Source organism: Sphingopyxis witflariensis, assembly GCF_002205635.1.
Lineage (GTDB): Bacteria > Pseudomonadota > Alphaproteobacteria > Sphingomonadales > Sphingomonadaceae > Sphingopyxis > Sphingopyxis witflariensis.
Window position 1 is genome coordinate 56,526 of the sequence record NZ_NISJ01000009.1, and the last position, 53,301, is coordinate 109,826.

Below are 53,301 nucleotides of genomic sequence, written 5' to 3' on the forward strand. Positions count from 1 at the left end.
ATTTACAGCTCGTCGTGGGAATATGGCGGGATCACCATTCTCGACCGCGACGAGGCCGAAGAGTTTCGCCTGCCGATGTTCATCGCGATGGACCGGCCGCAACACACCGACCAGCGCCGCACCGTCGCCCCTGCCTTCACCCCCGCCGAAATGACGCGCCTGTCCGAAGATATTCGCCGCCGCACCGGCGAGGTACTCGACAGCCTGCCCTGGGACGCCGAGTTCGACTGGGTCGACCGCGTGTCGATGGAGCTGACGACGCAGATGCTCGCGATCCTGTTCGATTTCCCGTGGGAAGACCGTCGCAAGCTGTCCGAATGGTCCGACTGGATGGGCGATGTCGAACTCGCACAAAAACCCGAACTTCGCGAACAGCGCCGCGCGGTACTCGAAGAAGCCTTCGTCTATTTTCAGAAAATCTGGATGGAAAAGGCGAACCAGCCGCCGACTCCCGACCTGCTCTCGATGATGCTGCACAGCGAAGCGATGAGCCACATGGACAAATATGAGTTCATTGGAAATCTCGTGCTGCTGATTGTCGGCGGCAACGACACGACGCGCAACACCATGTCGGGGCTCGCCTATGGCCTCGACCTGTTCCCCGAACAGCGGGCAAAGCTGGAGGCCGATCCGTCGCTCATCCCCAATGCGGTGAGCGAGATCATCCGCTGGCAGACTCCGCTCGCGCATATGCGCCGCACCGCGCTCGAAGATACCGAGCTGTTCGGGCACAAGATCGCAAAGGGGGACAAGATCATCCTCTGGTATCTGTCGGCAAACCGCGATGAAAGCGTGTTCGACGATGGTGACGCGCTCAAGCTCGACCGCGACAATGCCCGCCGACATTTGTCCTTCGGCTATGGCGTCCACCGCTGCGTCGGTGCGCGTCTCGCCGAATTGCAGCTGCGCATCCTGCTCGAGGAAATGGCAGCGCGGCGGATGCGCGTGAACGTCGTCGGCATCCCCGAACGCGTCCACGCCTGCTTCGTCCACGGCTTCCGCACAATCCCCGTGCAGATCGAGAAATATTGACGACCGCTGGGTCGCGGCGCAGGGTGGCGGCGTATCGAAAGGGCAAGGATCGCTGATGATCGACCGCCGCCACCTGATTGCCGGATTCGCACTGGGCGCCGCCTTTATCGGCGCGCCCATGCTCTTCGCCAGATCGGGCCGACCGCAGGCCGAACCCGGCTGGCGGCTTTCCGACGCCGAATGGAAAAAGCGCCTCTCGCCGCTGCAATATCGCGTGTTGCGCGAAGCAGCGACCGAGCGCCCCTTCACCAGCCCGCTCGACAAGGAAAAGCGCGCCGGCACCTTCCGCTGCGCGGGCTGCGCGCTACCGCTCTATTCGAGCAAAACCAAATATGACAGCCGCACCGGCTGGCCGAGCTTCTGGGCCCCGCTCAAGGGCGCAATCGCAACATCGACCGACCATGACCTCGGCTATGCGCGCACCGAGGTCCATTGCAAACGCTGCGGCGGCCATCTTGGCCATATCTTCGACGACGGGCCGAAGCCCACGGGCAAGCGCTACTGCATGAACGGCGCAGCGATGGCTTTCAGGCCCGGATGACGGCGGTACCAGGAGACGACCTATCCTCCCTCGTCATCCCGGACTTGATCCCGGATCCATTCGCACCAATGTCGCTGCACCTCGGGTCAAGTCTGGGGTGACGGATGACTGGAACCGACCCGTTGCGGCCATTCGATCCTCCCTGTGCCGCAGGCATGGGGAGGTGGCAGCCCGAAGGGCTGACGGAGGGGCTATGGGCGCTGACGTCGCGGCCCCTCCACCACCGCTTCGCGGCGGTCCCCCTCCCCATCGCTGCGCGACAGGGAGGATCTTTATGTCAGCTTCCCACCCCAAAACGGCCATTCCCTTATCGTCACCCCGGACTTAGTCCGAGGTCGGCTTGCATCGAAGAAAACAGTGGGTACCGGGTAGAGCCCGACACAACGGGACAATATGTCCCCAAAGCCCTCAATTGGCCGCAGATCAGGGCGATCCGGCACCCGCCAGTCGAGATACGCTGTTTCCCCCGCCAGCGGGCATCGCAACATCGCCCCGCAACGACTTCAGCGCCAGCGTCCCCAGCCGCACGCGCGGGTTCGCCTTGCCCGGCACCGCCCCCAGTGCAAACCCCGGGTCAAGCCGCAGCGCCGACGCCGACGCCCGCCCCAGCCGCACCGTATAGCGCCCGTAAACCACGCTTTCGAACAGAAAATATCCATCAAACTCGCTTAACGTCGTCGCGCGTACCCGCCCTTCGGCATCGACCAGTTCAAGGCTCAGCCCCTCGATCGCATTGCCACCATCGCGCATCACGACCCCCTCAATCTCTCCCGCCACGGTCATCGGCAACGCGACCTTGATCGCAATGCCCGGACGCGGAGTGACGACGATTCCGGGGAGCGCGGGCTGGACATAAGGATCGGGCAGGCTACCGGCGTCCACCCCGATCATCACCGCACGAAACGGCTCCAGCCCGTCGATCGTCGCACGGCCGTCCTTTCCCGTCGCGGCGTCCACAAAGGCGTTGCCTGCAGTCAGCGAAACCCCGGGCAACGCCGCCTCACCCGGCTGGCGGATTCCATCGCCATTCTCGTCCATCCACACGTCGGCTACCACCTGACCCCGGCTCGCGAGCTTTTCACTCGCCAAGCGCCAGCCACCACCGCGTGGGTCGGGGCCAAAGCTGAAGGCAAGCGACAACGACGCCGCGACCGATCCGTCACTTGCGACCTCGCCGAAAGCGCTCAGCTGCACCTTATCGAAACGGCGCGTATATCCCGCGCCCGCGCGCGCGCGATTGAGCCCGCGGTCATAACCCGCCTCTGCACGCCATTCGGCATCGCCCTTCCCCGCCCATTCGCCGATGACGGTCATCCGCGTATCCGCATTGTCGCCCGACAGCGCAAAGCGCGCCTCCCCGCGCAGGCGGACACGCCCGATCCGGGCATTGGCGAGCAGGCTCGCGGTCATATTGGCGGGCGGATCTGGCCCCACCGGCACGCTCGTCCGCGCCCAGTCGAGCTGCCCGGTAAAGGTCAGCGCGCGAACACTCGCCGACGCGCGCGCTGTGGCCTCCAGACTTTGCACCCCCGATGTGCGATCGACGTGACGCAGATCGAAATGCAACGGCAGCACCGTTCGCCCCAGCGTCACCGACTGGTCGACCGACAGCGAATAGACGCCATGGATATGGTTGATAAAGCGATCGGAGACAAAACCTCCCCATCCGCGCATCGCGTCGGCGCGGACATAGGTTTCGCCAAAGGCCGCAAGCCAACTTGCGCGGAGCGCCGCGCCGCCATCATCGGCATAGGCGCCCGCAACCTCAAGCAAGGTTGGCCCGATCGCCCGGCGCAGCGTGACTTCGCCATAGTTGCGCCGGACATTTTCGATCATCAGGCTGTGGACATAGCCCGCAACCGACGTGCGCAGGTCTATCCCGCGCTCAATCCCCAGCGTCCCCCGCCAGCCGCGCCGATACGCTCCGCGGCGCCGGTCGCCAAATTCGACCAGATCGGCATTTTCCTGCGCTATCCCCGCCCAATACCAGGTCTTTTGCGGCGGGATCGAATCCATGCCGACCTGCAACTGCCTGATTTCGCGCCGCACCTGACCTTGCGGGCCGTACATCACAATCTCGAACCGGTTCGATCCATATTGCAACGGTACGTCCAGAAATTCATAACGTCCGTCGCCGTTCGGGCTGGCAAACGCCAGCAACTGCCCGTTGCGATACAGTTCGGCATCCCAACCCGCCGGCAAATCGCCGCGAAAGCTCGTCGTATCGAAACGGTCGGGGAGACCAACCGGCCGATTCGTCGCGACCATCCCCCGCCCGGCCACCGATCCGGCGACGATCCCCGTCGACAGCAGACCGATATCGCCGACGGCATAATGGGTCGCCTTGAGCGGACCGAGCAACCGTCCGTCGGGATCGGTGCGATAAAGCCGAAGGCGCAGACTGTTGGGTGCGCCCTTGTCGTCGGACGATAGCCGCGCGTCGAAGCTCTGTGCCAGAACTTCGCCGGCCGCAAAAAGCTCGAAGCGCGCCCGGGCTGAGGATTCACCGCGCTTATCCGACAAGAAACCGGCCGAAGCGACGACATCGACTGAAGGGGTAGCCCAGCCCCGATAGGGCAGGGAAGCTTGCGGCAGGCTCGCAAGATTAAATGATACCTTCGGCCGCAGCCCGGCGGCGCGCGCACGCCGCTCGGCGGCGAGTTGGAAAGGTAGCGGCTCCTTCGTGTCGATGCGCAGCACCGAATTCGGCAGGTCGGCGATGATCGGGACACCCAGCCACTGGCCCAATTCCGCAAGATCGACACACCAGCCTGCGGGCGTATCGCGAATCGCTGTGGGAGAAAGGCCGAAGCTCCGGCTCCCGACACGCACCGTGCCCGCATCACGGTCAATCAGCAGATTGCGGCGCTCATCGAACGCCCATCCCGTTGCGCGGCGCAACTTTTTGTCGACGCGCACCGCCAGATCGAGCGCCAGAACCATATCGGCCATGTCAACGCACACACCCTGCGGAGTCTGATAGCCGCGCACCCCGTCGCCGAGCCGATACGAGCCCGAGCGCAGGTCGAACAACCAGCTGTCGTCCTCATTCGGTGTCCAATCGGCGACAGAAATCACCGGAATGGGCCGTTTTTCTACGGCCTGAGCACCGGAAGGGACAAGCCCCGCCAGCGCCAGCGCGGCCAAGATCGCCGGTTTCCATTCTTTGAGGGCCGCCGTCAGCACAGTCCCAGCCGCTCGATCGGCGGCCTATTTCATCATCCGGTCGACCTCGTCGATCGTCCCGCCGCCAATTTCACGATCCTCGCTATAGCGAATGCGCAGTGGTCCTTTCAGCTTCGCCGCTACTTCGGGCGGAACGCGGAGCGACACCGTGCGCTGCGTCACCTCGGGATAAACCGCAATGCCGCGCGCGACGAGCAACGGCTCGGCCACCCCCGGCCGCGTCACTTCAACGTCGCCATAAACCGATCGGTTTCCGGTACGCGCGAGATCGAAGTCGAACGTCGGCCCATCGGCCGTCTCGCGGATCCACGCCTCTCCGATCATCGCATCGGCGCCCAGGTCGCCGACGCGGACGATCACCGGTATGGTGATGCCATAGATCGGGGTCAGCGCGATCGATACACCGCTACCCACGGGTTTGGCCGCCTCGGTCGCCGCGACCGTATCGGGCACGGCGCGAAACAACATATGCGCACGATATTCGCCGGGCGGCGCACCTTCGGGAACGCGCACCCCGACGCGAATTACCTGCGGCTGGTTCGGCGGCAAGGTGACACGGCGCGGACTGAAAGTGATCATGCCCAGCGCGGCTTTCTCCGCGGAACTGGCATCGGCTTCGGCAATTTCGTCGAGCCCGCCTTCAGCGGTCATCCGCTTGATCTCAAGGCTGATGCGATAGGTTGCTGCTTCGGTGCCGATATTGTTCAGCACCACCTCGGTCCCGCGCGATCCGTCGAGAATGACGCGCGTCGGGGCGACGAGCAAGTCCCCCGCAGCATAGGCCGGCAAAGCAACTACGCCGAGCGCAGCCGCCAGAAACGGGCAAAAAGCCCTGAAAATGCGCAACATGGATACGATCCCCACAATCGTTTGCGGCACGATTTTCGTCGTGCCAATGGCGTTATCCGACGTGGTCCCCACCGCGCCGCTGGTCGCATCCTGTCTGCACCAACATGGTTGATATTTGGCTAACCATAAAAACTGCGCTCGTCTGCGGAAAGAAATGAGGTCGCCAGACCTGCGTCCGACGACCCCATTTTCCCGACAGGCGCACTCAAAAGCCCGCCAGCCTCCCCCACAAGCTATTGATAATTGGCGGTAACACTGAATGTCCCGGTATAGTCGCCCGCCGTCTGGTTAGCGCCAACGCTCAACACACCACCCACGCGGAAGCTGCCGCCGACCGTGCCCGGACCCGCCGCCAGCGTGACCGACGTCGCCGAATAGCTGAGTGCCGCCGACATCGTACCGCCAAGCGATCCGGTCAGCGTTACCGCATTGTCTCCGCCGACAAGCACCACGGCATTGTTCGTGCCCTGGATGTCGAATCCGGCCGAAGTCGGGGTTCCCGTGCAGGTCAGGTTTGCACCGCATGTCGCCGCGCCGGCGGGCGAAACCGCGATGGTCGAGGCCGCCGCACCGCTTATGATCGTCGCGAACTCGAGATCACTGGTGTTGGTAAGCGTGATCTGGCGCAGGATCTTGGCTTTCGCCGTCCCGGTGGCCGATGCCGCGTGCGCTGTGGGCGCATTTATCGCGAAGACAGCCATTGCCGCGCCAACGAGGGCGCGTTTCATTCCAAAGTTGCGCATATTTTCTGGTCCCTTGAACAGTCAAAGTTCGAATGGAAATCCCACCCCATTCGCCTCCCCTTTAGCGGGAGAGCAGTTCAGCCTTTGCCAGCGACCATGGTTAATGACACAATAAGGGTTGGCGCATATTTCGCGCGATTACCCATAAAAATCATATACTTACCACATGCATAAGCCAGAACCCGAAGCGCCCTCTCTCCGCGCAACGGCTCGGCTTGAGACAGTTCGCACAGTCAATGCCGCCGCGATTCCCCGAGCGCGATTAGATCGATTCGCCGCTCAGCCGCTGGCAGATCATGTCCAGTTGGTCGAGCGACCCGAATTTCAGCGCCAGCGTGCCTTTGCCGTCGCCCGCATATTGAATCGCGACACCGATGCCGAGCAGTTCGGACAAATGGCGTTCGACCGCCACGATATCGGGGTCACGGTTCGGCCCCGGTGATTCAACCACCGGCGCCTTGCGCCCGCCGCCCTTTTCGGTGCGCACCAGCGCCTCGACCGCGCGGACCGACAGGCCTTCCTTGACGACGCGTCGTGCGATCGCCTCGGCCCCGTCGGCGCCGATCAGCGCGCGGGCATGACCCATCATCAACGATCCGTCGCCAACCATCGTCTGCACGCTCGCGGGCAAATCGAGCAGACGCATCAAATTCGCGGCGTGGCTGCGCGACTTGCCGACCAGTTTCGCCAGCGCCTCCTGGCTATGGCCGAAATCGTCGATCAGGCGACGATAGGCTCCCGCTTCTTCGATCGCGTTCAGATCCTGCCGCTGAATATTCTCGATCAGGGCAATTTCATATGTCGCGGCATCGTCGAACTCGCGCACCAGCGCGGGAATCTGGTGCAGCCCGGCGCGCTGGGCTGCGCGCCAGCGCCGCTCGCCCGCGACGAGCTGATAGCCTTGCCCATCGGGGGCGCGGCGGAGAATGATCGGCTGCAAAAGCCCGCGCGCCGAAATCGAATCGGCAAGCTCGGCGATCGCTGCCTCGTCAAAATGGCGCCGCGGTTGGCCGGGCAACGGACGTATGGACCCGATCGCAACATGCTGCACCGCGTCGCCCGCAGCGGGCGCCGGAGCCGACGTTGCTCCTCCCGCGCTCGCCAGCACCGGTGCCTCGACCGCGACGTCGCCGAACAGCGCATTCAACCCGCGTCCCAGCCCCGACGGGCGCTTACGCGCTGCCGAAGGATTTGTTTCATCTTTATTATCAGCCATTTATGCAGCCTTGCGAACGTTGGGGAGTCGATCGATCAACTCGCGCGCCAAGGCGATATAGGCGGCCGATCCAGCGCAGCGATGATCATAGATTAGCGCCGGCAAGCCGTGGCTCGGCGCTTCCGACAGGCGAACGTTACGCGGGATGACGGTTTCGAACACCACCGGACCCAGCACCTCGCGCACATCGTCGGATACTTGATCGGTCAGCCGATTGCGGCGATCGAACATCGTCAGTGCGACCCCAAGGATCGACAATTTCTGATTGAAGCGTTCGCGCACACGCTCGACTGTCGTCAGCAACTGGCTCAGCCCCTCGAGCGCAAAAAACTCGCATTGCAGCGGGACGATCAATGATTCGGCGGCGATCAGCGCGTTGAGCGTCAACATGCCCAGCGACGGCGGGCAATCGATCAGGCAAATGTCCCATTGCCCTGCCTCGGCGTCTGCCAGCGCCTGTTGCATACGGTGAAGCCGATCCTGAAACTCGATCAGCTCGATCTCGGCACCCGACAGATCGACCGTCGCGGGAACGATATCGAGCCGCGGCACCGCGGTCGGAATCGCGCATTCGGCCAGTGTCGCGTCACCGCGCAGCAATTCATAGCTTGAATATTCGCGCTGCGATTGCTTGATCCCGAGCCCGGTCGAGGCGTTGCCTTGCGGATCGAGATCGATGATCAGCGTCCGCCAGCCGGTCGCCGCAAGCGCTGTCGCCAGGTTGATCGCGGTCGTCGTCTTGCCGACCCCACCCTTCTGGTTCGCCACGGCAATGCGGATCATCGCTTTCCTCGCTGTTTGTCGCCAATCTGTCCCGTACCGACCAAAATCTGGCTCTCGGCGTCGGTGCGGCTCTGTTCCACGTGGAACATTCTCTGCCATGGCTGCGGCAACAACGCCAGTTCCTTAACTGCGTTTCGCCCTTTAGGGAGCAGCCATCGCGTCGATTCGGTGGAAAAACGCGTGGATAAGTCGATCAACTTGTCGAGCGGCGCAAAAGCACGCGCACTGATCGTCGCCGCGGCGCGCGTTTCGATCCGCTCGAGCGGCGCTTCAATCACCTCAACATGCCCGATTTGCAGCGCGTCTATCACCTCGCGCAGAAACTCACACCGGAGTTTGCGGGATTCAACAAGCGCCATCGGTCGGCCGTTAAGGATCGCGACGACAATTCCCGGAAGTCCGGCCCCGCTGCCAAGGTCAAGCCACAACCCATCACCATTGCGCTGATCCAGCGCCAAAAGCTGCGCGCTGTCCGCAATATGGCGCACCCACAGATTCGGGATCGTCGACGCGGCGATCAGATTCTGCCGATCATTTTCGGCAATAAGAAGCTCGGCAAAACGCTCGAGATACTCCCATTGGCGCGAGCTCGGCGCGAAGGTCTCACCGATCCAGACGCGCGCGCGCTCTTCGCTGTCGAGCAATTCACGTTCCATGATTCAAACCACTTTCGTCATTCCCAGCGGATGCGACAGCCCAGCTCCACTTACCTCCCACCAAGGCGCAAAAAGGAACCCAGCCAAACAAAGCGAATATCTCGCACAAAGACACAAAGATATCAGGTCAGCCCCTACCCTCTTCGTGCCTTCGCGTGCGACCTATCAAAAACAACAGCACTTAAGGGGATCACGCCGCCCGCCGCCGACTATGAACCATGATCGCAGTGAGTGCCGCCGGAGTCACACCGTCGATACGCCCCGCCTGTCCCAACGTCTCAGGGCGCGCCTTGGTCAACCGCTCAACCATCTCGCGCGACAGCCCGCCGATCGCGCTATAGTCGAGCGCCGGGTCGAGCAGGATCGCCTCATTCGCCGCGAGCGCGCGCAACTCGGCCTGTTGACGTGCTATATAGGGCGCGTAATGCGCATCCTCGGCAAGCTCGGAAAGAATAGCGCTATCGATACTGCCGAGCGCCGCGGCGAGTTTGGCGAGCGTCGCCATCGTTACCCCAGGGAAGCGCAACAGATCGATCAGCTTCCGCGCCACCCCGTCGCCCGGCAGCATAAGTTCCAGCACGGCATAGTCAGCCGTCGTGACCGGGGCATCAAGCAACGCTTCGGCCGCTGCCCGCGCCGCTTGCCGTTCCGCGAACAATGCAGTCGTTGCGGAACGCACCAGCCCAAGCTCAATCCCGATCGGGGTAAGCCGGGTCGCCGCATTGTCCGCGCGGAGCCGCAAGCGATATTCTGCGCGCGCGGTGAGCATGCGATAGGGTTCGGTCACGCCCTGCAAGACCAGGTCATCGACCATTACGCCTATATAGCTCAGCGAGCGATCGAGAATCAGCGGGTCGCGGCCCTGCACCGCCAGCGCGGCATTGGCACCCGCGATCAGCCCCTGCGCCGCAGCTTCCTCATATCCGGTCGTTCCGTTGATCTGCCCGGCGCACCAGAGCCCGCCGATCGCGCGCAGCTGCAAACTTCGGTCGAGCGCGCGCGGATCGATATGATCATATTCAACCGCGTATCCCGGAACGACAATCTCGACCGCCTCAAGGCCTTCAACCGTTCGCAGCATCGCAAGCTGAACATCCGCAGGCAGCGAGGTCGACACGCCGTTCGGATAGACGAGATGGGTGTCGAGCCCTTCGGGTTCGAGGAATATCTGATGCCCGTCGCGGTCGGCGAAACGGTGAATCTTGTCCTCAATCGACGGGCAATAGCGTGGCCCCGCCGCCCCGATAGCGCCCGTGAAAAGCGGAGATCGATCGAGATTGTCGGCGATGATCCGATGCGATTCGGGGTTGGTGCGCGTGATCGCGCAGAAAATCTGCGGGACGGTCCGCTCGCTGTTCCACGTGGAACAGGTCCAGTCGCCGTCATCCGACGGCTGTTCCTCGAGCCGCGCCCAGTCGATCGTCCGCCCGTCAAGCCGCGGCGGCGTACCGGTCTTGAGTCGCGCCATCGGCAGGTCGGCAGCGCGCAATTGCTCGGCAAGCCTATGAGCGCCCGCCTCGCCGATGCGCCCACCATCCATCCGTTCCTCGCCGCGGAACATTCGTCCGCCGAGGAAAGTTCCGGTAGCAAGCACCACCGCCGGCGCCGCCAAGGCGGTCCCGTCGCTCAGCTCCAGCCCTTCGACCTTCGCCCCATCCTCGGACAATCTCAGCGCAGCCGCCTCGCCCGCGATCACTGTGATACCATCTTCGGCAGTGAGCATCTGCTGGATCGCATCGCGATAAAGCGTCCGATCGGCCTGGATGCGCGGCCCCTGCACCGCTGCGCCTTTTGACGCATTTAGCATCCGGTAATGGATCGCCGCCCTGTCCGCTGCGCGCGCCATCCAGCCATCGAGCGCGTCGACCTCACGCATCAGATGGCCTTTACCGAGACCGCCGATCGCGGGGTTGCACGACATCGTTCCAATCAGCGCGGGGTCAAAACTGACGAGTGCAACGCGCGCGCCAAGGCGCGACGCAGCCGCGGCAGCCTCGGTCCCGGCATGTCCCCCGCCGACGACGATGACATCGAAATATGTGCTACTGTCCATGATTGCACCGGCCTTTAGCCGATTCACAGCGCCGAATCCACATCGCTGCAACGGATGCGATGTTTCACGTGGAACATCATTTCCCGATGCAGAATCGCCCAAATAGGGTGTCGAGCATATCTTCGACGCCCGCGCGCCCGGTGATGCGGTCCAGCACACCACTCGCCAGCCGCAGCCGTTCGGCGAGCAGGATCAGGTCGCCCGCTTCGCGCGACCCCACTTCGACCGCCAGCCAGTCCCGCGCTTCGGCGAGCGCGGCGCGCTGACGCTGGCGCAGTGAGGCTTCGCCTTCGCGTGGCAAAAGCGTGCGCGCCATTTCGACGATGTGGCGATGGAGATTCTGCATCCCCTCGCCCGTCGTCGCTGACAGCGTGACATCGCACCGCGCCGATGCGGCTTCGGCCGCCGCATCACCGCGCCAGCGATCGGCCTGCGCCGCAACCAATATGCAGCGCCGATGCTCGGGGGCGTCTTTCGGCGGCCCAAGCCACAGCAAGATATCCGCCGCATCGACCGCGGCACGCGCGCGGTCGATCCCAATCACCTCAATCGCATCGGCGCCCTCGCCCCGCAGCCCCGCCGTATCCGAAAAACGCATCGCAATCCCGTCAAGCGCCAGCGGGGTTTCGATCACATCGCGTGTCGTCCCCGCGACTGGCGAGACGATCGCCAGCTCGCGCTGCGCCAAGGCATTGATCAAAGTTGATTTTCCGGCGTTTGGTGGCCCCGCGATCACCACTGACAACCCTTCCGAAATTACCTCGGCCGCGGGTCGTGCAAGCCATTCGCCGAGGTCAATCGCCAGAGCGCCCATTCCGGCAATCAGTCGCTGCGCTACGGCGTCACCGACCTCGACATCATCCTCATCCGCGAAATTGAGCTCGGCCTCAGCACCCGCCATCAAGGTCAGCAGTTCCTCCTGCCAAGCCTCGACCGCGCGCGACACATGCCCGCTCGCCATCCCGAGCGCCTGCACGCGCTGGCTCTCGGTCTCCGCCGCGAGAAGATCAGCGAGCCCTTCGGCCTCCGCAAGGTCGATGCGTCCGTTGAGAAACGCCCGCCGCGTAAACTCGCCTGCGACAGCAGGGCGCAACCCCGGCAGCGCGCCAAGCGCCGTCTCAACCGCCGCCACAACCGCCCGGCCACCATGCAGATGCAGTTCAGCCAAATCCTCACCCGTCGCCGTCGCTGGCCCCGGAAACCACAGAATTATCGCGCGATCGAGCGCGGCACCGCTCATATCCTTGAGTTCGGCCAACACCGCACGCCGCGCTTCGGGCAAGCGCCCGGTGAGCTGGCGCAAAACCTCCCCCGCCTGCGGTCCACTCACGCGCACGACGCCGATCGCCGCCGGCGGTATCCCGCTCGACAGCGCAAAAATCGTGTCGCTTACAACGTCCTGGTTCAGCTTTTGCGTCCCCGCGCCGGCTTGTCGTCGTCGCTATCGGCAGGCTTGCCCGCGCCGCCCATCAGTCCGCCACCAAACTGGCCGAGCAACGACTGAACGAGCCCTAGCCCGCTTTCCCCCATCGGCACCCAGGTCTTGACCATCGATTGAACCATCTCGGGGGTAATTCCCTTTGCCATCAATTCCTTGACGCGATCGAGGTAGATATCGTGGAGCGGCTCAAGATCGGGCAGCCCGAACAGCCGCCGCGCTTCTTCGGGGGTGCAATCCACTTCGATATTGAATTTCATCGCCTGTCTCCCACGCCCCGAAAAAACCATGAAGCGCGCGCTTGAGCCGCGCCGCCATGCCAGCTAGCTTCGCGCTTTCATCACCAATAAGCAAGAGTCAGGAGAGCTCCCCTCATGTCAGAAACCTCGGCCACGAATAGCAGCATCCCCGCACTCAACGGCGAAGGCGATATCCCCGCCTACGTCGCGCGTCCTGACGCCGATTCGCCGCGCGCGATCATCGTCATCCCCGAAATTTTCGGGGTGAACGCCGGCATCCGCAAGAAATGCGACGATTGGGCCGCCGAAGGCTATCTGGCGATTGCTCCCGATATTTTCTGGCGTTTCGCGCCCGGGGTCGAGCTCAACCCCGACGTCGAAGCTGAACTGCAGGAAGCCTTTGGTTATTTTGGACAATATGACGCAGATGACGGCGTCAAGGATATCGAAGCGACGATCCGCTGGCTCCACGCAGAGGGTGCGGCCAAGGTCGGCTGTGTCGGTTTCTGCCTCGGCGGCCGTCTCGCCTATATGGCCGCAGCGCGCACCGATGTGCATGCGTCGGTGGGTTATTATGGCGTGATGATCGACCAGATGCTGAACGAGAGCCACGCGATCGCGCATCCGCTGATGCTCCATATCCCGACCGAAGATCATCTGGTCGACCATGCGGCGCAGAAGGTCATCCACGAAGGGCTCGACGCGCATCCCAAGGTAACGATCCACGACTATCAGGGGCTCGACCATGGTTTCGCCGCGACGATGGGCAATCGGCGCAATGAAGATGGCGCGCAGCTCGCCGACGGCCGCACCCGCGCCTTCTTCGCCGAGCATCTCGCATGACCGCGCACTCCGGGGTCGCCGCCTGGCACGCCTATATGGCGGGCGGCGGCGACCCGGAGGCGCTGAAGGCGCTTCTCGCCGAAGATGCGGTCTTTCATTCACCGGTGGTCCATTCGCCGCAGGCGGGGCGCGACAAGGTCTTCGCCTATCTCCACGCGGCGAGCCATGTCCTTGGCGGCGACGATTTCCGCTACTTGCGCGAGATCGTCGACGGCGATCAGGCGATGCTGGAATTCCAGACCATACTCGACGGCATCCAGATCAACGGCGTCGACATCATTCGCTGGAATAGCGACGGAAAGATAAGTGATTTCAAGGTGATGATACGCCCACTCAAGGCGATCAACAAGGTTTGGGAGAAAATGGGCGAGATGCTCGCGGCGCAAGCGCGATGAAGCGCGGCTAGCCGATGCGCGGCTGGATCGCCTTTCCCGTCCTGATCGCCGCGGTGGCGCTCGCGGGCTGGTGGGCACCGGCACGCTGGACCCTGTTGTTATGGGTGCCGCTGCTCCTGATCGCCACTTATGACGCTACACAGCGGCACCATAGCCTGCGCCGCAACTTCCCGCTGATCGCCCGCATCCGCTGGCTGTTCGAGGCGCTGCGCCCCTTCCTCTACGCCTATGTCGTCGAAAGCCCGCTCGATGGTCGCCCCTTCGCGCGCGCCGAACGCGATATCGTCTATGCCCGCGCCAAGGGTGAGCTCGACAGCCACCCGTTCGGGACCGAACTTGACGTCTATTCGGACGAATATGAATGGATGAGCCACAGCATGGCGCCGACGGTCGAAAGCGACCGAACCCAGCGGGTGACCGTCGGCACCCCGCAATGTTCGCGCCCCTATGACGCCGCACTGCTTAATATTTCCGCGATGAGCTTCGGCTCGCTCGGCGCAAACGCGATCGAAGCGCTCAATCTCGGCGCGCACCTCGGAAATTTCTATCATGATACCGGCGAAGGCGGTTTCAGTCCCTATCATGGTATCCATGGCGGCGACATCGTCTGGGAGCTTGGGAGCGGCTATTTCGGTTGCCGCGATGGCGACGGCCACTTCGATCCCGACCGCTTTCGCGAGCGCGCACAGGAAGATCAGGTCAAAATGATCGAGATCAAACTGAGCCAGGGCGCCAAGCCAGGGCACGGCGGCGTCCTTCCCGGTGCAAAGGTCAGCGCCGAAATCGCCGCGACGCGCGGAGTACCCAAAGGGCAGGATTGCATCTCACCCGCCGCACATTCCGCCTTTGCGACGCCGATCGAAATGGTCGTATGGGCCGCGAAGCTGCGCGAGATTTCCGGCGGAAAACCCGTTGGGATCAAGCTTTGCGTCGGCCAGCCGCACGAAATTTATGCCGTCATGAAGGCAATGATCGAGACGGGTATTCGCATCGATTATATCGTCGTCGATGGCGCCGAGGGCGGCACGGGGGCTGCCCCGATCGAGTTTTCGAACCGCGTCGGCATGCCGCTGCGCGAAGGACTGATCTTTGTCCGCAACGCCCTCGTCGGCTGCGGGCTCAAAGAAGAAATACGCCTCGCCGCATCGGGCAAGGTCCATTCGGGCGCGGGGCTCGCGGTCAATTGCGCCCTCGGCGCCGACTGGTCCAATGCCGCCCGCGCTTTCATGTTCAGCCTCGGCTGCGTCCAGTCGCTACGCTGCCACACCGATCAATGCCCGACCGGCATTGCGACGCAGGATCCGGGGCGCCAGCGCGGCCTCGTCGTCGAAGATAAAGCCGAACGCGTCCGCCGCTTTCAGGCCGCGACGGTATCGGCGCTCTGGGACATCAGCTGCGCGATGGGGCTCGACAATCCATGGCAGATCCGGCCGCATCATCTGCACGAACGGTTGAATTCGGCGCGGTCGGACTCCATCGACCGCATCTATAATTTCTATGAGCGCGGCGTGCTGCTCGACGACCCCAATTCGGTCGCCGGGGCACGCTATTGGGCGATGGCGCGCGCCGACAGCTTCCGCGCGGCCTGCTAGATCAGCATCAGCCCAGCCAGCTCGCGATAGAGCTCAGGCGGCAGCGCCGCGATGCCGCTCGCATCGTCGGCTGCCTTGGGCGCATCGGCGTCGGCGAGATAGCGCCAGCCCTGATGCGCGCGCTTGGGCTGCGGATGCACCCGCTCGAGAACACCGGCGCAGACGATATCGAGGCGGCCGTCGGCGCGATCCTCGAACCGCAAAATCTCGACCCGCGCGACGAGTGTGTGGCGAACATTGAAATAGAGCCCGCCACCGATCAACTCGTCGGCGCGCTTCGGCCGCATCTTGGTTGCAATACGGAATTCGCCGCCCTCGCTCCGTTCGGCGATGCGTGCCGAAAGCGCGGGATAGTCGGCACAACCGACGGCAACGCGAGTCATATGGAGCTGGGCCATGGACATCCAGATAGGTAACCGGAACCGGGGTTCAATCGACCCGAGCAGCAGACAGATAATATTCACCGCGCACCTGCGGCGCCAGCGGCGTCGCCGAGAGCGAAAGGGTGAGCATCAGCACCGTACCGAGAGTCAAATCGCCCGCCCGATGATGGAGATAGCCAACCGGTAAGAGAATAGTCAGACCGATGATCGCCAAAAGTGTGAGGGCGCGCCGACGGATCGCGGTGCTGAACACAACAGGCTGGTCAGCAAAGTCTGATAGAATATCGCTTGCATCTTGATGTTGCCAGGCAGGTACGGTCACCCGAAAGCCACCCATAGCGATGATATTGAGCGTCGTCCCGGCGTAATATTCGCCGCCGACATGAGCGATGATTCCCGCGCTATCGAGCATGGCAGCAACGCTCAACGCCTCGCTGCGACTAAAGAGAACTGCAATCAGGACCATCGCATCGTCGGACATTGGTCCAATGATGCGATGGCCTCCAACATTTGTCTAGCCGAACAGGGTGCCGATCCCGACACCCGGGTCGATCCAGCCTTCGTAGATCATCTTGACCGCGACATAGAGGATCACGGCGAGGCCAAAATAGGCAATCCAGCGATAACGCTCGATATATTTCGCGATGATGTTCGCCGCGATGCCCATAAGGGCGACCGCGAAGACCAACCCGACGATCATGATCCCGGGATGGTCGCGCGCCGCACCGGCGACCGCGAGAACGTTATCGAGGCTCATGCTGACGTCGGCGATCGCGACTGCCCAGGCGGCGGCGGCGAAGCTCTTCGCGGGCTTCAGGCCCGAATGCTCGTCGCCCGCGACCTCGGGCGACCCCGCCGAATGCGCGCCTTCGCGCAACTCACGCCACATTTTCCACGCCACCCAGATGAGCAGCAGCCCACCGATGAAGATCAGGCCGACGACCTGCATCAGCTGGGTCACGACGAGGGCAAAGGCGATACGCAGCACCAGCGCTGCAAGCACGCCGATCATGATCACCTTGCGGCGCTGATCGGCAGGCAGGCCTGCCGCGAGCGCACCGACGACGATCGCATTGTCCCCCGCGAGCACGATGTCGATCATCAACACCTGGACGAACGCCGCCAAGGCCGCAGGCTCGGTGATGTTCGAAAAATCATTGACGATCGCATCCCACATCCCTGCGGGTCCGCCAAATCCACCAGCGTGCGCAGCCGCCTGCGTCAAAAATTCGAGTATCACAGTGGGTCTCCGAAATAGCTGACCTCTGGCATAGGGTCATAATAGTGATGGAGCAACGCCCGCCATTGTTGATAGCGATCCGACATGCGGAAACCGTCGCGATGGTCTGCGGCCGATCGCCACGCTGCCAGCAGCAGATAGGGCTTGCCGGGTTCGACCGGGCGGCGGATTTCCAGCGACAGGAAGCCCGGCGACGCCTCGATCAGGGGTCGTGCCGCCTGCATCGCCGCTTCGAACGCTGCCTCACTGCCCGCACGGACAGGAAGCAGCGCATGTTCGATCACGGCCATAGAGCGGTGGCCTATTGGTTCATGGAATCGAAGAAATCCTCGTTGGTCTTCGAATCCTTGATCTTGTCGAGCAGGAATTCCATCGCGTCGATGGTGCCCATCTGCATGAGGATGCGGCGCAGCACCCACATTTTGCTGAGCTTGTCCTTCTCGACGAGCAATTCTTCCTTACGCGTGCCCGACTTGCCGACGTCGAGTGCGGGGAAGATACGCTTGTCGGCGACCTTGCGGTCGAGGACGATTTCCGAGTTACCCGTGCCCTTGAATTCTTCAAAGATCACTTCGTCCATACGACTGCCGGTATCGATCAGCGCGGTGGCGATGATCGACAGCGAACCGCCTTCCTCGATATTACGCGCAGCACCGAAGAAGCGCTTGGGACGCTGGAGCGCATTGGCGTCGACACCGCCGGTCAGCACCTTACCCGAGCTCGGGACGACGGTGTTGTAGGCGCGGCCAAGACGCGTGATCGAGTCGAGCAGGATGACGACATCCTTCTTGTGCTCGACGAGGCGCTTGGCCTTTTCGATCACCATTTCGGCGACCTGGACGTGGCGCGTCGCGGGCTCGTCGAAGGTCGAGGACACAACCTCGCCCTTCACGCTGCGCTGCATGTCGGTGACTTCCTCGGGGCGCTCATCGACCAGCAGGACGATCAGATAGACCTCGGGATGGTTATCGGTGATCGCCTTGGCGATATTTTGCAGCAGCACCGTCTTACCGGTGCGCGGCGGCGCGACGATAAGCGCGCGCTGGCCCTTGCCCTGCGGGCTGACGAGATCGATGACGCGCGCCGACTTGTCCTTGACCGTCGGGTCGAGCGTGTCGAGCGACAGCTTCTGGTTCGGATAAAGCGGCGTCAGATTGTCGAAATTGACGCGGTGGCGAACAACATCGGGATCATCGAAATTGACGCTGATCAGCTTGGTCAGCGCGAAATAACGTTCGCCATCGCGCGGTGCGCGGATCTCGCCCTCGACGGTGTCACCGGTACGCAGGCCGAATTTGCGGACCTGGTTCGGCGAGACATAAATGTCGTCGGGACCGGCCAGATAATTGGCTTCGGACGAGCGCAGAAAACCGAACGAGTCGGGCAGCACTTCGATCGTGCCCGATCCGATGATTTCCTCACCCTCTTCGGCGAGTTCCTTGAGGATCGAGAACATCAGATCCTGCTTGCGCAGTGTCGACGCGCCTTCGACCCCCAATTCCTCTGCCATTTCGACAAGCTGGGCGGGCGATTTGGTTTTGAGTTCTTTAAGATGCATGGATGGATTCCAAGTGTAAGAAATTCTGGAGAAAATAGTCTCTTTTGGTTGCACCAGACGGTGCCTATCCGGTCGGGGGACGACCGTTTTGATAGATTCGGCGCGCGTGACGCGCCGCCCGCACAAAACGGGGTTGATTGGCCCCTAGAACCGGGCCGGTTTCAAGTCAATCGGGCTGCGTAAATCGGGGGCCTTTTCGGCTTGCACCCAATCCTTCTTTCGTCGCCCCGGACCCTTCGACTGGCTCAGGACAGGCTTGATCCGGGGTCCATCTACGCTGCCGTTGCATGGATGCCGGATCAAGCCCGGCATGACGAAGCTAGAGAAACGAAGATTTAAGGCCGCACGACGACGAGGATCACGATGATCGCTGCGGCAATCCCGGGAACCTCGTTGATCAGGCGAAGCTGTTTTTCGGTCAGCGGACGCTCACCGCGCTGCAATTTCCTGAAATGCCCGATCATCCAGCCGTGATAGCCCGACAGGCTCAATACGAGCAGCAATTTGGCGATGAACCAGCCCTCACCCCAATAATTTCCGTTGAAGGCAAGCAGCAGCCCGAAAATCCAGACGATGACCAGTGACGGACCCAGTATGATGCGGCGCAGCCGATCTTCGCGCTCGATCCATTTCCTGTCCTCGTCGGACCCCACCGCGCACTGGCTATGATAGATGAAAAAGCGCGGCATCATGAACAGGCCCGCCATCAAGAAGATGACGAAGATGATATGCGCCGCTTTGATCCACAACATGGTGGCCCCCAGAAATCCTGCCCAGTCCGCTAATCCGCCCATAGCTCCGCCTATCCGCCGCGTATGCGTTTGATCAGATGCTCGACATGGGCGATCGGCGTGTCGGGCACGATTCCATGGCCAAGGTTGAAGATATGGGGCCGCGACGGGAAAGCCGCAAGGATGCGGTCGATCGCATTGTCGAGCGCTTCGCCGCCTGCAACGAGCGCAAGCGGATCGAGATTGCCCTGCACCGGCAGATGCGCCGGCAAAACGCTGTCAGCCCAAACCGGATCGACCGTTTCGTCGAGGCCAAGCCCGTCTACCCCGGTTTCGCGCGCATAGGCGGGAAGCTTGCCGCCGGCACCCTTCGGAAAGCCGATAATCGGGGTGTCGGGATGGAGTGCCTTCAGCCGCGTGACGATTTGCGCATTGGGCGCGATCACCCATTTTTCGAACTGCGCGGGGCTGAGACTTCCTGCCCAGCTGTCAAATAGCTGCACCGCCTCGACACCATTTTCGATCTGCCCCGACAAATAGGTGACCGACAGATCGACAATCGCGTCGATGATTGCCTGGAATGCCGCAGGGTCGCCGAACGCCATGCGACGCGTTGCAGCCTGGTCCTTCGATCCCTGGCCTGCGACCATATAGGTAGCGACCGTCCACGGGCTTCCTGCAAAGCCCAGGAAGGTCGTCTCAGGAGGCAAGGCGCCCGCGACACGCGCCACCGTTGCGTAGATTGGGTCAAGCCGCTGGGTCGCTGCTTCCAGCGCACTCAGCGCGCTATCGACGAGCGGCGGCGCGAGCCGTGGCCCTTCGCCTGCTTCGAACCACAGATTCTGGCCCAATGCGTGCGGAATGACGAGAATGTCTGAAAACAGGATTGCACCATCGAAACCGAAACGACGGATAGGCTGCAATGTCACTTCAGCCGCGGCTTCGGGATCATAGCAAAGCTCGAGAAATCCCCCCTTGGTCTCGCGAAGGGCGCGATATTCGGGAAGATAACGCCCGGCCTGCCGCATCAGCCACAGTGCGGGGCGCTCCTGCCGCACCCCGCGCAACGTCGCCAACAGGCTCTTTGATCGCGTCATCGCGCGGACTCTCTTTCTTTCATCTATAATAGAATAATTAAGATGGTGGTGGTTTGTTGGTGGTTGGATAAGCGTCGCTTTAGGCACCGGCGTCGCCTTTGCCAACAGCTTGACTCTGGCGGCCCCGATCTTCGCGGCAGAGTCGCGAAAGCTTTTGCCCCTAATCCACAACCTGTGGATAAGATTCATCCCGTGTGGATAAGAGCCGGAGCGGAATCGGCAGCGCCGGGGATGAATCTTCCTTCCCCATATGCTCCCCGTGCTTATGCAAAACTTATCCACAGGGGGGCAAACGCTTCGGTGCTTGCCTTTTTCGCCTGTGCCACGCCATGGTGAGGTCATGGGCCGGCTCCACCTTCACCTCATATCCGATTCCACGGGCGAGACGCTCGAGAATATTGCCAAGGCGGCGATTGCGCAGTTCGACGATGTCGAAGTGGTGCGCCATTTCTGGCCGATGGTGCGATCAGAATCGCATCTCGACCGGATCATGGCCGAGGTACAGGCGAGCCCCGGAATGATCCTGTTCACGTTGGTCAGCGGCGAATTGCGAGCCAGCCTCGAACGCCGGGCGGGCGCGCTCGATCTGCCGCTCGTTCCCGCGCTCGATGCGGTGACCGATGCCCTGTCGCGAATGTTGGGACAGGAAGCCAAGGCACGCCCCGGCCGCCAGCACCAGCTCGACGCCGCTTATTTCGCGCGGGTCGAGGCGATCCAGTTCACCGTTGCGCACGACGACGGCATCGGCTGGGAAAATTGGGAACAGGCGGATATCGTCCTTGCCGGGGTGTCGCGTACATCGAAGACGCCGACGAGCATCTATCTCGCCAATCGCGGGTTCAAGACCGCGAATATCCCGATCGTTCCCGAATCGCCGCCGCCTGCCGCGCTGTTCACGCTCAAGCGTCCGATGGTTGTCGGGCTCACTACGGGTCTCGACCGGCTGGTGCAGGTGCGCCGCAACCGGCTGCTCTCGCTCAACCAGGCGCCCGAGACCGCTTATGTCGACGATGAAACGGTGAAGGCCGAGCTCGCCTATGCGCGGCGGATGTTCGCCGACAACAGCTGGCCGGTGATCGACGTAACGCGCCGCTCGATCGAGGAAACCGCCGCTGCGGTAATCAAACTGGTCGAGGACCGGAGCGCAGGATGACCCTCCTCCTCGCTTCACAAAGCAGCGGCCGCGCCGCGATGCTCCGAGCTGCCGGGCTCGAATTCGAAACGACCGCGGCGCATGTCGATGAAGAGTCGCTCACCGCATCGCTCGCCGCCGAGGGGCAGAGCGCGCGCAACATCGCTGACGCGCTCGCCGAAGCGAAGGCGATCAAAATTTCGTCGCGGCTGCCCGGCGTCACCGTGATCGGCGCCGATTCGACGCTGGCACTCGACGATGGAGAGATGCTCACCAAGCCCGAGACCCCCGAAGAGGCGGTGGCGCAGCTCGCGCGTATGGCGGGGCAGCGCCACCGCCTGTTCAGCGCCGTGGTCGCCGCGCGCGATGGCGCGCCGATATGGCGCGCGATTGGTGAGGCGAAGCTGTGGATGCGGCCCTTGTCTGACACCTTCATCGCCGACTATGTGGCGCGTCACTGGGACAGCATCCGCTGGACCGTCGGCTGTTACGAGATTGAGGGGGCGGGCGTGCAATTGTTCGAACGGGTTGAGGGCGATCCCTGGACCATCATCGGGATGCCGATGATGCCCTTGCTCAATTGGCTGCGCGCCACCGGGCTTGCGCCGGCATGAGTGGCGCGGTCCCTTATGCCGAAGTGATCGGGGATCCGATTGCGCAATCGAAATCGCCGCTGATCCATAGCTTTTGGCTGGAGGCGCTCGGCATTGCGGGCGATTATCGCCGCTGTCATGTGACGACCGACGAACTTACCGCCTATGTGGAGGAACGCCGAGCCGATTCTGATTGGCGTGGCTGCAACGTCACCATGCCCCACAAGGCCGCGGTGATGGACCTCGTCGATGATCCCGGCGACATTCGCGGCACAATAGGCGCCATGAATACGATCGTCCGGCAAAAGGACGGGTCGTTGATCGGCACCAACACCGATGCGGCGGGATTTTATTCACCGCTTGCCGAACTCGATCTCGAAGGCGCGCCGGTCGTCGTCATCGGCGCGGGCGGGGCGTCGCGGGCCGTGTTGTTCGCGCTCGCGCGTGCTGGCGTCGGTTCTGTTACCATCCTTAATCGCAGCCCGCTCAAAGCGATGGGGCTGCTGGCGACATTTGGTCTCAAAGGCGATGTCGTGGGTCTCGATGCGAAGCTTCCGCCCGCCGCGCTTCTCGTCAACGCGAGCAGCCTGGGCATGAAGGGCCAGCCGCCGCTCGATCTTGACCTGTCGCCGCTTCCCGACGATGCGATCGTTTATGATCTTGTCTATTCGCCGCTTCAGACCGGGCTGCTTCAGGCCGCCGAAGCGCGCAGGCTCGATACCGTCGACGGGCTCGACATGTTGATCGGCCAGGCCGCGCTCGCCTTCGAGCTGTTCTTCGGCGCCACGCCCCCCGAAGGCCGCGACGAGGAATTGCGGGCGCTGCTGACCGCATGACGCATCGTCCGCGCCCCGGTTCGCGGTTGCGCCGGCCGTTTCTGATCGGCCTCACCGGATCGATCGGCATGGGCAAATCGACCGCCGCGGCGATGTTCGAACGCGAAGGCGTGCCGGTGTTTGATGCCGACGCCGAAGTTCACCGGTTGCAGGGTCCAGGCGGCGCGCTCGTGGCCACGATCGAAGCGCGCTTTCCGGGAACGACCGGGCCCAAGGGGGTCGATCGCCAGAAACTGGGTCCGCTCGTGCTCGGCAACACGCATGAACTCGCCGCGCTGGAAGCGATCGTCCACCCGGCGGTTGCGAAGGCGCAGCGGCGATTCCTGATGCGCCACCGCGCGCGCGATGTTGTCGTGCTCGACATCCCGCTGCTCTTCGAAAAGGGCGGCTGGAGAAAGGTCGGCGCGATCGCCGTCGTCTCGGCGCCCGCGTGGATGCAGCGCAAGCGCGTCATGCGCCGCCCCGGCATGACCGCGGCGAAGCTCAAGGCGATTCGCCGCCTGCAAGTCGCCGATCGGGTCAAACGCGCGCGCGCTGATTTTATTATCGAAACGGGGCGACCGAAAAGCGCGACACATCGTCAGATAAGGGCGATCGCCTCTTGTTTCCGCGCCCGATAGGGTCCAGATTAAAGCCTCAATGCGTGAGATTATTTTCGATACCGAAACCACGGGTTTCGATCCCAAAGCCGGGGACAGACTGGTCGAAATCGGGTGCGTTGAGCTGATCGACCGCCGCGAGACGGGGGTCACTTTCCACGCCTATTTCAATCCTGAACGCGATATGCCCGCCGCGGCCGAAGCGGTGCACGGGCTGTCGATCCAATTTCTGTCCGACAAGCCGCTTTTTGCGACTCGCGCCGATGAACTGATCGAATTTTTGGGCGATGCGCCGCTGGTCGCGCACAACGCCGTCTTCGACTTTGGCTTCGTCAACGCCGAGCTTGCGCGCGCCGGCCGCCCCGGGCTCGACATGACGCGCATGTGCTGCACCGTGCAAATGGCGCGCAAGCTGCACCCGGGGGCAAAGCACAATCTTGACGCGCTGTGCGTGCGCTACGGCATCGATCGCAGTCACCGCGTCAAGCATGGCGCGCTGCTCGACGCCGAACTGCTTGCGCATCTCTATATCGAAATGACCGGCGGACGGCAGATTGGCCTTGGGCTTGCTGCGACGTCTGGTCCAGCCGCGACTTCGCTCGCAGGCGAGGCTGCCCGGCCCACCATTCAGGCCCGCGCTTTTCGTGAGCCGCGTCCGCACGCCGCGACTCCTGCCGAGATCGCGCGTCATACCCTATTCGTTGCCGCACTGAATCAACCATTGTGGGACGATAGTCCGTGACGGAGGCCGAGGCCGCCGTCTTCGAGGCACTCGAAGGAGAAGAATAATGGAAATCCGCGTCTCTGGCCACCAGATCGAAACCGGCGAAGCGCTTCAGGCGCATGTGTCGGACCGGATGAACGCGATTGCCGACAAATATTTCTCGCGCGCCATCGGGGCCCATGCGACCTTCGGAAAGGGTCCGCACGACAGTTTCCAGTGCGATATCGTCGCGCATGTGATGCAGGGGCTGGTGCTTAAGGGGCACGGTCAGGCACAGGACGCCCATGTCGCCTTCGAAGGCGCGGCGGAACGAATTGAAAAGCAGTTGCGACGCTATATGCGACGATTGAAGGATCATCACAGCAACGGCCAATCGTCGACGACGGTCGACGAAATTCAGGACAATGCCAATTATATCGTCTTCGATGGCGGCGCTGAGGAAGAGGATGCGGGCGATGCGCCGGCGATCATCGCCGAAACGCGCGTCGATATTCCGAGCAGCAGCGTGTCCGACGCGGTGATGATGCTCGACCTGCGCAACACCAATGCGCTGCTGTTCCTCAACAGCAAGACGGGCGCGCATAATATGGTTTATCGCCGCCGCGATGGGACGATCGGGTGGGTCGAGCCGCAATAAGGCTGGATTTTTTCCGCCAACCGGCATAAGGGCCGCGCCCAACACTGCCCTGTGCCGGGATGGCGGGCCCCCCGGTAAGATCGATCCGCGATCGATTGCCCAAGGAACGGCCGGACCATTTGTCCGGCGTCTACACAGATTTGACCGAAACGATGAACCTATCTTCCCTTCTCTATCCGGCGACCGTGCGCGCGCATGTGCAGCTTGATTCGAAAAAGGCGCTTTTCCCCTTTGTCGGCGATCTCGCCAGCCGTTCGCTCGGCCTTGATGCGGGCGAGGTCAGCGAAGCGCTGCTCGAACGCGAGCGTTTGGGTTCGACCGGCTTTGGCCGCGGCATCGCCCTCCCCCACGCGAAAATGGCCGATCTCACCGGTGTCCGCGGACTGTTCCTGCAACTCGCGCGGCCGATCGATTTCAACGCGGTCGATGGGCTTCCGGTCGATCTGCTTTTCGTCCTGCTGTCGCCGCTCGACGCTGGGGCTGATCATTTGAAGGCGCTGGCCGGCGTGTCGCGCATGCTGCGCAACGAAGCGATCGCCGAACGGCTGCGCGGTGCGAAGAATGACGAGGCGCTCTATGCCTTGCTGGTCGATACCGAGGCACGTGACGCGGCCTGACGCCGCCAAAAGCTGCGGGCAGCTCTTGTGGCACGGCTGACCAGCCGTTTCCTCGTCGACTTGATTCTGCGCCGGACCCAGGCGGCGGGCGGCTTTGCCGCCGTGCTCGCCAAGGGCGACGAACATTCGGGCACGATTCTCATCCAGTGTAGCGACCGCGGCCGTCCGGGACCGCTGCTCGAACGGCGCTTTTCCGCCGACGGACATTATATCTGGGAGGCGGTTGGTCAGACCGACCCCGACGATGACGAGGCGCGCGCCAATTATCAGGATCGGCGGCGTTCGGCGGATCCCGACCTGTGGATTGTCGAACTGGATATCGCAGATGCGCCACGACTCGTCGCGGAGTGGGCTGCGTTAACTTGACTCTGTTGCGGTGCACAATAAGTGCGCCAGCATATTTCACGCGTAGGTCGTTCCGCGGGTTTATCGGCTTGTCCGAAAAGACCCGGCCAAACGGTTCGGACACGCAGTCGGATGATGACCGCAGGCGAAATTGGGCCATAGCCCCCCGCCTGTTCTGAGGTTTCGGTTCATCAGCCGCCCTTTTGACGGACAATATGAGTCGCATTTTGAACGTAGCCAGCGTGGCTGCCGTCGGCATGACGGCCGCATCCATGCTGTTTCTGGCGGAACCAGGTTTCGCCAATGATCTGGGCGCCAACGCCCATATTCCGTTGATCACCCTACCAGGCGCCGATGCGCCGGCCGCAGCCGATTCGGATCTGCTGAGCGGTGATGAGCTGACCGGAGGCGAAAGCCCGGTCGAACCCAAAGCCGCCATCGAAGACGAGCCCGTCGAGGCGCCCAAGCCGGCCCCGCTGACCGCCGATTCGCTGGCCGAGCTGGTTGGCAAAACCGCGCGCCCCGCCAAATTGGATTCCGAACTGCGTTGCCTCGCCGGCGCGGTCTATTTCGAATCGCGGGGCGAATCGCTCGTTGGCCAACTCGCGGTGGCGCATGTCGTTCTCAACCGTGCCCAGTCGGGTCGCTTCCCGACCAGCCTGTGCGGCGTCGTTCATCAGAAAAGCCAGTTCAGCTTCGTGCGCGGCGGCCGGATGCCCGCTCCGCGCGAATCGAGCGTCCAATGGTCGAACGCGGTGGCAATCGCGCAGATCGCCCGCGACGGCAGCTGGAAGAATCATGCGCCGGGCGCGCTTTTCTTCCATGCCAACTATGTCTCACCGGGCTGGCGCAAGACGCGCGTCGCGCAGATCGACAATCATATCTTCTATCGCTGAGGCACTTTGATCCTCCCTGTGCTGCGGGCATGGGGAGGATCGTCTCCGTACCCCGTTCATTGCCAAGCCATATATTGTAGCGCATGATATGGGGATGATGCGTCATTTCCCCGCCACGCTGCTCGTCGCAGCGTCGCTCGCCCTCGGCGGTTGCGCGACTGCCGTGCCGCCGGTCGAAGTCACCCGCTTTCACGCCAATAACGCCGTCGCGGGCTGGGCGCCGGGGACACGTTACGCCGTCGACGTCGCGCCGCTCGGCAACGCCGCGGCTGCTGCTGACGGCTGGCAGCCGTCGCTCGAATGGAACAGCTATCGCACCGCGGTCGAACGCCAGCTGCAGTTACAGGGGCTCGTCGCTGCGCCTGACGGCGCGCGCGCGCCGCTCAAGGTCCGCATCGGCTTTGATCGCGCCGAGCGCGTTGGTCCCGGCAAACGGTCGCCGGTATCGGTCGGCGTTGGTGGCTCGACCGGCAGCTATGGTTCGGGGCTTGGACTCGGCATCGGGATCAACCTTGGCGGCGGCCCCAAACCGACGCAGGATCTCCAGCTTTCGGTGCGCATCGACGATGCCGCGACCGGTCAGGCCCTGTGGGAAGGTCGCGCGCTGACCGCTGTGCGGGCCAAGGCGCCCGCCGCGCAGCCGTCGCTCGCCGCGGCGAAATTGGCCGAAGCCTTATTCAAGGACTTCCCCGGCGAATCGGGACGCACTATTACGGTCCCATGACCATCACCATCAACGCCGCGTTCGACAGCGGCAATATCGTCGTGGACAGCATCGACGGAACGTCCGCGCGCCTGTCCATCCGTAAAGATCGCGAATCCGATTTCTTTCAGTGGTTCCACTTCCGCGTTTCCTGCGCAGTGGGCGACGCGCTGGACCTCCGGATCACCGGGCTGGAGGCTTCGGCCTTTCCGGGCGGTTGGTCAGACTATGCCGCGTGCGCCAGCTATGACCGCGAAAGCTGGTTCCGCCTCGATACCAGCTATGATGTGAAGGCTGACGGCGGTTCGCTGATCATAAGCCACACTGCCGAAAGTCCGATCCTCTACCTCGCCTATTTCGCGCCCTATTCGATGGAGCGTCACCACGACCTGATCGCCTCCGTCGCCGAATGCGATGGCGTCACCTATCGCTGCCTCGGCACCAGCATCGAGGGGCAGCCGATCGACTGCCTCGAAATGGGCACCGGCGACACGCAGGTCTGGCTCTATGCCCGCCAGCATCCGGGTGAGAGCATGGCCGAATGGTGGATGGAAGGCGCGCTCGAAATGCTCACCGACCCCGCAAATCCGCACGCGCGCGCGCTGCGCCAGAAATGCCGCTTCCACATCGTCCCGAACATGAATCCCGACGGGTCGTTCCGCGGACATTTGCGCACCAATTTTGCCGGGGTGAACCTCAACCGAGAATGGGACGCCCCGACCCCCGAAGGCAGCCCCGAAGTGCTCGCCGTTCGCAATGCGATGGACGAAAGCGGCGTCGACTGGGCGATGGATATCCATGGCGACGAAGCGATCCCGGCCGTTTTCATCGCCGGCTTCGAAGGTATCCCCTCGCTCAAGCCCGGTCAGATGGAAAAATATAAGGCGTTTGAAACGGCGCTCGCCGCCAACACCCCCGACTTCCAGACCGAACTTGGCTATGTCGAGACCGCGCCGGGGCAGGCGAACCTATCCATGTCGACCACCCAGGTCGCCGAACGTTTCGGCGCGGTGGCGATGACGCTGGAAATGCCGTTCAAGGATAATCGGGACCTGCCCGACCCGGTTCAGGGCTGGTCGCCCGAGCGGTCGAAGCTGCTTGCGCATGCATGTCTCGATACACTGGACCGCATGCTGTGATGTCGAGCGGGGCCGACTGGCGGATTGTCGAAGACGATCTGTCGGGGCCCCCGATCCGCGCCTTGCTCGAAGTGCATTTCGCCGGGATGCTGGCGAACTCGCCAGCCGACAGCTGTCACTTCCTCGATTTCGACGGGCTCAACGCGCCCGACGTCACCTTCTGGTCGATTCATCGCGGCGATGATCTGGCGGGCTGCGGCGCGCTCAAGCGGCTTGGCAGCGCCCATGGCGAGATCAAGTCGATGCGCACTGCCGAGAGTTTTTTGCGGCGGGGTGTCGCGGCGCGGATGCTCGAACATATCATCGCCGAAGCGCGGGGCCGCGGTCTCGAACACCTGAGTCTCGAAACCGGATCGGGCGCGGCGTTCGAACCTGCGCTCGCGCTGTATCGGCGTTACGGCTTTGAGGATTGCGCGCCTTTTGCCGATTACAAACCCGATCCGTTCAGTCGGTTCATGACGCGCGCACTGTAGATACGCAAACGGGGCCCGGAAGGGACTCCGGACCCCGCTCATCATGCCCGCTCGGGCTAGTTCAGGCGGCTTTTTCGATCGGCGTCGGGGCGCCGCCGCCGATCGCGATCTTGTGCGGTTTCATCGCCTCGGGCACTTCGCGCACCAGGTCGATGGTCAGCAGGCCATCGGCCAGGTCGGCGGCGCTCACCCGCACGAAATCGGCGAGCTGGAAGCGGCGTTCGAACGCGCGGGTCGCGATGCCGCTATAGAGCAATTGACGCCCCTCACCTTCGCCCGCCGGCGTCTTGCGGCCGCTGACGAGCAGCATATTCTGCTGGGCGGTGATGTCGATCTCGTCACCCTTGAATCCGGCGACCGCGACGGTGATGCGGAAATGATCGTCGGCGATCTTTTCGATGTCGAAGGGAGGATAATTTTCGGCGCCCGAACCGCTCGTCTCAAGGAAATCGAACAGGCGGTCGAAACCGACGGTCGAACGGCGATAGGGGGTCCAGTCGAAACTGTTACGCATGAGTCATGGCTTCCTTTCAAAGCGAAACATGGGACGACGGCGATGCGCGCCGCGCCTCCGCCCGGCCCCTTCATGGCGACCGGATGTTTTGAATCTGGGAAGCGGGCATGGCTTTTCAAGGGGGCGGTGGCCCTGTCGCCCCTGCCGCGCTATGGCGCGGCGAATCATCCACGCGGCGCAATGCGAAAAGGACAAAATATGCCCCAGCTCATCCTCATCCGGCACGGTCAGTCGCAGTGGAACCTCGAAAATCGCTTCACTGGCTGGTGGGACGTCGACGTCACCGAAAAGGGCGCGGCCGAGGCATGGGCGGCGGGCGAGTTGATGAAGGCCAAGGGGATCACCCCCGACCTCGCCTTCACCTCGGTCCAATCGCGCGCGATCAAGACGCTGAACCTCGCGCTCGAGGCGATGGGGCGTTTGTGGCTTCCGGTGACCAAGGACTGGCGCCTGAACGAGCGTCACTATGGCGGCCTCACCGGACTCGACAAGGCCGAGACCGCGGCGAAGCATGGCGACGATCAGGTCAAGATCTGGCGCCGCAGCTTCGACATTCCGCCGCCGCCGCTCGAAGCCGGCTCGCCGTGGGATCTGTCGAACGATCCGCGCTACGCCGGCATCGCAATTCCCTTGGCCGAAAGCCTCAAGGACACGATCGAACGCGTCCTCCCTTATTATGAGAGGGCGATCGTCCCGCAGCTCGCCGCCGGCAAGACGGTGCTGATCTCCGCGCATGGCAACAGCCTGCGCGCTTTGGTCAAGCATCTCTCCGGCATTTCGGACGCCGACATCACCGGGCTCGAAATCCCGACCGGCCAGCCGATCGTCTATGACCTCGCCGACGATCTGACCGCCGGTGAACGCTATTATCTCAGCGAGCGTTGAGCATAGCGCCGTTCCCCGGCGGAAGCCGGGGAACAAGGCGGACCGCCACGTTTTCTAAATCGTTCCGGTCACTGTCAGCTGAATATACCGGCCGAACCGGCGCTGCCGGCTTTCACTGAACGCGACCGGCCCGTCGCGCCGGTCGACGAAGACGGTGCGGTCAAAGCCTTCGCGCTCGTTCGCGAGGTTGCGGTACGACGCCTTGACGGTGAAGCCCGCAACATTTTTATGCTCGATGAAGGCGGTAACAAACGCGCCGCCGGTATATTCATGCTCGATCGCATTCAGCCTGACGTTCGGGCTATAGCGCTCGTCGAAATAGCCGGCGCCCCACGCCAGATTGCTGCCGGGAATGTCGTGACGCAGATTCACATCGACGACATATTCCTGCCCCTCGCTCTGGTCGCGCCACAGGCTGGTCAGCGGATCGCGTACGCGGTTGCGCCGCCAGGTAACATCGCTGTTGATCCGCGCGCCCTTCCACCCCAGCGGGTCGAGCAGCAAGGTCGCCTTTGAACTGATGCGATAAAGATGCGCGGGCGGCAAATTGCCGCGGCCTTCGGTCGTCGGCGACAGCGGAATCTGGTCGACCAGATCCTGCGCATAGGCATAGGCGGCGGCGACCGACGCATTGCCCCAGCGGCCCATGTCCTGAACCAGCTCCAGCTCGGTCCGGTTCACGATCGGCGGCACCAGCTGGCCATTGCCGATATTGCCATTGTTGTTCGCAACATCGACCGAGCTTGCGAAATCGAAAAAGTCGAGCTGGTCGACGCGGCGCTGGATATGCCAGTTGATCGTAGTTTTCGGTCCGACCTTCCAGGCCAGTGCCAGCTTGCCCTTCGGCCGGACAAATCGCCGCGTCAGCCCGCCTGGGCCCGAGGAGGCCAGCTCGCTATATTCGGCGCCAAGGTTCAGCTGCGCTGTCAGATTGCTGGCCAGCGCACGGCCCCAGGTCAGTGACGCTTCGCCGCGCTTTTCCTCGACTTTTGTCTGCTCGCCGCCAAAGACGATCGGCAGAAAGTTTCCGTCGGGTTGAAGCTGCGCAAATTCGGCATCAACGTCGAGTTTGTTATACGCGCCCTCGAGTGCGACCTGCCAGTCGGTGCCGCCTGCGGTGCGCCAGCTATATTCGCTGCGCAGGATCGATTCGCTCTCGTCGGCGGCTTGCCTGAACCGCTCGCCGCTGCGCCCGCCCACGTCGCGGTCGACGATGAAGCTGTCGATAGCGGGGCTATGTTCGAAGCGGTAGAGACCTATCAGCTTGAGTCGGCCTTTGCCGAGCCCCAGCTCATAATCGCCGGCAATGTCGAAATTACGCTCCTTTTCGGTAAAGCGAAAAGCCTCGCGGACGGTCCCGGCGCCGGGTTGAACCGAAGTTCCATCCACCCGCTCGTCGAGATTGATCAACTGGCCGCCAAGGTTGAATTCCATTTATTTCCGTTCGCGGCGGTTCGCGCGAGCGCGGCCGAGAGGCGCGGCTGGTCGGCATCATAGCGGCCAATTTCGTCGCGGATGAACGACAGGTTGCCATCGCGGTCGAACCGCCGTTCGGGACCCCAATGGCCCTGGCGCCGCGCCTCATTCTTCAGGCTGAGCGTCACATGGGTTCCGCCGAGCTTGCCGGTCGTCGAAACCTCGCCGTTCAGCCAGTTGTCGTCGAGCCGCGGTCGCCATTCGGGCTGCCAGCGTAGCGTGGTCTCGAACCCGTCGCTGCCCGCGCCCGCGACCAGTACGATGTTCGCCACTTGTCCGGTCAGACCGGGGACGTTCAGCCCGGCGCCATCGACGATATCGATATAGGCGACTTCGCTTGCGGTGATGCGTGCCAGGGCCGTGCGGGCGTCGGTCGATTTATTGGCGATGCGTTCGCCGTTGATCAGCACATTCTCGGTGGCCGCGCCCAACCCGCGTTCGCCGCCATTGGTGCCGGTGACGATCAGGAAGCCCGGCACTTTCTCGACCATATCGAGCGCGGTGCGCGGCGCAAAGCGCGAGAAGTCGGCGGCACCGTAGCGCTGCGCGCCATTCGCAGGAGTCGGCACCGCAGTCGGCGCGTCGCCTGCCGGCTCCTGCGCCGCCGCCGGAACGGCAATGGTCAGGGCGGTGCACGCTACCAGCGAAATTTTTCCGAACGACACGTCTTAAGACTCCCCCGTCCGGCCACCTCCCCGTGGCCGGTTCATGCGGATAGTTCGCAATCATCACTCTGGGTCATATTGTCTACCAACACCCGGCAGCCCTCGACGAGCGTCGAGGGAGAGGTCAATGGCGAGAAGGAAGCAACGCCCCCGCGACGGGAAAGGTCTTAGTCGCGCAGCAACTCATTGATCCCGGTCTTCGCACGGGTCTTGGCATCGACGCGTTTGACGATCACCGCGCAGTAGAGCGACGGGCCCGGGCTGCCATCGGGCAGCGGCTTGCCGGGCAGTGCGCCGGGGACGACGACCGAATAAGCGGGGACTTCGCCGATGAAGATCTCACCTGTGGCGCGGTCGATGATCTTGGTCGATGCACCGAGGTAAACCCCCATTGACAGCACCGCGCCCTCCCGCACGATCACGCCTTCGGCCACTTCGGCGCGGGCGCCGATGAAGGCGCCGTCCTCGATGATCACAGGGCCGGCCTGCAACGGTTCGAGCACGCCGCCAATTCCGGCGCCGCCCGACAGATGGACATTGGCACCGATCTGCGCGCAACTGCCGACGGTGGCCCAGGCATCGACCATCGACCCTTCACCGACATAGGCGCCGATGTTGACGAAGCTGGGCATCAGCACCGCGCCCTTGCTGATATGCGCGCCGTGACGGACGATCGATCCGGGAACCGCGCGGAAGCCCGCGTCGCGAAAGCGATTTGCGTCCCAGCCGGTGAATTTCGACGGCACCTTGTCCCACCAATGCGATCCACCGGGACCGCTTTCGATCATCTCCATGTCGTTGAGGCGGAAAGACAGCAGCACGGCCTTTTTCAGCCACTGGTTGACCTGCCACGTACCACCGGCGTCACGCTCGGCGACGCGGAAGCTGCCGTCGTCGAGTCCGGCAAGCGCGGTCTGCACGGCTTCGCGTACCGGACCCTGTGTGGTCAGGCCCAGCGTGTCGCGTGCGTCCCAGGCGGCCTCGATCGTCGATTGCAGGTCGGTGGTCATAAAATCCCCAATGGTTGCGGTAATGTATCCAGCCAGTCCGATATGTCGTTCACATGGAAATCGACATGGTCCGGCAGGTGGTCGCGATGGCCGCTTTCGCTGCCATTGTCCAGCCAGACGGTGGTCATTCCCAGCGCTTTTGCCGGGGTCAGGTTGCGTGCCATATCCTCTACAAACAGGCTTTTCGCCGGATCGACATTCTGGTGCACGACCATCGCCGCATAGGCGGCCGGGTCGGGCTTGGGCGTGTAACGCGTCGCGCGAATGTCGCAGATGCCTTCGAACAGGTCGGCTATCCCGCGCGCCGCCAGCACCCGCGCCGAATAATCGGCATCGGCGTTGGTAAAGATCAGCCGCCGTCCGGGCAGGCGTTCCAGCCCCGCGCGCAGCCGCATGTCGGGGACCAGCCGGTCCATCGCGACATCATGGACGTCGACCAGAAAGGTTTCGGGATCGACGCCGTGATGGCGCATCAACCCCGCCATGGTCGTGCCATGGTCGTGGAAATATTGCTTCTGAACCCGCCGTGCTTCTATCGCGTCGCAACCCAGCAGGCGCATGATGAACCCGCCCATACGCTCGTCGATCAGGTCGAACATCCGCGCCGACGGCGGATAGAGCGTATTGTCGAGATCGAAGATCCAGCAATCGATATGGTCGAGCGACGGGGGCATGATGAGGCGGCGCATAAAGCCTGTGGGGCGTGGCGGCAAGGCGCGCGGGTCAGTCGGTTCCGTCGAGGGCCACGCGCAGCGCACGCCATCGCGTCAGCTTCGCGTCGAACCCGATCGTATGCGCCGCGCTGCTCGACGGCAGATCGACGACCGCGATGCCGTTCAGCGGCGGCAGTTGGCGGCGTCCGATCGCTGCCGCCTTGCCGCCGTTGAAAGCAATCATCCGAAGGTCGGGCAGCGTCGCTACCAACGCGCCCAAATCATGCGCTTCGGCCTCGCGGATATCGCCGTCGCTGCTCGTTCGCCGTTCGGCGGTGCGGATGACATCCCACAGGCCGACACGCGCGTTGCGTAGCGCGGCCAGCCGGTCGGCGTAATCGAGGCTCGCCAGCGGCCGGTCCACCACCGCCCCCACCAGCCGCCAGAACTGGTTCGTCGGGTGCGCATAATATTGCCGGTCGGCGAGTGAGCGCGCGCCGGGCAGGCTGCCCAGAATCAGCAGCCGTGTGTCGGGGGTGACATGCGGGGCAAAGCTGGCGTGGCGGATGGCGGACATAGGGGACCGATAGCGGGGCCCGAACGGCGCAACAATCTTGCTTCCTACTTGACCGGCGGAGGAATCACCGCTAGGGGCGCGCACGGTCGAAAGCGGCGGTTTGCTGCCGCATTCGGTTACAACAGCGCTGAACATTGCTGGCGCGGATGGAGCCTCCGGACGATCAACTTCGATCTGCCGGGGTCTTTTGCTGTTACAAGGTCGCCCGTTTTCCGCCAATTTTTGGGGGACCGATCGATGCTTCATCCACCGCGGTACAGTAACCGTTCGCTCCAATGGGCGGACATTTTAAGGTGAAGCATTCATGCCCACGATCAACCAGCTGGTCCGCAAGGGTCGGACTCCTCAGAAGGTGAAGTCCAAGGTCCCGGCGATGGACGCAAACCCGCAAAAGCGCGGCGTTTGCACCCGTGTCTATACGACGACCCCGAAAAAGCCGAACTCGGCGCTCCGTAAGGTTGCGAAGGTCCGCCTGACCAACCAGCGCGAAGTCATCACCTACATCCCCGGCGAAGGCCACAACCTCCAGGAACATAGCGTTGTGCTGATCCGCGGCGGTCGTGTCCGCGATCTTCCCGGTGTGCGTTACCACGTCCTGCGCGGCGTGCTCGATACGCAGGGTGTGAAGGACCGCAAGCAGAGCCGTTCGAAATACGGTGCGAAGCGTCCGAAGTAAGGACCGCTTTTTCGGCTATTTGATCATCCCAGGCTGCCTTGGCGCCGGGGTGCTGTTGTAAAAGGAATTACCTATGGCTCGTCGTCGTCGTCCAGAACGCCGCGAAATCCTGCCCGATCCCCGTTTCGGTGATGTTGTGCTGTCGAAATTCATGAACAGCGTCATGCTGGACGGTAAAAAGTCGACCGCCGAAGGCATCGTCTATGGCGCGCTCGAATCGGTCGAAGCCCGTGCGAAGAAGGAACCCATTGGCGTGTTCCACGAAGCGCTGGCGAACATCCGCCCGAACATTGAAGTGCGCAGCCGCCGCGTCGGTGGTGCGACCTATCAGGTTCCGGTCGAAGTCCGTCCGGACCGTGCTCAGGCCCTCGCGATTCGTTGGCTGATCACCGCTGCGCGCAACCGCAGCGAAACGACGATGGCCGCGCGCCTGTCGGGTGAGCTTCTCGACGCCTCGAACAACCGCGGCAACGCGGTGAAGAAGCGCGAAGACACGCACCGTATGGCCGAAGCCAACCGCGCTTTCAGCCACTACCGCTGGTAATTGCGCGGACGCCCCGGCGTCTCGCAATCGCAACAAATCTTCCTATATCGGGGGTGGTCAAGCTGACCGCCCCCCAAGTCCAAGGAAAAGACCATGGCACGCAGCCATCCGCTCGAACGCTATCGCAATTTCGGTATCATGGCGCACATCGACGCCGGCAAGACCACCACGACCGAGCGTATCCTTTACTACACCGGCAAGTCCTACAAGATCGGCGAAGTCCATGACGGCGCCGCGACGATGGACTGGATGGAGCAGGAACAGGAACGCGGCATCACGATCACGTCGGCGGCCACCACCTGCTTGTGGAAGGCCGACGAAGGTCAGGGTCCCGAGCATCGCCTGAACATCATCGACACCCCCGGACACGTCGACTTCACCATTGAAGTCGAACGCTCGCTTCGCGTCCTCGACGGCGCGATCACCGCGTTCGACGGCGTTGCCGGCGTTGAGCCGCAGTCGGAAACCGTGTGGCGCCAGGCGGACAAGTATAAAGTTCCGCGCATGTGCTACATCAACAAGCTCGATCGCACCGGCGCTAACTTCTACTATTGCGTCCAGACGATCATCGATCGCCTCGGTGCGGTCCCGGCGGTGCTGTATCTGCCCATCGGTGCGGAAGGCGACTTTGTCGGTCTCGTCGATCTCGTCAACGAACGTGCGATCATCTGGAAGGATGAGAGCCTGGGCGCCGAATTCTCTTATGAAGAGATTCCGGCTGACCTCGTCGACAAGGCTGCCGACTATCGCGAAAAGCTGGTCGAACTTGCTGTCGAGCAGGATGATGCCGCAATGGAAGCCTATCTCGAAGGCACGTTGCCTGCCGTTCCCGAACTGAAGGCGCTGATCCGCAAGGGTACGCTGGCACAGGCATTCGTGCCCGTGCTGTGCGGCTCGTCGTTCAAGAACAAGGGCGTGCAGACGCTGCTCGACGCGGTTGTCGACTATCTGCCCTCGCCGCTCGACATCGAGGACGTCCAGGGGCTCAAGCTCGATGGCGTGACTCCCGATTCGCGTCCTGCGGCCGATGACGCGCCGCTGTCGCTGCTCGCGTTCAAGATCATGAACGATCCGTTCGTCGGTTCGCTCACCTTCGCCCGCATCTATTCGGGTACCCTGAATAAGGGCACGTACCTGAACTCGGTAAAGGACAAGAAGGAAAAGGTCGGCCGTATGCTGCTCATGCATGCGAACAGCCGTGAAGACATCGACGAAGCCTATGCAGGCGACATCGTTGCCCTCGCCGGCCTCAAGGAAACCACGACCGGGGATACGCTCTGCGCAACGGGCGCGCCGATCATCCTCGAGCGGATGGAATTCCCCGAACCGGTCATCGAGCTGTCGGTGGAACCGAAGACCAAGGCCGACCAGGAACGTATGGGCATCGCGCTCAACCGTCTGGCTGCCGAGGATCCCTCGTTCCGCGTGTCGACCGACCATGAATCGGGTCAGACGATCATCAAGGGTATGGGCGAGCTTCACCTCGACATTCTCGTTGATCGCATGAAGCGCGAATTCAAGGTCGAAGCCAATGTCGGCGCGCCGCAGGTGGCGTACCGCGAATCGCTCGCGAAGCCGGTTGACGTCGATTACACCCACAAGAAGCAGTCGGGTGGCTCGGGCCAGTTCGGCCGCGTCAAGGTCAGCGTCGCCCCCGGCGAACGCGGTTCGGGCATCACCTTCATCGACGAGATCAAGGGCGGCAACATTCCGCGCGAATATATCCCGTCGGTCGAAAAGGGCATGCGCGAATCGGCTGAAAACGGTCACATGATCGGGTTCCCGATCATCGACTTCGAAATCAAGCTCACGGACGGCGCGTATCACGACGTCGACTCGTCGGCGCTGGCATTCGAAATCGCGGGCCGTGCAGCGATGCGCGAAGTCGCGGCAAAGGCAGGCATCAAGCTGCTCGAGCCGGTGATGAAGGTCGAAGTCGTTACCCCGGAAGAATTCATGGGTGACGTGATCGGCGATCTGAACAGCCGCCGTGGCCAGATCCAGGGCACCGACAGCCGGGGCATTGCCCAGGTCGTCGAGGCGATTGTTCCGCTCGCGAACATGTTCGGCTACGTCAATCAGCTGCGCAGCTTCAGCCAGGGACGTGCCAGCTACTCGATGCAATTCTCGCATTATGAAGAAGTGCCGAGCAGCGTCGCCGAAGAAGTTAAGGCCAAGATGGCCTGATGGTCAAAACCGCGCGGGCTTGCACCGCGCGGCAAGACCCTCTAAGGGCGGCGCCTGATTCAGCAGGCGCGTCCAGGACTGATCAACGCAAACATTGAACAAGAAGGTTATACCATCATGGCCAAGGCTAAATTTGAGCGGACGAAGCCGCACTGCAACATCGGTACCATCGGTCACGTCGACCATGGCAAGACCTCGCTGACCGCAGCGATCACCAAGGTTCTCGCCGAAACGACCGGCGGCACCGCCGTCGACTTCGCGAACATCGATAAGGCTCCCGAAGAGCGCGAACGCGGCATCACCATTTCGACCGCGCACGTCGAATATGAAACCGCTGGCCGCCACTATGCGCACGTCGATTGCCCGGGCCACGCCGACTATGTGAAGAACATGATCACCGGTGCTGCCCAGATGGACGGCGCGATCCTCGTTGTGTCGGCCGCTGACGGCCCGATGCCGCAGACCAAGGAGCACATCCTGCTCGCGAAGCAGGTTGGCGTTCCCACCATGGTCGTCTTCCTCAACAAGGTTGACCAGCTGGACGATCCCGAGCTGCTCGAACTCGTCGAGATGGAAATTCGCGAAGAACTTTCGAAGCGTGGCTTCGACGGCGACAATATTCCGATCGTCGCTGGTTCGGCGCTTGCTGCTCTTGAAAGCCGCGACGACAACATCGGCAAGGAAGCCATCCTCAAGCTGATGCAGGCCGTCGATGACTGGATCCCGCAGCCCGACCGTCCGCTCGACAAGCCCTTCCTGATGCCGATCGAAGACGTGTTCTCGATCTCGGGTCGCGGTACCGTTGTGACCGGCCGTATCGAAACCGGCATCGTCAAGGTTGGTGAAGAAGTCGAAATCGTCGGCATCAAGGACACCAAGAAGACCGTCGTGACCGGCGTCGAAATGTTCCGCAAGCTGCTCGACCAGGGCCAGGCTGGCGATAACGTCGGCGCGCTGATCCGCGGCGTTGCACGTGAAGACGTGGAACGCGGCCAGGTTCTCTGCAAGCCCGGCTCGATCAAGCCGCACACCGAGTTCACCTCGGAAGTGTACGTCCTGTCGAAGGATGAAGGCGGCCGTCACACGCCGTTCTTCGCCAACTATCGTCCGCAGTTCTACTTCCGCACCACGGACGTCACCGGCGAGGTCATCCTCCCCGAGGGCACCGAGATGGTTATGCCGGGCGACAACGTCCAGCTGGCAGTGAAGCTGATCGCTCCGATCGCCATGGACCCGGGTCTGCGCTTCGCGATTCGCGAAGGTGGCCGCACCGTTGGTGCAGGGGTTGTGGCGACGGTCACAAAGTAATATAGGGCCTCGAGCCGCCCGATTCGGACTGATTCGGGCGGCTCGTAGCTTAAAGAATTTTGATGGCCGATTCGGTCTCCATGCGGGGATCGGAGCAGGCCATTTCGGCTCTTTCGCATCGCTAGACGGGATTCGACTGGAATAGTCATGGAAACGCAGAATATTCGCATTCGCCTCAAGGCCTTTGATCACCGCGTGCTCGATCAGGCCACCACCGACATCGCCGATACGGCACGTCGTACGGGGGCACTCATTCGCGGCCCTATCCCGCTGCCGACGCGCATAGAAAAATTCACCGTGAACCGCGGTCCGCATGTCGACAAAAAGTCGCGCGAGCAGTTCGAGGTACGTACCCACAAGCGGCTGCTCGACATCGTTCAGCCCACCCCGCAGACCGTCGATGCGCTGATGAAGCTCGACCTTGCTGCTGGCGTGAACGTCGAAATCAAGTTGGCCTAAGCCAACGCAACCCCGGATCTGATCCGGGGTCTCTATCGGCAGGACACTTCGGTGACTGCATTGTTCGGCGCGATCCGGACCGACGATAGGGTGGATACCGCCGGACCTCTTCTTCGGAAGAAATATGGTTCGGGCTGCGTCCCCCGTCTCGCCGCTTCTCCTTCGGGAAGGTGGCACCTCAGCCCGGACGGGGCGAAGCATCGAAATTATGGGCTGGGACGGGTTTCCATCGAGATTTGCCTTGATGGGGGCCCACACGCCGTGCGGAATGGTCCGCCCGGCCTCTGTTGAGGAGTTAGATCATGCGGACTGGCGTGATCGCGAAGAAAATGGGGATGACCCGCCTGTTTCAGGACGACGGCCGCCACGTGCCCGTCACTGTCCTGAGCCTCGAAGGCTGTCAGGTTATCTCTGTGCGCGAACAAGAACGTGACGGCTATGTGGCCGTTCAGCTCGGTGCAGGTTCGGCGAAGGCGAAGAATGTCGCCAAGCCGCAGCGCGGCGCTTTCGGCAAGGCCGAAGTGGAGCCCAAGGCGAAGATCGTCGAATTCCGCGTCGCTGACGACGCGACGCTCGACGTCGGCGCCGAACTGTCGGCTGACCATTTCGTCGCCGGCCAGATCGTCGACATCCAGGGCGTGACCCAGGGCAAGGGCTTTGCCGGCGCTATGAAGCGTTGGGGTTTCGGCGGCATGCGCGCCAGCCACGGCGTCTCGATCAGCCACCGTGCACACGGTTCGACCGGTAACCGTCAGGATCCGGGCCGCGTCTTCAAGAACAAGAAGATGGCCGGCCACATGGGCGCCCGCAATCGCACCCAGCAGAATCTCGAAGTCGTTCGCACGGACGTCGAGCGCGGCCTCATCTTCGTCAAGGGCTCGGTCCCTGGCTCGAAGGGTGGCTGGCTGATGGTCCGCGACGCGGTCAAGCTGCCGCGTCACCCCGAGGCCCCCTATCCGGCGGGCGTCAAGATCGCGGCGAATGCCAATCAAGAAGTCCCGGCGGATGCACCGGTAGAGACCCCGACGGAAACCGTCGTCGTCGATACCGCGACCACCGACGGCGCACAGGAGTCCTGATCATGAAGGTCAAGGTTCACACCATCGACGGCAAGGCCGGCGCAGACATCGATCTCAATGACGACGTGTTCGGCGTCGACGCGCGTGCCGACATCCTCCATCGTGTCGTCAGCTGGCAGCTCGAAAAGCGCCGTGGTCCGGCTCGCGCCGCCCGCGAACGCAGCGACGTGTCGCGCACCGGCAAGAAGTTCGGCAATCAGAAGGGCGGCGGTACCGCTCGTCACGGCGATCGCGCAGCTCCGATCTTCATCGGCGGCGGCAAGGCACACGGCCCGCGGGCCCGCACCTTCGGCCACTCGCTGAACAAGAAGATCCGCACGCTTGGCCTGAAAATGGCACTGAGCGACAAGGCAAAGGGCGGCAAGATCCTCGTTCTCGACACGCTCGAGCTCAAGGATGCCAAGACCAAGGCACTCGCCGGCCAGCTCGGCAAGCTCGAACTCGGCAATCGCGCATTGTTCATCGACGGTGATGCAGTGCACGAAAGCTTCGCCATGGCGTCGGCCAACCTCATCGGTATCGATTCGATGCCGGCGATGGGTGCCAACGTTTATGACATTTTGCGCGCCGATACGCTGGTCCTGACCCGCGCCGGCCTCGAAAAGCTGGAGGCACGCTTCAATGGCTAAGGCAAAAACAGTCGACGCGCGTCACTATGACGTGATCCTCGCTCCGGTGATCACCGAAAAGTCGACGATGCTCAGCGAAAACAACGCAGTGGTGTTCAAGGTCGCAAATGATGCGACCAAGCCCGCCATCAAGGCAGCCGTAGAGGCGCTGTTCGATGTCAAGGTGATCGGCGTGAACACGCTCATCACCAAGGGCAAGACCAAGCGCTGGAAGGGCAAGCCCTACACCCGCAGCGACGTGAAGAAGGCGGTTGTTCGTCTGGCCGAAGGCCAGTCGATCGACGTCACGACCGGCGTCTGATTGTAGGAAGAGGCAGAGAAAATGGCACTTAAATCCTATAATCCGACGAGCCCCGGCCAGCGCGGCCTGATCCTCATCGATCGGTCCTCGCTTTGGAAGGGCAAGCCCGTCAAGGGGCTGACCGAAGGCAAGAGCAAGACCGGCGGCCGCAACAACAAGGGTCATGTGACCTCGCGTGGCATCGGCGGCGGTCACAAGCAGCGTTATCGCATCGTCGATTTCAAGCGCCGCCTGTGGGACGTCGAAGGCACGGTTGAGCGTCTGGAATATGACCCCAACCGCACCGCCTTCATCGCGCTGATCAACTATGGCAAAGACGAAGCCGGCAAGGACCGCGTCGCTTACATCCTGGCGCCGCAGCGTCTGGCCGTTGGCGACAAGATCATCGCGGGCAAGAAGACCGACGTGAAGCCGGGCAATGCGATGGAATTGTCGCAGATGCCGGTCGGCACGATCGTCCACAACATCGAGATGAAGCCGGGCAAGGGTGGCCAGATTGCCCGTTCGGCTGGCACTTATGCACAGGTCGTCGGTCGTGACCGCGGTCTCGTCATCGTGCGACTCGGTTCGGGCGAGCAGCGTTATATTCGCGGCGATTGCATGGGTACGGTGGGCGCGGTTTCGAACCCCGACAACACCAACCAGACGCTCGCAAAGGCTGGCCGTCGTCGTTGGATGGGCGTTCGCCCGCTGACCCGCGGTGTTGCGAAGAACCCGGTCGATCACCCGCACGGCGGCGGCGAAGGCCGTACCTCGGGCGGCCGTCACCCGGTTACCCCATGGGGCAAGCCGACGAAGGGTGCGCGTACGCGCCATAACAAGTCGACCGACAAGATGATTATCCGGTCGCGTCACGCGAAGAAGAAGAGGTAAGCCATGGCTCGCTCGGTCTGGAAGGGTCCGTTCGTGGACCTCCATCTGCTCAAGAAAGCCGAAACGGCACAGGACGGCAGCAGCAATGCTCCGATCAAAACCTGGTCGCGTCGGTCCACCATCCTGCCGCAGTTCGTGGGGCTGACCTTCAACGTCTACAACGGCCGCAAGTTCGTGCCGGTGTCGGTCAACGAAGATATGGTCGGCATGAAGCTGGGTGAATTTGCGCCGACGCGCTTCTTCCCCGGTCACGCTGCCGACAAGAAGGGCAAACGCTAATGGGTAAGGCAAAATCCCCCCGCCGCGTTGCGGATAATGAGGCGCTTTCGGTCGGCACGCAGATTCGCGGTTCGGCTCAGAAGCTGAACCTCGTTGCCGCACTGATCCGCGGCCGCAAGGTCGAAGACGCGATGAACGTCCTCGCTTTCTCGAAGAAGGCGATGGCGGTTGACGTGCGCAAGGTTCTCGCCAGCGCTGTCGCCAACGCGGAAAACAACCACAACCTTGATGTTGATGCTCTGGTCATCCAGGAAGCCAGCGTCGGCAAGTCGATCTCGATGAAGCGCTGGCACGCTCGTGGCCGCGGCAAGTCGACCCGGATCGTCAAGCCGTTCAGCCGCATTCGCATCGTCGTCCGCGAACAGGAAGAAGAGGCGTAAGATGGGCCAGAAGAGCAATCCGATCGGCCTGCGCCTGCAGGTCAACCGCACCTGGGACAGCCGCTGGTTCGCCGAAGGTCAGGATTATGGCCGCATGCTGGTTGAGGATCTGAAGATCCGTCAGTATGTGTTCAAGAACCTGCCGCAGGCAGCGATCTCGAAGGTCGTGATCGAGCGTCCCGCCAAGCTTTGCCGCGTGTCGATCTATGCCGCCCGTCCGGGTGTCATCATCGGCAAGAAGGGCGCGGACATCGAAAAGCTGCGCAAGAAGCTGGGCGAATTGACGGGCAGCGACGTGTCGCTGAACATCGTCGAAATCCGCAAGCCCGAAGTCGACGCCAAGCTCGTCGGTCAGGGTATTGCTGACCAGCTCGAACGCCGCGTCGCATTCCGTCGTGCCATGAAGCGTGCCGTTCAGTCGGCGATGCGTCTGGGCGCCGAAGGCATCCGCATCAACTGCGCTGGCCGTCTCGGCGGCGCGGAAATCGCACGTACCGAATGGTATCGCGAAGGCCGGGTGCCGCTTCACACGCTGCGCGCCAATGTCGACTATGCCGAATCGACCGCCCACACCGCCTATGGCGTCTGCGGGATCAAGGTTTGGATCTTCAAGGGCGAAATCCTGGGTCATGACCCGATGGCGACCGACCGGTTGATGCTCGACGCGCAAACGTCGGGCGTGCGCCCGGCGCGCGATGATCGCCGCTAAGGACTGCTGACATGCTGCAACCGAAAAAAACCAAGTTCCGAAAGGCCTTCAAAGGCCGCATCCATGGCAATGCCAAGGGTGGGACCAGCCTCAATTTCGGCTCTTACGGGCTGAAGGCGATGGAACCCGAGCGGATTACCGCGCGCCAGATCGAAGCGGCGCGTCGTGCAATCAGCCGTGCGATCAAGCGTCAGGGCCGTTTGTGGATCCGCATCTTCCCCGACCTTCCCGTGTCGTCGAAGCCTGCCGAAGTCCGCATGGGTAAGGGCAAGGGTTCGCCGGAATTCTGGGCCGCTCGCGTGAAGCCGGGTCGCATCCTGTTCGAACTCGACGGCGTTCCCGGTCCCGTGGCCGCGCTGGCATTCGAACGCGCGGCGATGAAGCTGCCGATCAAGACGAAGGTGATTGCCCGTCTCGGCGACACCTCGCATCTGGAGGGTTAAGGGCCATGTCCAAGACCGAAGATTTCAAGGCCAAGACCGACGACCAGCTCGCGGAACAGCTTGGCGAACTGAAGCGCGAGGCGTTCAACCTCCGCTTCCAGGCGGCCACCGGCCAGCTTGAAAAGGCCTCGCGCGTCAAGGAAGTGCGGCGTTCGATCGCTCGCATCAAGACGCAGCAGACCGAGCGTACCCGCTCGGCTGCGAAGTAAGGAGACTATCGATGCCGAAGCGCATATTGACCGGTACGGTGGTGTCCGACAAGGGCGACAAGACCGTCGTGGTGAAAGTCGAGCGGAAGGTTAAGCACCCTCTGTACGGCAAGATCATCCGCCGTTCGAAAAAATACCACGCCCATGATGAGGACAACAGCATCAAGGCTGGCGAAACCGTCCGCATCGAAGAGACGCGTCCGATTTCGAAGCTGAAGACGTGGAAAGTGCTCGACAAGGTCGACACCCACAGCAAGCCCAAAACGGCTGCTGACGCCTGAAGCTAGGTTTCACGGAACCGCCGGGGTGCCCCGGTAGGCCCAAACAGAAGGAAATGCATCGATGATTCAGATGCAGTCACAATTGGAAGTCGCTGACAACAGCGGTGCAAAGCGCGTCCAGTGCATCAAGGTGCTCGGCGGGTCGAAGCGTCGCGTTGCCGGCGTCGGCGACGTGATCGTCGTGTCGATCAAGGAAGCACAGCCGCGTGGCAAGGTGAAGAAGGGTGACGTGCATCGCGCCGTTATCGTTCGCACTGCCAAGGACGTGCGCCGCGCCGACGGCTCGGTGATCCGCTTCGACAGCAATGCCGCCGTGCTCGTCAACAAGAATGAAGAGCCGATCGGTACCCGTATCTTCGGCCCCGTGGTCCGCGAACTGCGCGGCAAGGGCTATATGAAGATCATCAGCCTGGCGCCGGAGGTACTCTGACCATGGGTATGGCGAAGATCAAAAAGGGCGACACGGTTGTCATCCTGTCCGGCAAGGACAAGGGCAAGACCGGCGAAGTGACGCAGAGCCTGCCGAAAGACGGCAAGGTTGTGGTCGCGGGCGTCAACATCATCACGCGGCACCGCAAGCCGACCCAGACCAACCCGCAGGGTGGCCTGGAGCGCAAGGAAGCGCCGATGCACGCGAGCAAGGTCGCGGTTGCCGATCCCAAGAGCGGCAAGCCGACGCGCGTGCGCTTTGAAACCAAGGACGGCAAGAAGGTGCGTGTCGCCGTGAAGTCCGGGGAGACGATCAGTGGCTGATAATTACACCCCGCGCATGCGGACCCGCTATGACGAGATCATCGTCAAGGCGATGACCGAGAAATTCGGTTACAAAAATGCGATGGAAGTGCCGAAGATCGAAAAGATCGTGCTCAACATGGGCGTCGGCGAAGCAACGCAGGACAAGAAGAAGGTCGAATCGGCAGCTGCAGAAATGGAGCTGATCGCTGGCCAGAAGCCTGTCGTAACGAAGGCAAAGAAGTCGATCGCCCAGTTCAAGCTGCGCGAAGGCATGCCGATCGGTTGCAAGGTGACCCTGCGTCGCGAGCGGATGTATGAATTCCTCGACCGCCTGATCACCATCGCAATGCCGCGCATCCGCGATTTCCGCGGCGTGTCGGCGACGAGCTTCGACGGTCGTGGCAATTATGCCATGGGCCTGAAAGAGCAGATCATCTTCCCCGAGATCAACTATGACCGCATCGACCAGGTGCGTGGCATGGACGTGATCGTCACCACCACCGCCCGTACGGACGATGAAGCCCGCGAACTGCTCAAGCTGTTCGGCTTCCCCTTCCCGATCGAAGCGCAGGAAAAGGAAGCCGCCTGATCCCTTTGGGACCAGGCTGGCTCTTTCAAGAAGGAAAGAGAACTTAAGTCATGGCGAAACTGAGTTCGATGAACAAGAACGAGCGTCGCAAGCAGCTGGTGAAGAAATACGCCGGCCGTTATGCGAAGCTGAAGGCGATTGCGGCAGACACGTCGCTCGACGAAGGCGAGCGTCTGATCGCGCGCCTCAAGATGGCGGAAATCCCGCGCAATGGTAACCCGACCCGCATCCGTAACCGGTGCGAGCTGACGGGCCGCCCGCGCGCTTATTATCGCAAATTCCGGCTTTGCCGTATCCAGCTCCGCGATCTGGCCAACAAAGGCCTGATCCCCGGTGTTGTGAAGTCGAGCTGGTAAGGGACTGACAAGATGGCAATGACCGATCCTTTGGGTGATATGCTCACCCGCATCCGCAACGGCCAGCAGGCGAAGAAGGACAGCGTCCTGACGCCGGCTTCCACCTTGCGCGTCCGCGTTCTCGATGTTCTCCAGCGCGAAGGCTATATCCGCGGCTACAGCGAAGAAGCGCTGGGTGCCAAGGGCCAGCACAAGGGCATCCGCATCGAGCTGAAATATTTCGAAGGGCAGCCGGCGATCCGCCATGTGGCGCGCGTTTCGAAGCCGGGCCGCCGCGTCTATTCGGGTTCGAAAGAACTGCCGATCGTACGCAACGGCTTGGGTATCACCATCGTGTCGACCCCGCGCGGCGTCCTGTCGGACGCCGAAGCACGCGAACATAATGTCGGCGGCGAAGTGCTGGCGGAGGTGTTCTGATGTCACGCATTGGTAAGAAATTCGTGGAAGTCCCGGGTGGCGTCACTGCTGCAATCGATGGCGGTCAGCTGTCGGTCAAGGGTCCGAAGGGCACGCTCGCGATGCCGCTCAGCGACCTCATCAACTATGAGGTCGCCGAGGGTTCGATTTCGGTGCGCCCGGCCAACGACAGCCGCGAAGCACGCGCGTTTTGGGGCATGCAGCGGACGCTGGTGCAGAATCTGATCACGGGTGTGACCGAGGGCTTTACCAAGGTTCTTGAAATCACCGGTGTCGGCTATCGTGCCAACGCGCAGGGCAAGAATCTGAAGCTGCAGCTTGGCTATAGCCATGATGTCGATTTTGCGGTGCCCGAGGGTATCGAGATCAAGACGCCGGACAATACGACGATCGAGATCAGCGGCATCAACAAGCAGCAGGTCGGTCAGGTCGCGGCAGAAATCCGTCGCTGGCGTAAGCCGGAGCCCTATAAGGGCAAGGGCATCAAATATCGCGGCGAGTACATCTTCCGCAAAGAAGGCAAGAAGAAGTAAGCCATGGCACATCTTACCCAATTCGAAAAACGCCGTCAGCGCGTTCGTACTGCCCTCCGCAAGCGGGCCGGTGGGCGCGCGCGCCTCTCGGTGCACCGTTCGGGCCGTCACATCTATGCGCAGCTCATCGATGACGCAGCCGGCCAGACGCTGGCCGCAGCCTCGACGCTCGACAAGGATGTCCGCGGCACGACCGGCGCAACGACGGCTGCTGCCGCCGAAGTCGGCAAGCGCCTCGCCGCTGCCGCCAAGAAGGCGGGCGTGACGCAGGTCGTGTTCGACCGCGGCGGTTTCCTGTTCCACGGGCGCATCAAAGCGCTGGCCGACGCGGCACGCGAAGGCGGATTGGAGTTCTAATCATGGCAGACGAAGTACAGAACGTCGAAGGCGCTCCCGAAGCTGCCCCCACCGAAACCGCAGCTCCGCGCCGCGGCCGTGGCGGCGGTGCCGGCGGACGCGATGGCGGCCGTGGCGGACGTGACGGTGGCCGTGGGCGCCGCGACGATCGTCGTCCGCGCGACGATGATGGTGGCGAAGAGCTGATCGAAAAGCTGGTTCACATCAACCGCGTTTCGAAGACGGTGAAGGGCGGCAAGCGCTTTGGTTTCGCCGCACTTGTCGTCGTTGGCGACGGCAAGGGTCGCGCCGGTTTCGGCCATGGCAAGGCACGCGAAGTGCCGGAAGCCATTTCGAAGGCAACCGCTGCAGCGAAGAAGGCGATGATTCGCGTTCCGCTGCGCGATGGCCGCACGCTGCACCATGATGGCCTCGGCCATTTCGGCGCCGGCAAGGTGACGGTTCGTTCGGCTCCCGCCGGTACGGGCATCATCGCCGGTGGCCCGATGCGCGCCGTGTTCGAAAGCCTTGGCGTTGCCGACGTGGTGACCAAGTCGAACGGCACGTCGAACCCCTACAACATGATCCGTGCGACCTTCGAGGCGCTTGGTGAACAGACGAGCCCGAAGTCGGTGGCACAGCGTCGCGGCAAGAAGGTTTCGGACCTGATCAAGCGTGGCGGTGCATCCGATCGCGCTGCCGAGGCCGAAGCCGCGGCGGTGACGGAGTAAGACAATGGCTGACAAGAAAATCAAGATCCGCCAGATCGGTTCGCCGATCCGTCGTCCCAAGAGCCAGCGTGCAATCCTGACCGGCCTCGGCCTGGGCAAGATGCATCGCGAGGTCGAACTGATCGACACTCCCGAAGTGCGTGGCATGATTCGCAAGCTGCCGCACATGGTGCAAGTGATCGAAGGCTAAGGCGTCAGTGAAGCTCTATCGCCTGTTGACCGGCCCCGACGACAGCGCTTTTTGCGCGCGCGTCGAAGGTTTGCTCAACAGGGGGTGGCAGCTTCACGGCAGCCCGGCTATGAGCCACGTCGATGGCCGCGCCCAAGTGGCGCAGGCCATAGTGATGGAGAAGGCCGGGGACTATCCCGGCTTTCAGCCGTCTAGTGAAATCGAACCGGACTGAATCCGCAAACGGCGGCCAGTCCAGAGCGCGACAAAAGCGAAAGCGAGTGCAATGACTATCAAGCTTAACGAACTTCGTGACAATAATGGCGCCCGCAAGGGCCGCATGCGCGTCGGACGCGGCATCGGTTCGGGCAAGGGCAAGACCGCCGGCCGTGGCCAGAAAGGCCAAAAGGCACGCAGCGGCGTCGCGATCAACGGCTTTGAAGGCGGCCAGATGCCGCTTCACATGCGTATCCCGAAGCGCGGCTTCAACAATATCTTCGGCAAGGATTTCGCGATCGTCAATCTGGGCATGATCCAGAAGCTGGTCGACGCGAAGAAGCTCGACGCGAAGACTGTGATCGACCACGCCGCGCTGAAAGCGGCTGGCCTTGCCCGCGGCGGCAAGGACGGCGTCCGCCTCCTCGCCAAGGGTGAACTGACCGCAAAGCTGAATTTCGCCGTTGCCGGTGCGTCGAAGGGCGCAATCGAAGCGGTCGAAAAGGCCGGCGGCAAGGTGGAGCTTCCCGAACCCAAGGTCGTAGCGACCGACGGCAAGAAATCCCTGCGCAAGGCTGCTGCAGCCGCCAAGAGGGTTTGATGCACCTGGGGCGGGTCGGCGATGCGCCGATCCGCCCCCACGCATTCTATTAGGGCCTTTCCCCTTGCGCATCGCGCCGAGCGAACGCACATAGGCGCCGGGTCGCGGGGGGCGCGGTCCGCCACTGAGGAAAGATCACCATGGCCTCTCGCGCCGACCAGCTTGCATCCAATCTGAATTTCTCGAAGTTCGGCAAGGCGACCGAGCTCAAGAACCGCATCTGGTTCACGATCGGTGCGCTGATCGTCTTCCGCTTCCTGTCCTTTGTGCCGCTGCCGGGCGTCGATCCGGTCGCGCTGTCGCAACTTTACAGTCAGGCGGCTTCGGGTGGCGTCCTCGACATTTTCAACACTTTCTCGGGCGGCAGTCTGGAGCGGATGAGCATCATCGCGCTCGGCGTCATGCCCTATATTACGGCTTCGATCGTCGTGCAGCTGGCAACCGCGCTGTCGCCCAGCCTCGCCTCACTCAAGAAAGAGGGCGAAAGCGGGCGCAAGAAAATCAATCAGTATACGCGCTACGGTACGGTCGCGTTGACCGCGATTCAGGGCTATTTCATTGCGGTCGGGCTCGAGTCACTTGGCGCGACCAATGGCATTGCTGCGGTCGTCGATCCGGGCATGTTGTTCCGCATCGGTGCGGTGATCAGCATCGTCGGCGGTACCTTGTTCCTGATGTGGCTGGGCGAACAGATCACCAGTCGCGGTATCGGTAACGGCGTCTCGCTGATCATCATGGCGGGCATATTGGCGCAGTTGCCGCGCAGCTTCTCGCAGATGTTCACGCAGGTCCGCGAAGGATCGATGGGCGGCGGTACGGTGTTCGCTGTCATCGGCGGCGCAATTCTCGTGATCGCCTTTATCAGCTTCATGGAGCGCGCACAGCGCCGCGTGCTCGTCCAATATCCCAAGCGCGCGACCCAGCGCGGGGTGATGCAGGCCGATCGCAGCCATCTGCCGCTGAAGGTCAATACCGCGGGCGTCATTCCGCCGATCTTTGCGTCGTCGCTGCTGCTGATGCCGCTGACGATTACCCAGATGATGGGGCAGAATGTTCAGGGCGATACCGCGACCGGCGATTTCCTGATCACGCTCAACCAATATCTCGCGCATGGCCAGCCGCTCTATATGGCGCTCTATGCTGCGGGGATCATCTTCTTCTGCTTCTTCTACGTTGCGGTCGTCTTCAATCCTGAAGAAACTGCCGAGAATCTCAAGAAGCAGAACGGTTTCATCCCCGGCATTCGTCCGGGCAAGAACACCGCCGCCTATCTCGATTTCGTGTTGACGCGGATCACGGTGCTCGGTGCGGCCTATTTGGCGGCCATTTGTTTGGTGCCCGAATATTTCATCGCGCAGTCGGGTCTGCCTTTCCAGCTCGGCGGCACTAGCCTCTTGATTATTGTCAATGTCACCATCGACACGATCAGCCAGATTCAAAGCCACATGCTCGCGCATCAATATGGCGATTTGATCAAGAAGGCCAAATTGAAGGGCGGCGTTGCGCGGCGCTGAAGCGCCCGCTACGGACGACGCGCAGGGCAGGATACAGGGGCTTCCATGACGCTGAATATCATTTTGCTGGGTCCGCCGGGGGCGGGCAAGGGAACGCAGGCGGTGCGTCTGGAAGACGAGCATGGCATGGTCCAGCTGTCCACCGGCGACATGCTCCGCGCCGCGGTCAAGGCTGGGACGCCGATCGGTCTTCAGGCAAAAGCCGTGATGGACGCGGGCGAGCTGGTTTCGGACGCGATTGTCTCCGGCCTGATCGGTGAACGGCTCGACGAACTGGGTTCGGACGTTTCGGTGATTTTCGACGGCTACCCGCGGACTGCGGCGCAGGCCGACTCGCTGGACGAAATTCTGAGCGCGCGCGGTCGCAAGCTCGACCATGTGATCGAGCTGCAGGTTGAAGAAGACGCGCTGGTCGATCGCATCACCGGACGCTTCTCCTGCGCGAAATGCGGCGCCGGCTATCACGACCGTTACAAGCTGCCCAAGGTGGATAATGTTTGCGACGTTTGCGGCAGCGACGAATTCAAACGCCGTCCTGACGATAATGAGGAAACCGTGCGCACGCGCATGGCCGAATATCGCGCCAAGACCGCGCCGATCCTGCCGATCTATGAAGCGCGCGGCATTGTCGCCCATGTCGACGGCATGGCACCGATCGATCAGGTCAACGAGGCGATCGAGGCGATCCTGGCCACCGCCACGGCGAGCTAGTCACTCTCCCCGACGCGGCCTATATTGGGGGCAAAGGGGAGTGGCTATGGATAACAGAATATATGCCGCAGCTGCTGCGTTGACCGGCGCAGCGGTGTCGGCAACGCCCGCCGCGGCGAAGGTCATCGACCAGAGCGAGATCGGCTTCACCGTTGCGCACACCGCGCAGGTCGCCGCGCCCCCCGCCGATGTGTGGAAGATGCTCCGCAGCCCCGACAAATGGTGGTCGAAAGAGCATAGCTGGTCGGGCAACGCCGCAAATTTCTGGCTCGATTCGCCGGCGGGCGGCTGCTTCTGCGAAAAACTCCCCGACAGCGGGAATGGGCAGGGCAGCGTTCAGCACGCCCGCATCCTCTTTGCCCAGCCGAACCAGCTGCTGCGCCTGTCGGGCGCCTTCGGGCCGCTTCAGGGCGAGGCGCTGACGGGGACGCTGAGTATTCAGATCAAGGAAACGCCGACGGGCTCCCGGATCCGTTTCGACTATGTTGTCGGCGGCTATATGCGTTTGAAGGTCAGCGAAATTGCGCCTGTGGTCGATGGCGTGATGGGGGAGCAGCTTGCCGGGCTGGCCAAGGCGTTGGGCAGTGACGGCAATGTCGCTGTTGACCCGGCCAAGGAGAACGACCGCTAGGGAAGGGCGTTTAGGATGCTGGCTTGTCGCCGCGCAGCTTGGCCAGCGCGGCAAATGGGCCTGCGGCCTCCTCGCTCAACACGCCCTTTTCGGCGAGAATGCGTCCGGCATCGGGGTGGCGCGGAAACGGATCTAGCCCCAGCGACAATGTTTGCACCGCGGCTTCGCCCAGGTCAATTCGGTCACCGTCAAGCAGCATGGTTTCACAATCCTCGCTGCTGATTTCAATCTCTTCCATCTCGTCTGCGGGTGAATCAATATCGCGCAGAAAACGCAGGTCGAAGTTTTCCGCCAGTGCCGCGGGAACCGGCAGGTCGGTCGCGGCGCAGCGCTGGACGAGCTTAGCCCGCACTTTG

Annotated in this window: 70 protein-coding genes (2 of these 70 running past the window's edge); 47 read left to right on the forward strand and 23 right to left on the reverse strand. The window is 62.5% G+C overall.

From position 1 onward, the window contains the following. Together CDQ91_RS15315 and msrB are read left to right on the forward strand one after the other, a co-directional pair. On the forward strand, positions 1-1,032 hold the 3' portion of the coding sequence (locus CDQ91_RS15315) for a cytochrome P450 (protein ID WP_088473602.1). Its footprint begins 204 nt before the window's first position; the window shows 1,032 of its 1,236 coding nt (coding positions 205-1,236); the start codon falls outside the window, past its left edge; its stop codon occupies positions 1,030-1,032. A 55-nt stretch (positions 1,033-1,087) separates the two neighbouring features. Beyond that, positions 1,088-1,573, forward strand: a complete 486-nt coding sequence (msrB, locus tag CDQ91_RS15320) for a peptide-methionine (R)-S-oxide reductase MsrB (protein ID WP_088473603.1) — start codon at positions 1,088-1,090, stop codon at positions 1,571-1,573. A 423-nt stretch (positions 1,574-1,996) separates the two neighbouring features. Here the strand turns inward: msrB and CDQ91_RS15325 are convergent, their stop codons facing one another. From CDQ91_RS15325 to CDQ91_RS15365, 9 genes are all read right to left on the reverse strand, one after another. After that, positions 1,997-4,720 carry an MSCRAMM family protein gene (locus CDQ91_RS15325; protein WP_237246010.1) on the reverse strand — a complete coding sequence of 908 codons (2,724 nt, stop codon included), beginning with the start codon at positions 4,718-4,720 and terminating at the stop codon, positions 1,997-1,999. A gap of 63 nt (positions 4,721-4,783) precedes the next feature. Beyond that, positions 4,784-5,608: a fimbrial biogenesis chaperone gene (locus CDQ91_RS15330; RefSeq protein WP_088473604.1), complete on the reverse strand. Its 825-nt coding sequence runs from the start codon at positions 5,606-5,608 to the stop codon at positions 4,784-4,786. Between the two features lie 233 nt (positions 5,609-5,841). After that, positions 5,842-6,351: a DUF4402 domain-containing protein gene (locus CDQ91_RS15335; RefSeq protein WP_088473605.1), complete on the reverse strand. Its 510-nt coding sequence runs from the start codon at positions 6,349-6,351 to the stop codon at positions 5,842-5,844. Positions 6,352-6,613: 262 nt separating this feature from the next. After that, positions 6,614-7,567 (reverse strand): ParB/RepB/Spo0J family partition protein, encoded by a 954-nt coding sequence (locus CDQ91_RS15340; RefSeq protein ID WP_088473606.1) that lies wholly within the window; start codon positions 7,565-7,567, stop codon positions 6,614-6,616. Beyond that, entirely contained in the window at positions 7,568-8,350 is a 783-nt protein-coding gene (locus CDQ91_RS15345; protein ID WP_088473607.1) for a ParA family protein, read from the reverse strand. After that, entirely contained in the window at positions 8,347-9,006 is a 660-nt protein-coding gene (rsmG, locus tag CDQ91_RS15350) for a 16S rRNA (guanine(527)-N(7))-methyltransferase RsmG (protein WP_088473608.1), read from the reverse strand. Before rsmG ends, CDQ91_RS15345 begins: the two co-directional genes overlap by 4 nt. Positions 9,007-9,196: 190 nt before the next feature. Beyond that, positions 9,197-11,059, reverse strand: coding sequence for a tRNA uridine-5-carboxymethylaminomethyl(34) synthesis enzyme MnmG (gene mnmG, locus CDQ91_RS15355; protein WP_088473609.1), 1,863 nt, complete (start codon positions 11,057-11,059; stop codon positions 9,197-9,199). A 76-nt stretch (positions 11,060-11,135) separates the two neighbouring features. Beyond that, entirely contained in the window at positions 11,136-12,440 is a 1,305-nt protein-coding gene (gene mnmE, locus CDQ91_RS15360; protein ID WP_272897620.1) for a tRNA uridine-5-carboxymethylaminomethyl(34) synthesis GTPase MnmE, read from the reverse strand. 23 nt (positions 12,441-12,463) lie between these two features. Then, entirely contained in the window at positions 12,464-12,757 is a 294-nt protein-coding gene (locus CDQ91_RS15365) for a DUF6489 family protein (RefSeq protein ID WP_088473611.1), read from the reverse strand. Between the two features lie 114 nt (positions 12,758-12,871). Here CDQ91_RS15365 and CDQ91_RS15370 point away from each other — a divergent pair, with 114 nt between their 5' ends. From CDQ91_RS15370 to CDQ91_RS15380, 3 genes are read left to right on the forward strand one after another with little or no spacing between them, the layout of a single operon-like run. Next, positions 12,872-13,579, forward strand: coding sequence for a dienelactone hydrolase family protein (locus CDQ91_RS15370; RefSeq protein ID WP_088473612.1), 708 nt, complete (start codon positions 12,872-12,874; stop codon positions 13,577-13,579). Beyond that, positions 13,576-13,974, forward strand: a complete 399-nt coding sequence (locus tag CDQ91_RS15375; protein WP_088473613.1) for a nuclear transport factor 2 family protein — start codon at positions 13,576-13,578, stop codon at positions 13,972-13,974. The genes CDQ91_RS15370 and CDQ91_RS15375 overlap by 4 nt, the downstream gene beginning before the upstream one ends. 14 nt (positions 13,975-13,988) lie before the next feature. Beyond that, positions 13,989-15,566 carry an FMN-binding glutamate synthase family protein gene (locus tag CDQ91_RS15380; protein ID WP_088473614.1) on the forward strand — a complete coding sequence of 526 codons (1,578 nt, stop codon included), beginning with the start codon at positions 13,989-13,991 and terminating at the stop codon, positions 15,564-15,566. Here CDQ91_RS15380 and CDQ91_RS15385 read toward each other — a convergent pair. From CDQ91_RS15385 to hemE, 7 genes are all read right to left on the reverse strand, one after another. Beyond that, positions 15,563-15,949 carry a DUF1489 family protein gene (locus CDQ91_RS15385; protein ID WP_237246012.1) on the reverse strand — a complete coding sequence of 129 codons (387 nt, stop codon included), beginning with the start codon at positions 15,947-15,949 and terminating at the stop codon, positions 15,563-15,565. The genes CDQ91_RS15380 and CDQ91_RS15385 overlap by 4 nt on opposite strands. A 46-nt stretch (positions 15,950-15,995) precedes the next feature. Then, positions 15,996-16,430: a hypothetical protein gene (locus tag CDQ91_RS15390; RefSeq protein WP_088473616.1), complete on the reverse strand. Its 435-nt coding sequence runs from the start codon at positions 16,428-16,430 to the stop codon at positions 15,996-15,998. Positions 16,431-16,463: 33 nt separating this feature from the next. After that, entirely contained in the window at positions 16,464-17,126 is a 663-nt protein-coding gene (locus tag CDQ91_RS15395; RefSeq protein ID WP_419722570.1) for a TerC family protein, read from the reverse strand. 59 nt (positions 17,127-17,185) lie between these two features. Then, positions 17,186-17,479 carry an antibiotic biosynthesis monooxygenase family protein gene (locus CDQ91_RS15400; protein ID WP_088473617.1) on the reverse strand — a complete coding sequence of 98 codons (294 nt, stop codon included), beginning with the start codon at positions 17,477-17,479 and terminating at the stop codon, positions 17,186-17,188. Between the two features lie 11 nt (positions 17,480-17,490). Beyond that, positions 17,491-18,747 (reverse strand): transcription termination factor Rho, encoded by a 1,257-nt coding sequence (gene rho / locus CDQ91_RS15405; RefSeq protein WP_088473618.1) that lies wholly within the window; start codon positions 18,745-18,747, stop codon positions 17,491-17,493. 335 nt (positions 18,748-19,082) lie between these two features. Further along, positions 19,083-19,499, reverse strand: a complete 417-nt coding sequence (locus tag CDQ91_RS15410) for a CopD family protein (RefSeq protein ID WP_237246013.1) — start codon at positions 19,497-19,499, stop codon at positions 19,083-19,085. A 50-nt stretch (positions 19,500-19,549) separates the two neighbouring features. Continuing rightward, a complete protein-coding gene (gene hemE, locus CDQ91_RS15415; RefSeq protein WP_088473620.1) occupies positions 19,550-20,575 on the reverse strand; it encodes a uroporphyrinogen decarboxylase in 1,026 nt (341 codons plus the stop codon). 340 nt (positions 20,576-20,915) lie between these two features. On the opposite strand from hemE, the gene CDQ91_RS15420 reads away from it, so the two are divergent. The 12 genes from CDQ91_RS15420 (at position 20,916) to CDQ91_RS15475 (ending at position 29,269) form a co-directional block, all read left to right on the forward strand. Then, complete coding sequence (locus CDQ91_RS15420) at positions 20,916-21,728, forward strand: pyruvate, water dikinase regulatory protein (protein WP_088473621.1); 813 nt, start codon at positions 20,916-20,918, stop codon at positions 21,726-21,728. Then, a complete protein-coding gene (locus CDQ91_RS15425) occupies positions 21,725-22,321 on the forward strand; it encodes a Maf family protein (RefSeq protein ID WP_088473622.1) in 597 nt (198 codons plus the stop codon). The genes CDQ91_RS15420 and CDQ91_RS15425 overlap by 4 nt, the downstream gene beginning before the upstream one ends. Next, positions 22,318-23,136, forward strand: coding sequence for a shikimate dehydrogenase (gene aroE, locus CDQ91_RS15430; RefSeq protein ID WP_088473623.1), 819 nt, complete (start codon positions 22,318-22,320; stop codon positions 23,134-23,136). Before CDQ91_RS15425 ends, aroE begins: the two co-directional genes overlap by 4 nt. Continuing rightward, on the forward strand, positions 23,133-23,756 hold the full coding sequence (gene coaE, locus CDQ91_RS15435) for a dephospho-CoA kinase (RefSeq protein ID WP_088473624.1): 624 nt from the start codon (positions 23,133-23,135) through the stop codon (positions 23,754-23,756). Before aroE ends, coaE begins: the two co-directional genes overlap by 4 nt. A 19-nt stretch (positions 23,757-23,775) precedes the next feature. Further along, the gene (dnaQ, locus tag CDQ91_RS15440; RefSeq protein WP_088473625.1) at positions 23,776-24,477 is read left to right on the forward strand and encodes a DNA polymerase III subunit epsilon; all 702 of its coding nucleotides are present in this window, start codon (positions 23,776-23,778) and stop codon (positions 24,475-24,477) included. 46 nt (positions 24,478-24,523) lie between these two features. Then, a complete protein-coding gene (hpf, locus tag CDQ91_RS15445) occupies positions 24,524-25,096 on the forward strand; it encodes a ribosome hibernation-promoting factor, HPF/YfiA family (RefSeq protein ID WP_088473626.1) in 573 nt (190 codons plus the stop codon). 152 nt (positions 25,097-25,248) lie between these two features. Beyond that, a complete protein-coding gene (locus CDQ91_RS15450; protein ID WP_088473723.1) occupies positions 25,249-25,713 on the forward strand; it encodes a PTS sugar transporter subunit IIA in 465 nt (154 codons plus the stop codon). 27 nt (positions 25,714-25,740) lie between these two features. Continuing rightward, on the forward strand, positions 25,741-26,079 hold the full coding sequence (locus tag CDQ91_RS15455; protein WP_088473627.1) for a DUF1491 family protein: 339 nt from the start codon (positions 25,741-25,743) through the stop codon (positions 26,077-26,079). 236 nt (positions 26,080-26,315) lie between these two features. After that, a complete protein-coding gene (locus CDQ91_RS15460) occupies positions 26,316-26,954 on the forward strand; it encodes a cell wall hydrolase (protein WP_164499265.1) in 639 nt (212 codons plus the stop codon). 94 nt (positions 26,955-27,048) lie between these two features. Beyond that, entirely contained in the window at positions 27,049-27,678 is a 630-nt protein-coding gene (locus CDQ91_RS15465) for a DUF4136 domain-containing protein (RefSeq protein WP_088473724.1), read from the forward strand. Continuing rightward, positions 27,675-28,796 carry a M14 family metallopeptidase gene (locus CDQ91_RS15470; RefSeq protein ID WP_088473629.1) on the forward strand — a complete coding sequence of 374 codons (1,122 nt, stop codon included), beginning with the start codon at positions 27,675-27,677 and terminating at the stop codon, positions 28,794-28,796. The genes CDQ91_RS15465 and CDQ91_RS15470 overlap by 4 nt, the downstream gene beginning before the upstream one ends. Beyond that, the gene (locus tag CDQ91_RS15475; RefSeq protein WP_088473630.1) at positions 28,796-29,269 is read left to right on the forward strand and encodes a GNAT family N-acetyltransferase; all 474 of its coding nucleotides are present in this window, start codon (positions 28,796-28,798) and stop codon (positions 29,267-29,269) included. The genes CDQ91_RS15470 and CDQ91_RS15475 overlap by 1 nt, the downstream gene beginning before the upstream one ends. Positions 29,270-29,330: 61 nt before the next feature. Here the strand turns inward: CDQ91_RS15475 and CDQ91_RS15480 are convergent, their stop codons facing one another. After that, entirely contained in the window at positions 29,331-29,783 is a 453-nt protein-coding gene (locus tag CDQ91_RS15480; protein WP_088473631.1) for an Hsp20 family protein, read from the reverse strand. A gap of 198 nt (positions 29,784-29,981) precedes the next feature. Between CDQ91_RS15480 and gpmA the strand changes: the two genes are divergently transcribed. Continuing rightward, positions 29,982-30,668, forward strand: coding sequence for a 2,3-diphosphoglycerate-dependent phosphoglycerate mutase (gene gpmA / locus CDQ91_RS15485; protein ID WP_088473725.1), 687 nt, complete (start codon positions 29,982-29,984; stop codon positions 30,666-30,668). Between the two features lie 54 nt (positions 30,669-30,722). Here the strand turns inward: gpmA and CDQ91_RS15490 are convergent, their stop codons facing one another. The 5 genes from CDQ91_RS15490 to CDQ91_RS15510 all read right to left on the reverse strand — a co-directional run bounded on the left by CDQ91_RS15490 (position 30,723) and on the right by CDQ91_RS15510 (position 35,049). Next, positions 30,723-32,102: a hypothetical protein gene (locus tag CDQ91_RS15490; RefSeq protein WP_088473632.1), complete on the reverse strand. Its 1,380-nt coding sequence runs from the start codon at positions 32,100-32,102 to the stop codon at positions 30,723-30,725. Continuing rightward, positions 32,075-32,809, reverse strand: coding sequence for a TonB-dependent receptor (locus tag CDQ91_RS15495; protein ID WP_088473633.1), 735 nt, complete (start codon positions 32,807-32,809; stop codon positions 32,075-32,077). The genes CDQ91_RS15490 and CDQ91_RS15495 overlap by 28 nt, the downstream gene beginning before the upstream one ends. 167 nt (positions 32,810-32,976) lie before the next feature. Further along, positions 32,977-33,819, reverse strand: a complete 843-nt coding sequence (gene dapD, locus CDQ91_RS15500; RefSeq protein ID WP_088473634.1) for a 2,3,4,5-tetrahydropyridine-2,6-dicarboxylate N-succinyltransferase — start codon at positions 33,817-33,819, stop codon at positions 32,977-32,979. Next, positions 33,816-34,493: a pyrimidine 5'-nucleotidase gene (locus CDQ91_RS15505; protein ID WP_088473726.1), complete on the reverse strand. Its 678-nt coding sequence runs from the start codon at positions 34,491-34,493 to the stop codon at positions 33,816-33,818. Before CDQ91_RS15505 ends, dapD begins: the two co-directional genes overlap by 4 nt. Positions 34,494-34,542: 49 nt before the next feature. Beyond that, complete coding sequence (locus CDQ91_RS15510; protein WP_088473635.1) at positions 34,543-35,049, reverse strand: DNA-deoxyinosine glycosylase; 507 nt, start codon at positions 35,047-35,049, stop codon at positions 34,543-34,545. A gap of 304 nt (positions 35,050-35,353) precedes the next feature. Between CDQ91_RS15510 and rpsL the strand changes: the two genes are divergently transcribed. The 29 genes from rpsL to CDQ91_RS15655 all read left to right on the forward strand — a co-directional run bounded on the left by rpsL (position 35,354) and on the right by CDQ91_RS15655 (position 52,945). Then, complete coding sequence (gene rpsL, locus CDQ91_RS15515) at positions 35,354-35,725, forward strand: 30S ribosomal protein S12 (protein WP_037515637.1); 372 nt, start codon at positions 35,354-35,356, stop codon at positions 35,723-35,725. Positions 35,726-35,798: 73 nt separating this feature from the next. Further along, complete coding sequence (gene rpsG, locus CDQ91_RS15520) at positions 35,799-36,269, forward strand: 30S ribosomal protein S7 (protein WP_056341861.1); 471 nt, start codon at positions 35,799-35,801, stop codon at positions 36,267-36,269. Positions 36,270-36,362: 93 nt separating this feature from the next. Beyond that, a complete protein-coding gene (gene fusA / locus CDQ91_RS15525) occupies positions 36,363-38,456 on the forward strand; it encodes an elongation factor G (protein WP_088473636.1) in 2,094 nt (697 codons plus the stop codon). Positions 38,457-38,573: 117 nt separating this feature from the next. Further along, entirely contained in the window at positions 38,574-39,764 is a 1,191-nt protein-coding gene (tuf, locus tag CDQ91_RS15530) for an elongation factor Tu (protein ID WP_088473637.1), read from the forward strand. A gap of 147 nt (positions 39,765-39,911) precedes the next feature. Further along, positions 39,912-40,223 carry a 30S ribosomal protein S10 gene (gene rpsJ, locus CDQ91_RS15535; protein ID WP_003042199.1) on the forward strand — a complete coding sequence of 104 codons (312 nt, stop codon included), beginning with the start codon at positions 39,912-39,914 and terminating at the stop codon, positions 40,221-40,223. A 302-nt stretch (positions 40,224-40,525) separates the two neighbouring features. Further along, entirely contained in the window at positions 40,526-41,302 is a 777-nt protein-coding gene (gene rplC, locus CDQ91_RS15540; RefSeq protein WP_088473638.1) for a 50S ribosomal protein L3, read from the forward strand. Between the two features lie 2 nt (positions 41,303-41,304). Next, on the forward strand, positions 41,305-41,931 hold the full coding sequence (gene rplD, locus CDQ91_RS15545) for a 50S ribosomal protein L4 (protein WP_088473639.1): 627 nt from the start codon (positions 41,305-41,307) through the stop codon (positions 41,929-41,931). Continuing rightward, positions 41,924-42,232, forward strand: coding sequence for a 50S ribosomal protein L23 (locus tag CDQ91_RS15550; RefSeq protein WP_088473640.1), 309 nt, complete (start codon positions 41,924-41,926; stop codon positions 42,230-42,232). The genes rplD and CDQ91_RS15550 overlap by 8 nt, the downstream gene beginning before the upstream one ends. Before the next feature lie 21 nt (positions 42,233-42,253). After that, positions 42,254-43,105, forward strand: coding sequence for a 50S ribosomal protein L2 (rplB, locus tag CDQ91_RS15555; protein ID WP_088473641.1), 852 nt, complete (start codon positions 42,254-42,256; stop codon positions 43,103-43,105). A 3-nt stretch (positions 43,106-43,108) separates the two neighbouring features. Next, positions 43,109-43,384, forward strand: coding sequence for a 30S ribosomal protein S19 (gene rpsS, locus CDQ91_RS15560; protein WP_088473642.1), 276 nt, complete (start codon positions 43,109-43,111; stop codon positions 43,382-43,384). Next, positions 43,384-43,764 carry a 50S ribosomal protein L22 gene (rplV, locus tag CDQ91_RS15565; RefSeq protein WP_056341841.1) on the forward strand — a complete coding sequence of 127 codons (381 nt, stop codon included), beginning with the start codon at positions 43,384-43,386 and terminating at the stop codon, positions 43,762-43,764. Before rpsS ends, rplV begins: the two co-directional genes overlap by 1 nt. Before the next feature lies 1 nt (position 43,765). After that, entirely contained in the window at positions 43,766-44,473 is a 708-nt protein-coding gene (gene rpsC, locus CDQ91_RS15570; protein ID WP_088473643.1) for a 30S ribosomal protein S3, read from the forward strand. Positions 44,474-44,484: 11 nt separating this feature from the next. Next, positions 44,485-44,916: a 50S ribosomal protein L16 gene (rplP, locus tag CDQ91_RS15575; protein ID WP_088473644.1), complete on the forward strand. Its 432-nt coding sequence runs from the start codon at positions 44,485-44,487 to the stop codon at positions 44,914-44,916. A gap of 5 nt (positions 44,917-44,921) precedes the next feature. Then, on the forward strand, positions 44,922-45,125 hold the full coding sequence (gene rpmC / locus CDQ91_RS15580; RefSeq protein ID WP_039578281.1) for a 50S ribosomal protein L29: 204 nt from the start codon (positions 44,922-44,924) through the stop codon (positions 45,123-45,125). Positions 45,126-45,136: 11 nt separating this feature from the next. Next, positions 45,137-45,406 (forward strand): 30S ribosomal protein S17, encoded by a 270-nt coding sequence (gene rpsQ, locus CDQ91_RS15585; RefSeq protein WP_088473645.1) that lies wholly within the window; start codon positions 45,137-45,139, stop codon positions 45,404-45,406. Positions 45,407-45,467: 61 nt separating this feature from the next. Further along, positions 45,468-45,836 (forward strand): 50S ribosomal protein L14, encoded by a 369-nt coding sequence (gene rplN / locus CDQ91_RS15590; RefSeq protein ID WP_033074348.1) that lies wholly within the window; start codon positions 45,468-45,470, stop codon positions 45,834-45,836. A gap of 2 nt (positions 45,837-45,838) precedes the next feature. Next, on the forward strand, positions 45,839-46,159 hold the full coding sequence (gene rplX / locus CDQ91_RS15595; RefSeq protein WP_088473646.1) for a 50S ribosomal protein L24: 321 nt from the start codon (positions 45,839-45,841) through the stop codon (positions 46,157-46,159). Next, on the forward strand, positions 46,152-46,730 hold the full coding sequence (gene rplE, locus CDQ91_RS15600) for a 50S ribosomal protein L5 (RefSeq protein WP_088473647.1): 579 nt from the start codon (positions 46,152-46,154) through the stop codon (positions 46,728-46,730). Before rplX ends, rplE begins: the two co-directional genes overlap by 8 nt. 50 nt (positions 46,731-46,780) lie before the next feature. Further along, positions 46,781-47,086: a 30S ribosomal protein S14 gene (rpsN, locus tag CDQ91_RS15605; RefSeq protein WP_088473648.1), complete on the forward strand. Its 306-nt coding sequence runs from the start codon at positions 46,781-46,783 to the stop codon at positions 47,084-47,086. A 12-nt stretch (positions 47,087-47,098) separates the two neighbouring features. Next, complete coding sequence (gene rpsH / locus CDQ91_RS15610; RefSeq protein WP_054589697.1) at positions 47,099-47,503, forward strand: 30S ribosomal protein S8; 405 nt, start codon at positions 47,099-47,101, stop codon at positions 47,501-47,503. Beyond that, positions 47,503-48,036, forward strand: a complete 534-nt coding sequence (rplF, locus tag CDQ91_RS15615; RefSeq protein ID WP_088473649.1) for a 50S ribosomal protein L6 — start codon at positions 47,503-47,505, stop codon at positions 48,034-48,036. Before rpsH ends, rplF begins: the two co-directional genes overlap by 1 nt. A 3-nt stretch (positions 48,037-48,039) precedes the next feature. Further along, positions 48,040-48,393 (forward strand): 50S ribosomal protein L18, encoded by a 354-nt coding sequence (gene rplR, locus CDQ91_RS15620; protein WP_088473650.1) that lies wholly within the window; start codon positions 48,040-48,042, stop codon positions 48,391-48,393. 2 nt (positions 48,394-48,395) lie between these two features. After that, on the forward strand, positions 48,396-49,103 hold the full coding sequence (gene rpsE / locus CDQ91_RS15625; protein ID WP_088473651.1) for a 30S ribosomal protein S5: 708 nt from the start codon (positions 48,396-48,398) through the stop codon (positions 49,101-49,103). Between the two features lie 4 nt (positions 49,104-49,107). Continuing rightward, a complete protein-coding gene (gene rpmD / locus CDQ91_RS15630) occupies positions 49,108-49,293 on the forward strand; it encodes a 50S ribosomal protein L30 (RefSeq protein WP_088473652.1) in 186 nt (61 codons plus the stop codon). A gap of 7 nt (positions 49,294-49,300) precedes the next feature. After that, positions 49,301-49,507 (forward strand): DUF1737 domain-containing protein, encoded by a 207-nt coding sequence (locus tag CDQ91_RS15635; RefSeq protein ID WP_088473653.1) that lies wholly within the window; start codon positions 49,301-49,303, stop codon positions 49,505-49,507. 51 nt (positions 49,508-49,558) lie between these two features. Next, positions 49,559-50,089 carry a 50S ribosomal protein L15 gene (rplO, locus tag CDQ91_RS15640; protein ID WP_088473654.1) on the forward strand — a complete coding sequence of 177 codons (531 nt, stop codon included), beginning with the start codon at positions 49,559-49,561 and terminating at the stop codon, positions 50,087-50,089. Positions 50,090-50,229: 140 nt separating this feature from the next. Beyond that, a complete protein-coding gene (gene secY / locus CDQ91_RS15645) occupies positions 50,230-51,603 on the forward strand; it encodes a preprotein translocase subunit SecY (protein ID WP_088473655.1) in 1,374 nt (457 codons plus the stop codon). A 45-nt stretch (positions 51,604-51,648) separates the two neighbouring features. Continuing rightward, complete coding sequence (locus CDQ91_RS15650; RefSeq protein ID WP_174688514.1) at positions 51,649-52,314, forward strand: adenylate kinase; 666 nt, start codon at positions 51,649-51,651, stop codon at positions 52,312-52,314. A gap of 46 nt (positions 52,315-52,360) precedes the next feature. Further along, positions 52,361-52,945, forward strand: coding sequence for an SRPBCC family protein (locus CDQ91_RS15655; protein WP_088473656.1), 585 nt, complete (start codon positions 52,361-52,363; stop codon positions 52,943-52,945). A 10-nt stretch (positions 52,946-52,955) separates the two neighbouring features. On the opposite strand, the gene CDQ91_RS15660 is transcribed toward CDQ91_RS15655, so the two are convergent. Continuing rightward, on the reverse strand, positions 52,956-53,301 hold the 3' portion of the coding sequence (locus tag CDQ91_RS15660; RefSeq protein ID WP_088473657.1) for a YceD family protein. It continues 188 nt past the right edge of the window; 346 of the gene's 534 nt are visible here — the last part of the coding sequence; its start codon lies beyond the right edge, outside the window; it ends in the stop codon at positions 52,956-52,958.

Bases quoted from the DNA above. Each gene is read 5' to 3' on its own strand.
- msrB (WP_088473603.1), top strand. From the start codon at position 1,088: ATGATCGACCGCCGCCACCTGATTGCCGGATTCGCACTGGGCGCCGCC.
- CDQ91_RS15330 (WP_088473604.1), bottom strand. From the start codon at position 5,608: ATGTTGCGCATTTTCAGGGCTTTTTGCCCGTTTCTGGCGGCTGCGCTC.
- CDQ91_RS15335 (WP_088473605.1), bottom strand. From the start codon at position 6,351: ATGCGCAACTTTGGAATGAAACGCGCCCTCGTTGGCGCGGCAATGGCT.
- CDQ91_RS15340 (WP_088473606.1), bottom strand. From the start codon at position 7,567: ATGGCTGATAATAAAGATGAAACAAATCCTTCGGCAGCGCGTAAGCGC.
- CDQ91_RS15345 (WP_088473607.1), bottom strand. From the start codon at position 8,350: ATGATCCGCATTGCCGTGGCGAACCAGAAGGGTGGGGTCGGCAAGACG.
- rsmG (WP_088473608.1), bottom strand. From the start codon at position 9,006: ATGGAACGTGAATTGCTCGACAGCGAAGAGCGCGCGCGCGTCTGGATC.
- mnmG (WP_088473609.1), bottom strand. From the start codon at position 11,059: ATGGACAGTAGCACATATTTCGATGTCATCGTCGTCGGCGGGGGACAT.
- CDQ91_RS15365 (WP_088473611.1), bottom strand. From the start codon at position 12,757: ATGAAATTCAATATCGAAGTGGATTGCACCCCCGAAGAAGCGCGGCGG.
- CDQ91_RS15370 (WP_088473612.1), top strand. From the start codon at position 12,872: ATGTCAGAAACCTCGGCCACGAATAGCAGCATCCCCGCACTCAACGGC.
- CDQ91_RS15375 (WP_088473613.1), top strand. From the start codon at position 13,576: ATGACCGCGCACTCCGGGGTCGCCGCCTGGCACGCCTATATGGCGGGC.
- CDQ91_RS15380 (WP_088473614.1), top strand. From the start codon at position 13,989: ATGCGCGGCTGGATCGCCTTTCCCGTCCTGATCGCCGCGGTGGCGCTC.
- CDQ91_RS15385 (WP_237246012.1), bottom strand. From the start codon at position 15,949: ATGACTCGCGTTGCCGTCGGTTGTGCCGACTATCCCGCGCTTTCGGCA.
- CDQ91_RS15390 (WP_088473616.1), bottom strand. From the start codon at position 16,430: ATGTCCGACGATGCGATGGTCCTGATTGCAGTTCTCTTTAGTCGCAGC.
- CDQ91_RS15395 (WP_419722570.1), bottom strand. From the start codon at position 17,126: ATGTGGGATGCGATCGTCAATGATTTTTCGAACATCACCGAGCCTGCG.
- CDQ91_RS15400 (WP_088473617.1), bottom strand. From the start codon at position 17,479: ATGGCCGTGATCGAACATGCGCTGCTTCCTGTCCGTGCGGGCAGTGAG.
- rho (WP_088473618.1), bottom strand. From the start codon at position 18,747: ATGCATCTTAAAGAACTCAAAACCAAATCGCCCGCCCAGCTTGTCGAA.
- CDQ91_RS15410 (WP_237246013.1), bottom strand. From the start codon at position 19,499: ATGTTGTGGATCAAAGCGGCGCATATCATCTTCGTCATCTTCTTGATG.
- hemE (WP_088473620.1), bottom strand. From the start codon at position 20,575: ATGACGCGATCAAAGAGCCTGTTGGCGACGTTGCGCGGGGTGCGGCAG.
- CDQ91_RS15420 (WP_088473621.1), top strand. From the start codon at position 20,916: ATGGGCCGGCTCCACCTTCACCTCATATCCGATTCCACGGGCGAGACG.
- CDQ91_RS15425 (WP_088473622.1), top strand. From the start codon at position 21,725: ATGACCCTCCTCCTCGCTTCACAAAGCAGCGGCCGCGCCGCGATGCTC.
- aroE (WP_088473623.1), top strand. From the start codon at position 22,318: ATGAGTGGCGCGGTCCCTTATGCCGAAGTGATCGGGGATCCGATTGCG.
- coaE (WP_088473624.1), top strand. From the start codon at position 23,133: ATGACGCATCGTCCGCGCCCCGGTTCGCGGTTGCGCCGGCCGTTTCTG.
- dnaQ (WP_088473625.1), top strand. From the start codon at position 23,776: ATGCGTGAGATTATTTTCGATACCGAAACCACGGGTTTCGATCCCAAA.
- hpf (WP_088473626.1), top strand. From the start codon at position 24,524: ATGGAAATCCGCGTCTCTGGCCACCAGATCGAAACCGGCGAAGCGCTT.
- CDQ91_RS15450 (WP_088473723.1), top strand. From the start codon at position 25,249: ATGAACCTATCTTCCCTTCTCTATCCGGCGACCGTGCGCGCGCATGTG.
- CDQ91_RS15460 (WP_164499265.1), top strand. From the start codon at position 26,316: ATGACGGCCGCATCCATGCTGTTTCTGGCGGAACCAGGTTTCGCCAAT.
- CDQ91_RS15465 (WP_088473724.1), top strand. From the start codon at position 27,049: ATGATGCGTCATTTCCCCGCCACGCTGCTCGTCGCAGCGTCGCTCGCC.
- CDQ91_RS15470 (WP_088473629.1), top strand. From the start codon at position 27,675: ATGACCATCACCATCAACGCCGCGTTCGACAGCGGCAATATCGTCGTG.
- CDQ91_RS15475 (WP_088473630.1), top strand. From the start codon at position 28,796: ATGTCGAGCGGGGCCGACTGGCGGATTGTCGAAGACGATCTGTCGGGG.
- CDQ91_RS15480 (WP_088473631.1), bottom strand. From the start codon at position 29,783: ATGCGTAACAGTTTCGACTGGACCCCCTATCGCCGTTCGACCGTCGGT.
- gpmA (WP_088473725.1), top strand. From the start codon at position 29,982: ATGCCCCAGCTCATCCTCATCCGGCACGGTCAGTCGCAGTGGAACCTC.
- CDQ91_RS15490 (WP_088473632.1), bottom strand. From the start codon at position 32,102: ATGGAATTCAACCTTGGCGGCCAGTTGATCAATCTCGACGAGCGGGTG.
- dapD (WP_088473634.1), bottom strand. From the start codon at position 33,819: ATGACCACCGACCTGCAATCGACGATCGAGGCCGCCTGGGACGCACGC.
- CDQ91_RS15505 (WP_088473726.1), bottom strand. From the start codon at position 34,493: ATGCCCCCGTCGCTCGACCATATCGATTGCTGGATCTTCGATCTCGAC.
- CDQ91_RS15510 (WP_088473635.1), bottom strand. From the start codon at position 35,049: ATGTCCGCCATCCGCCACGCCAGCTTTGCCCCGCATGTCACCCCCGAC.
- rpsL (WP_037515637.1), top strand. From the start codon at position 35,354: ATGCCCACGATCAACCAGCTGGTCCGCAAGGGTCGGACTCCTCAGAAG.
- rpsG (WP_056341861.1), top strand. From the start codon at position 35,799: ATGGCTCGTCGTCGTCGTCCAGAACGCCGCGAAATCCTGCCCGATCCC.
- fusA (WP_088473636.1), top strand. From the start codon at position 36,363: ATGGCACGCAGCCATCCGCTCGAACGCTATCGCAATTTCGGTATCATG.
- tuf (WP_088473637.1), top strand. From the start codon at position 38,574: ATGGCCAAGGCTAAATTTGAGCGGACGAAGCCGCACTGCAACATCGGT.
- rpsJ (WP_003042199.1), top strand. From the start codon at position 39,912: ATGGAAACGCAGAATATTCGCATTCGCCTCAAGGCCTTTGATCACCGC.
- rplC (WP_088473638.1), top strand. From the start codon at position 40,526: ATGCGGACTGGCGTGATCGCGAAGAAAATGGGGATGACCCGCCTGTTT.
- rplD (WP_088473639.1), top strand. From the start codon at position 41,305: ATGAAGGTCAAGGTTCACACCATCGACGGCAAGGCCGGCGCAGACATC.
- CDQ91_RS15550 (WP_088473640.1), top strand. From the start codon at position 41,924: ATGGCTAAGGCAAAAACAGTCGACGCGCGTCACTATGACGTGATCCTC.
- rplB (WP_088473641.1), top strand. From the start codon at position 42,254: ATGGCACTTAAATCCTATAATCCGACGAGCCCCGGCCAGCGCGGCCTG.
- rpsS (WP_088473642.1), top strand. From the start codon at position 43,109: ATGGCTCGCTCGGTCTGGAAGGGTCCGTTCGTGGACCTCCATCTGCTC.
- rplV (WP_056341841.1), top strand. From the start codon at position 43,384: ATGGGTAAGGCAAAATCCCCCCGCCGCGTTGCGGATAATGAGGCGCTT.
- rpsC (WP_088473643.1), top strand. From the start codon at position 43,766: ATGGGCCAGAAGAGCAATCCGATCGGCCTGCGCCTGCAGGTCAACCGC.
- rplP (WP_088473644.1), top strand. From the start codon at position 44,485: ATGCTGCAACCGAAAAAAACCAAGTTCCGAAAGGCCTTCAAAGGCCGC.
- rpmC (WP_039578281.1), top strand. From the start codon at position 44,922: ATGTCCAAGACCGAAGATTTCAAGGCCAAGACCGACGACCAGCTCGCG.
- rpsQ (WP_088473645.1), top strand. From the start codon at position 45,137: ATGCCGAAGCGCATATTGACCGGTACGGTGGTGTCCGACAAGGGCGAC.
- rplN (WP_033074348.1), top strand. From the start codon at position 45,468: ATGATTCAGATGCAGTCACAATTGGAAGTCGCTGACAACAGCGGTGCA.
- rplX (WP_088473646.1), top strand. From the start codon at position 45,839: ATGGGTATGGCGAAGATCAAAAAGGGCGACACGGTTGTCATCCTGTCC.
- rpsN (WP_088473648.1), top strand. From the start codon at position 46,781: ATGGCGAAACTGAGTTCGATGAACAAGAACGAGCGTCGCAAGCAGCTG.
- rpsH (WP_054589697.1), top strand. From the start codon at position 47,099: ATGGCAATGACCGATCCTTTGGGTGATATGCTCACCCGCATCCGCAAC.
- rplF (WP_088473649.1), top strand. From the start codon at position 47,503: ATGTCACGCATTGGTAAGAAATTCGTGGAAGTCCCGGGTGGCGTCACT.
- rplR (WP_088473650.1), top strand. From the start codon at position 48,040: ATGGCACATCTTACCCAATTCGAAAAACGCCGTCAGCGCGTTCGTACT.
- rpsE (WP_088473651.1), top strand. From the start codon at position 48,396: ATGGCAGACGAAGTACAGAACGTCGAAGGCGCTCCCGAAGCTGCCCCC.
- rpmD (WP_088473652.1), top strand. From the start codon at position 49,108: ATGGCTGACAAGAAAATCAAGATCCGCCAGATCGGTTCGCCGATCCGT.
- rplO (WP_088473654.1), top strand. From the start codon at position 49,559: ATGACTATCAAGCTTAACGAACTTCGTGACAATAATGGCGCCCGCAAG.
- secY (WP_088473655.1), top strand. From the start codon at position 50,230: ATGGCCTCTCGCGCCGACCAGCTTGCATCCAATCTGAATTTCTCGAAG.
- CDQ91_RS15650 (WP_174688514.1), top strand. From the start codon at position 51,649: ATGACGCTGAATATCATTTTGCTGGGTCCGCCGGGGGCGGGCAAGGGA.
- CDQ91_RS15655 (WP_088473656.1), top strand. From the start codon at position 52,361: ATGGATAACAGAATATATGCCGCAGCTGCTGCGTTGACCGGCGCAGCG.